Origin of the sequence: Streptomyces sp. NPDC001270, from assembly GCF_042896695.1 — a bacterium.
Taxonomy (GTDB): Bacteria; Actinomycetota; Actinomycetes; order Streptomycetales; family Streptomycetaceae; genus Streptomyces.
Genome location: NZ_JBIAXM010000035.1, coordinates 1 through 57,671, shown reverse-complemented (window position 1 = coordinate 57,671; position 57,671 = coordinate 1). Strand labels below are relative to the sequence as shown.

Here is a 57,671-nt window from a genome sequence, read left to right as displayed (position 1 = left end):
CATGACCAACCGTTGACTGCGAGTCCTGCCTGGAACTCGAAGCTCCGACCACGGTCACGACCCAGCGCCTCCCGCTCCCCCATGGCCAGTGCAGCCGGCAAGCAAGTCGACGCACTTCTCACCGACCGGCGGTCACATGCCGGTAACCGGCAGCACATCCGGCGACAGCGCCGCCGCCCGCGCCCCCGCACTCGTCATCCGCTTACGGTGATGACGCCGGCACAACACCTCATACCCCACCTCCGCCACCGACCCCGCCACATCACCCACAACGACCTGCTCCCCCTCCACAACCATCTCCCCACCCACGGTCCGCGCATTGTGCGTAGCCCGCGCACCACACCAGCACATCGCCTCGACCTGCAACGTCTCCAAACGATCCGCCAGCTCGATCAAACGCTGAGACCCAGGAAAAAGCCTCGTCCGGAAATCCGTGGTGATACCGAAAGAGAAAACATCCAGCTCCAAGTCATCCACGATCCGGGCCAACTGGTCGATCTGCCCGGGCAACAAGAACTGCGCCTCGTCCACAATCACATAGTCGACCCGGCCGCCACGGGACAACTGCTCCACCACATATCCGTACAGATCCAACCCCGGCCCGGCCTCCACCGCATCGGTCACCAATCCCAGACGCGACGACAACTTTCCCTCTCCCGCACGGTCGTCACGTGTGAATATCAGCCCCTGTAGACCACGCGCGGTCCGGTTATGTTCGATTTGTAGCGCCAAAGTTGACTTTCCACAGTCCATCGTCCCCGAGAAGAACACCAATTCGGACATCAGGCCAGAGGAACCTTTCCAACCAAACGAAGACAAGAGACCCCACCGACACACACCACCCCACCACCAGCCCCCACCACACCACTCACACCACAACATTCGAATGGCGAATACCCAAGAAAATCGGTGGACTTCCCGCAGTCCATCGTTCCGGAGAAGAACACCAGCTCGGGCATGGGAGGTTGAGCACCTTTCGGCAAAAGTGTGGCAGCGGGTCGGCGTTCAGGTACGTACTTCGAGCAGGGGCACCAATTGCTCGGCGGGGGTCATCGAGCCGTGGTTGCCGACCATCGCCGACTCCTTCGGCTCCCGCTCGGAGGCGATGATCAGCACCTCGTCGTGGGCGGCGGCGACCACGTCGCCGATGCGTGCGTACACGCGGTCGTCGACCCGTGGCCCGAACCAGCCCGCGGCGACCGCCTCGTCCCGCGAGGCCACCCAGAACTGCTCGCCCAGCACCTCGCGCCAGCAGGTCAGGACGTCGTCCGCGGCGCCCGGCAGCGCGTAGACATGGCGCGCGCGGCCCTCGCCGCCCAGCAGGGCGACGCCCGCCCGTAGCTCCCAGTCCTCGTCGAAGTCGATGCGGTGCAGTTCGTCGAAGGGCACGTCGACCATGCCGTGGTCGGCGGTGACGTAGAGCGCGCTGCGCGCCGGCAGTTGCTCGGCGAGGCGCTGGACGAGCCGGTCGACGTACATGAGCTGGCCGCGCCAGGTGTCGGAGGCGACGCCGTAGCGGTGTCCCGCGCCGTCCAGTTCGGCGTAGTACGTGTACACCAGGGCCCTGTCCGCGGCGGCCAGTTGCTCGGCCGCGAGGTCCATGCGCTCCTCACCGCTGAGCCGCCCGTGGAACGTGCCACCGCTGAGCGCGACCTTGGTGAGCGGGGTGTTCGCGAAGGCCGGGGAGGAGACCTGGGCGGCGTGCACGCCCGCGTCCTGGGCCAGCTGGAAGACGGTGGGGTACGGCTGCCAGACCCGCGGCTCGGTCCACGGCTGCCAGCGCAGCTGGTTCATCAGCTCACCGGTTCCGGGGTCGCGGACCGTGTACCCCGGCAGACCGTGCGCACCCGGTGGCAGGCCGGTGCCGACGGAGGCGAGGGAGGTCGCGGTGGTCGCCGGGTAGCAGGCGGTGATCGGACGGCCGGTGCCGCCACGCGAGCCGGCGAGGAGCGAGGTCAGGAAGGGTGCCTCGGCGGGGTGGGCCGCGAGTTGCTCCCAGCCCAGACCGTCGATCAGGAAGACGCAGTTACGGTCGGCTGCGGTCAGTTCCGGGATCGCCGCGGTCATACCGGGGACGGACATCCCGGCGGCCAGGGTGGGCAGCAGATCGGCGAGGGAGCCGCTGCCGTACTGGGGCAACGGCGCGCTGTCGAGGGCGAGCGGCTCCGGATGCGCGTCCCAGGCTGCGGTCTGCGCCATCAGTGCGTGAGATCCGCGGTCGCCTCGGAGAGCGCCTGCGCGAAGGCGAGCGCCTCGCGCACCGACTCCGGGCCGTCCCCCGCCTCACTGACGCGCAGACTGAGGTCGTCCGCCGTGGAGCTGCCCGTATAGCCGTGGTCGGCCTCGCAGTTCGGGTCACCGCAGGCGGCGGGTTCCAGGTCGATACGGGAGACGGCGCCCCAGCCGATGGTCAGCACGACCTCGCGGGGCGGTGTACCGGGCTTGTACTGCTCCGGGTTGGCCACCACACGGCTGACCACCACGGACGAGATCCGGTCGAGTTTCACGGACTCCGTGGAGGTGGTGGCGAACGGCGTCGGGGAGTCGCTGTCGGCGGCCTGTTCGTCGGTGTGGCTGACGATGAACCGGTTGCCGGTGAGGACCAGCACGGTCACGTGCCGCCGCACCTCGTTCTGGTCGAAGGTCGTCTCCTGGTGGACCAGGTACGACCGCATGGGCTCACCGCCCACGGCGGCCTCCACCGCCTCGGCCACGAGGGCCGGGTAGTAGCCGCTGCGCTCGATCGCCGCACGCAGCCCCTGGGTCGTCGTACTGGTCTTGGCCATGGCGTCCATCCTAGTCCGTGGGCCCGTGAGCTCCGGTCCGGTCGGGAACGCCGATCCGGACGAGTCGGGAATGCCGGTCCGGACGAGTCGAGAACGCCGTCCGGTCCCGTCGGGAAGGCCGGTCCGGCGGGTGGGTGGGTCCGGCCGGACCGGGCGGGCAGGAGGGATCATCGGCCGGCGCGCGGGTTCCGGCCGGTCGGGGACACTGGGCCGGTATGCGGGTCCGGCCAGTGCGTGGGGCAGGCCGGTGGCCGTCGGCACGGTTTGCGAGGCGGTCCTCCCGGATCGGTGCGCTGGAAGACGAGGCGTCCGGAAGACTCGGCGCTGGGGAGAGGCCCTGTCGGGGAGAGCCCCCGCCGGGGAGTGCGTGTCGGGTCCGCGTCAGGACGCGGGGAGACTCGGCGGCGGTACGGCGGCAGGCGAGCACTCGGCGGTACGGCTGCCGGCGGACCCGCGGCAGGGCACTGCGGCCTCGACCGGCCCCGCGGCGATACGGCGGGCCCGCGTCAGTACACCGGAAGCGTCCGGGGTCCGAGGTCGTCGCGGACCGGCGCGGGCGCGAGCCGTACCGCGGCGCCGAGGACGCTCAGGCCGTGCGGGGCCACGACCACCGGTTCCAGGGTGACGGCCACCACCTCGGGGTGGTCGTGAACCAGCCGGGACACCCGCAGCAGCACCTCCTCCAGGGCGGGCGTGTCGACCGGCGCGGAGCCGCGCCAGCCGAACAGCAGCGGCGCCGTCCGGATCGAGCGCACCAGCGAGGCCGCCTCCCGGTCTGTCACCGGGACCAGCCGGTGCGCGATGTCGCCGAGCAGTTGCGATGCGGCTCCGGCCAGCCCGAAGGACAGCACGGCCCCGGCCGCCGGGTCGATCACGGCCCGTACCACGGTGTCCACGCCCCGGGGCGCCATCGCCTGCACCACCGGCCGCAGTTCCTCCGGCTTTCCGAACAGCTCGGTCAACTCGGCGTAGGCGCGGCGCAGTTGCTCCTCGTCGGCCAGGTCGAGCCGTACCCCGCCCAGGTCGGCGCGGTGGCGCAGGTGCGGGGCGGTCGCTTTGAGGGCGACCGGGTAGCCGAGGGTGCGGGCGGCCTCGACGGCCGCGTCCGGGCCGGGGGCGGGCAGTGCGCGGCGCACGTGGATGCCGTACTTGCCGAGCAGTTCGCAGGTCTCCTCGGTGCCGATCGTGAGGTGCTGTCCGCGGGTGAGCAGGCCGGCGATCAGGCCGGCGGCCCCCTTCTCGTCGATGTCCTCGTACTCGGGCACCTTCCCGGGATCGGCCGCCTCGCGCCGCCACTGCGCGTACCTGACGGCTTCGGCGAGCGCCCGCACGGCGCGCTCGGCCGCCGGATAGGCGGGAATGAGACGGGTGCCCTCGCGGGCCGCTCCGGGTGCGGCGCTCTCCTGGGTCCGCCTCCGTGGCGCGCCGGGCGGTGGCGGGGCAGGCGACGGCTCGGCGTCGTCCCCGGACGTCTGTGCCCCGGGCGGGAGTAGATGGTGCGGCGGCTCGGCGTCGTCCCTGGACGACTGCGCCCCGGGCGGGAGCGGACCGTGCGACGACTCGGCATCGTCCACGGACGACTGCACCCCGGGCGGGAGCAGATCGTACGGCGGCTCGGTATCTTCCCCGGACGACTGCGCCCCGGCCTGCGGTGCCGTGCCGGCCGCGGCGGACAACGCCTCCGCGAGTCCGCCCAGTTCCACGTGCACGACGAGCACGGGCTTCGCCGGAGCCGCCGCGGCGGCGGAGCGCAGCGCCTGCGCCAGTTCCGCGTCCCGGGGCGGGCCCTCCCCGATCGCCGGGATGGCCGTGACGACCACCGCGTCGCAGGTGTCGTCCGCGAGCGCCCGGGACAGCGCCCGGTGGAAGTCCTCCGCGGTGGCCTGCGTCGTCAGGTCCAGCGGGCGTCCCGGGCGCAGCCCCTCGGCCAGGCACCGGTCGTAGGTGAGCAGCCCCAGTGACTCGGAGTTGCCGAGGATCGCCACCCGGGGCCCGGCGGGCAGCGGCTGGCGTGCGAGCAGCAGTCCCGCGTCGACCAGTTCGGTGATCGTGTCGACCCGGATGACTCCCGCCTGCCGCAGCAGCGCGGACACCGCGGCGTGCGGCAGCCGGGTGGCCCGGACCGCGTGGCCCAGTGGCGCGGATCCTGATCCCTGCACCACGACCAGCGGCTTCGCCGCGGCCGTCCGACGTGCCAGCCGGGTGAACTTGCGCGGGTTGCCCAGGGTCTCCAGGTACATGAGGACGACGTCGGTGTCGGGGTCGTCGTACCAGTACTGGATGAGGTCGTTGCCGGAGACGTCCGCCCGGTTGCCGGACGACACGAAGGTGGAGACGCCCGTGACCCCGGTGACCCCTCCCCCGCGCCGGTGCAGCCGGGACAGCAGCGCGATGCCGATCGCCCCGGACTGGGCGAACAGGCCGATCCGCCCGGGGCGCGGCAATTCGGGTGCGAGCGAGGCGTTGAGCCGCACCTCCTCGGCGGTGTTGATGATCCCGAAGGCGTTCGGTCCGACGAGCCGCATGCCGTACGTGCGCGCGTGCCGGACGAGTGCGCGCTGCCGCTCGTGTCCCTCGGGGCCGCTCTCCGCGTATCCGGCGGAGATCACCACGAGACCCTGTACGCCGTGTTCGCCGCAGTCGGTGACCGCCTCCCTCACCTGCTCGGCCGGGACGGCAAGGACCGCGAGGTCGACGGGGCCCTCGATGTCCCGCACCGAGCGGTACGCGGGCACTCCGTCGACCTCCTCCAGTTCCTCGGGGAAGGCCGAGTTGACCGCGTACAGGCTCCCGGTGAACCCGGCGTCCCGGATGTTGCCGAGCACGCCGCGGCCCACGCCGCCGGGCGTGCGGCCCACGCCGAGGACCGCGACGGAGTGGGGCGCGAGCAGCCGGCGCACGGAGCGCGCCTCGGCGCGCTGCTCCCGGGCGCGCTGCACGGCGAGCGAGCGCTCGGTGGGCTCCAGGTCGAACTCCATGCGTACGACGCCGTCCTCGAAGCTGCGCTTCTGGGTGTAGCCGGCATCCGTGAACACCTTGATCATCTTGGTGTTGGCAGGCAGCACCTCGGCGGCGAAGCGGCGGATCCCACGCTCACGCGCGACGGCGGCGATGTGTTCCAGGAGGGCGGAGGCGACCCCGCGGCCCTGGTGCGCGTCCTGCACCAGGAAGGCGACCTCGGCCTGGTCGGAGACTGTGGGAGCGGTCCCGGCGCGCCCTTCGGCCGGGGTGGTGGCGGGTGGCAGGCCGAAGGGCGCGGGCAGGCCGTCGGTATCGACGCGGTCGTAGCGCACGGTCGCGATGAACTCGTCGCCGATGGTGGCCGCGAGTCCCACCCGGTCCACGAAGTCGTGGTGGGTGAAGCGGTGGACGTCCTTGGCGGACAGGCGCGGGTACGGAGCGAAGAAGCGGTAGTACTTCGACTCGTCGGAGACCTGCTCGTAGAAACTGACCAGGCGGTCGGCGTCATCGGCGGTGATGGGCCGGATGCGTGCGGTGCCGCCGTCGCGCAGTACCACGTCCGCCTCCCAGTGGGCGGGGTACTCGTGCCGGCCGGGCCGGTCCACCGTGGTCCGCATGGGGCCCAGAGTACGGCTCGCCAAGGACAACGGCGCGAGGCAGTCTGTGGGGGACGGACACCGGACCGAGGCCCCGGTCCGGCGACCCAGCGGGGCCGGACGCGGCACCGCTCCGGGCATGCTTCACCATATGGAAAACTGGTCTAGACAACTCTGAACTCCGAAGGGCAGCAACACATGGCTGAGCGCCGCGTCAACGTCGGCTGGGCCGAGGGCCTTCACGCCCGTCCCGCCTCCATCTTCGTCCGGGCCGCCACGGCCGCGGGCATCCCGGTGACCATCGCGAAGACCGGGGGCGCCCCGGTCAACGCCGCCTCCATGCTCGCCGTGCTCGGCCTGGGCGCGCAGGGCGGCGAGGAGATCGTCCTCACCTCCGACGCCGAGGGCGCCGACGTCGCCCTGGACCGGCTGGCGAAGCTGGTCGCCGAGGGGCTGGAGGAGCTGCCCGAGACCGTCTGAGCATCCGCCGTCGCGCACTGACGCAGCCGCGTCCGGGCGCGTGTCGCCGCAGTGGCGACCGGAGCCGCGTCAGCCCTGTCCGGGCGGCGCGGCTTCACCGTGTCCGCCCGCGTCCGCCTGTCCCCGCACGTGTCCCCGCACGTCCCCGGCCATCTCCCGTCCGAGCCGCATCGAATTCACGGCAGGCACACTCGGGCGGCACCCGACGAGAACACGCGGGCGGCACTCGACGAGAATTCGGGCGTACGGAAATACGGCAGCGGAAATACACCGCCACCGAATACCTCTTCTTTGTATACGGCGCCCTTGTTAATTTCGCAGACCCGACATGTTTACGGGACGTTGCGAAGTCCTCACGGATACCGGGCGGTCGCCGCGCGCGAAGCGCGGTCGGTGCGCGCCGGTCGCGCGCTCGGTGTGCAGGGCCATCACCGCCCGCGCGCGCTCCGCGTCGCCGCGCGCCACCGCGTCCACGATGACGCCGTGCTCCGCCCAGGACTCGACGTGGGCGGTGGGCGCCTCCACCGCGTACATCCAGGCGATCTTGTGCCGGAGCTGGGTGAGCGTCGAGGTCAGGGCCTGACTCCCGGACGCCTGGGCGAGCGTCTCGTGGAACCAGCCGTCCAGGGATCGCAGTTCCTCGCTGTTGCCCCGCCTGGCCCGCTCCTGGCCCAGCCGGACCAGGCCGCGCAACAGCTTGAGGTGGGCCTCGGTGCGCCGCTGGGCGGCCCGGGAGGCGCCCAGCGGCTCCAGGAGCAGGCGCATCTCCAGCAGGTCGGCGGCCTCCTGCTCGGTCGGTTCGGCCACGCACGCGCCCGCGTGCCGCCGCGTCACCACGAAGCCCTCCGCCTCCAGCGTGCGCAGGGCCTCGCGGACGGGGACGCGCGAGACGCCGTAACGGCGCGCGAGAAGTTCTTCGGTGAGCCGGCTGCCGCGTTCGTAGACACCGGCGACGATGTCGTCCCGGATCGCCGTGCACACCGAGTGCGCCGGAATACGCATACCCGACCTCCGCCTTAATCCCCGTGAAACGTCGACGATTGACGCGTGTTCCGCGACTCTATTGCAATGAGCCGGAATTTCCGATGGCGGGCCGGAATCCATGGATATTTTTTGGACAGCGGCACGTCCGAAACGACGAAACCCCGGGCGCGGCGGGCCGGGGTCACGGGAGGGGTCGCCGTCGATCGTCAGACGTTCACGCCGTGCCCGCGGAGGTAGCCGACGGGGTCGACGTCGGAGCCGTACTCCGCCGTCGTCCGGACCTCGAAGTGGAGGTGCGGCCCGGTCGCGTTGCCCGTCGCGCCGGACAGCCCGATCTGCTGTCCCGGGGTGACCTGGCCGCCCGCCGAGACGCCGACGGACGACAGATGGCCGTACTGGGTGTACATGCCATCGGCCATCCTGATCACGATCTCGTAGCCGTACGCGCCTGCCCAGCCGGCCGACACCACGGTGCCGGAGCCCACCGCGTCGACGGCGGTGCCGACGCCGGCGTGGAAGTCGATGCCGGTGTGGGTGCCGGAGGACCACAGGGAGCCGCCGGTCCGGTAGCCGGTGGAGACGTAGGACTGCGCGATCGGCGCGACGAAGGCGTTCAGGCGCGCACGCTCGGCTTCGCGGGCGGCCCGGGTCTCGGCCGCGCGTTCCGCGACCGCCTGCTGTGCCGCCGCCCTGCGCGCGGCCTCCCCGGCCGCCTTCTCCTCCGCTGCCCGCCGCTGCGCGGCCGCCTGGGCATCGACCTGCTCGGCGACCAGGTCACTGAGGCCGACGACGGGGGTGAGACCGGTCCGCTCCGCGGGGGCGCCGGCCGCGTGTGCCGGGCCGGCCGCGAGGGTGCCCATGACACCGGTGGTGGCGAGGGCGGCGACGCCCGCCGCCCGAGTGGTGGTGCGGTGCGTCCGGCCGGGGCGCCGGTGCTTCCCTGCGGCGTGGGTGAACGCCATGGAGTGGCTGATCCTTTCCTTCCCTCTCGCCTACCGGGCCTGCGGTGCTGCCCCAGGTCGTGCAGGCGCTGCGGGAGGGTTCGGAGCAGGTAGGTCTCCTACGGTTCCGTGCGGGCCCGGTTCATCCCAGGGACGCGGGTCCCCGGCTCCCGCGGCTCGCGCCGTACGGGGACTCGGCGATGGCTGTCCGGTGCCGCGGCGCGGCGCACTGCCTGACGAACAGCCCGGATGACGCTAAGGGGACAACTTTCAATCCCCAAACAGAACCGGGCGTTTGTAGCGCATGCCACAGGTCAGACTGGCAGGCTCCCCCGCAATTCGGGCATTCCCGGGAAGGGAGAGGGGCCGCGTCCGGGAGCCGGGACGGGGGCGTAGGACTTCGGGAACTGACGAACGGTCGGCTGTCAGGGCGCCACGCGCGCGTGGCGGGCCGCGGTTTGAGGGGGGAAGGTGGGTGCGGATGTGGCTGCTGTGGCGGCTGCGGGCGCTGTGAAGGGTTCAGGCGCTGCGACGGGTTCGGGTGCGTGGGTGTGGGCGAACGGCCCCGGCTGCGGGTGGTGGGCGTGGCGTGGGCGTGGCCCCACGCGCGCGTAGCGGGCCACCGCGCGCATACCGCAAGCGGGCGGCCTACGGGGGTGAAAACGTCCCCGGATGGGTCCCTGGGTCCCGGTGGACCCCCGGTCCGGCGGGTCCCAGGTCCCGGCGGGTCCCAGGTCCCGGCGGGTCCCAGGTCCCGGTGGGCCCGGGAGGCCCGGCGGGGACCCGACGCCCGGGCGGTGTCCCCCGCGCGCGGGACACCGCCACGCGCGCGGGGCCGTGGACTACTCCGCGGGAACCACGCGGACCTCGCCGATGCCGAGGGCCTCGACCGGTTCCTTGATCTGTGCCGCGTCGCCGACCAGGACCGTCACCAGACCGTCCACCGGGAAGGCGTTCACCACGGCGGCCGTGGCCTCGACGGTTCCGGTGGCGGCCAGCTGCTGGTAGAGCGTCGCCTGGTAGTCGTCGGACAGGTACTGCTCCACCTGGTCGGCGAGCGTGCTCGCCACCGCCGCGGCCGTCTCGTACTTCAGCGGCGCCACCCCCACGAGGTTCTGCACGGCGACATCGCGCTCCGCGTCCGTGAGCCCCTCCGCCGCCAGCGTGCGCAGCACCGTCCACAGATCCGCGAGCGCGGGACCGGTGTTCGGGGTGTCCACGGAACCGCTGATGGCGAGCAGCGAGGCGCCCGTGCCGTCCGGGGCGGACCGCAGGACCTGGCCGAACGCGCGCACGCCGTAGGTGTAGCCCTTCTCCTCGCGCAGGACGCGGTCCAGCCGGGAGGTGAGGGTGCCGCCGAGGCAGTACGTGCCGAGCACCTGGGCGGGCCAGACCCGGTCGTGCCGGTCGGAACCAACGCGGCCGATGAGCAGCTGCGTCTGGACGGCGCCGGGACGGTCCACGATGACGACCCGGCCGTGGTCGTCGGCGCTCACCGACGGCACCGGCCGCGGCTCGGACGTGGCGCCGGTCCAGGCACCCAGGGACTCATCGAGCAGCGCGTCCAGGTCGATGCCGGTCAGGTCGCCGACGACCACGGCGGTGGCCGTGGCGGGCCGCACGTGCCGCTCGTAGAAGGCGCGCACCGCCGCTGCGTCGATCTTGGCGACGGTCTCCTCGGTGCCCTGGCGCGGGCGGGACATGCGCGAGGCCGCCGGGAACAGTTCCTTGGAGAGTTCCTTGGCGGCACGGCGGGCCGGGTTGGCCAGCTCGTGCGGGATCTCGTCGAGGCGGTTGCGGACCAGCCGCTCGACCTCGCTGTCGGCGAACGCGGGTGCGCGCAGCGCGTCGGACAGCAGGCCGAGGCCCTTGGCCAGGCGGGAGGCCGGGACCTCCAGGCTCAGCCGGACACCGGGGTGGTCGGCGTGCGCGTCCAGCGTGGCGCCGGCCCGCTCCAGCTCGGCGGCGAACTCCTCGGCGGAATGCCGGTCGGTGCCCTCGGAGAAGGCCCGGGCCATGATCGTGGCGACGCCGTCGAGGCCGGCCGGTTCGGCGTCCAGGGGCGCGGACAGCAGCACCTCGACGGCGACGATCCGCTGGCCGGGGCGGTGGCAGCGCAGGACGGTCAGGCCGTTGTCCAGCGTCCCGCGCTCGGGGGCCGGGAAGGCCCACGGCTTCGCCTCGCCGGCGCGGGGCTGGGGGTGGAACTCCATCGTGGCGAGCTCGGTCACTTGGCCGCCTCCTCGTTGTCGGCGCCGGCTTCGACGGTGGCTTCGGACTCGGGGTCCTCGGGGACGTCCACGTCCTCGGTGTGCTCCGCGGACTCCGCGGACAGCGGCTCGTAGACGAGCACCGCGCGGTTGTCGGGGCGCAGCCGGGCCTGGGCGACCTCCTGGACCTCCTGGGCGGTCACTTCCAGGACGCGCTGCACGGCGGTGAGGGCGAGCTGCGGGTCACCGAACAGGACAGCGAACCGGCACAGTTCGTCGGCGCGGCCCGCGACCGTGCCGAGCCGGTCCAGCCATTCGCGCTCCAACTGCGCCTGGGCCCGCTCCATTTCCTCCGGAGTGGGGCCCTCGGCGGCGAACCGGGCCAGCTCCTCGTCGATGGCGGCCTCGATGACCGGCACCTCGACGTCACCGGAGGTCTTCACGTCCAGCCAGCCCAGGGAGGGCGCGCCGGCCAGCCGCAGCAGGCCGAATCCGGCCGCCACCGCCGTACGGTCCCGGCGGACGAGCCGGTTGTACAGGCGGGAGGACTCGCCGCCGCCGAGGACGGTGAGCGCCAGGTCGGCCGCGTCGGACGCGCGCGTGCCGTCCTCCGGCAGCCGGTAGGCCGCCATCAGGGCGCGGGCCGGGACCTCCTCCACGACGACCTCGCGCAGCTGCTCGCCCATGACCAGGGGCAGCGCGCCGTCGCGGGGCTCGGGCTTGCCGTCGTGGGACGCGATGGAGCCGAAGTACTTCTCGATCCAGGCGAGGGTCTGCTCCGGGTCGATGTCGCCGACTACGGAGAGTACGGCGTTGTTGGGCGCGTAGTAGGTGCGGAAGAACTGGCGCGCGTCCTCCAGCGTCGCCGCGTCCAGGTCCGCCATCGAGCCGATGGGCGTGTGGTGGTACGGGTGGCCCTCCGGGTAGGCGAGGGCGGTCAGCCGCTCGAACGCGGTGCCGTAGGGCACGTTGTCGTACCGCTGGCGGCGCTCGTTCTTGACGACGTCCCGCTGGTTCTCCATGGACTCGTCGTCGAGCGCGGCCAGCAGGGAGCCCATGCGGTCGGCCTCCAGCCAGAGGGCGAGTTCCAGCTGGTGGGCGGGCATGGTCTCGAAGTAGTTGGTGCGCTCGAAGCTGGTGGTGCCGTTCAGCGAGCCGCCGGCGCCCTGCACCAGCTCGAAGTGCCCGTTGCCCGTCACCTGCGCGGATCCCTGGAACATCAGGTGCTCGAAAAGGTGAGCCAGACCGGTGCGCCCCTTGACTTCGTGGCGGGAGCCGACGTCGTACCAGAGGCAGACCGCGGCGACCGGGGTCAGGTGGTCCTCGGAAAGCACCACGCGCAGGCCGTTGGCCAGGCGGTGCTCGGTCGCTGTCAGGCCCCCGGAGCCTGCCTCGGCTGTGGCCGTGTGACCCATGGGCATGTACGTCCCTTCGATCGCGGGTGCGGTTGCGAAACCGCGGATTTCCTGCCAGTCCTGCCACTGTATGCAAGCGTGCGGACCTCGGGCGAAGTTCCCGCGGGACGTACGCCCACAGCGGATCGCGTAGCCTGCGGGGGTCATACCACGAGGCGGCCCCGCGGCCGGCTCCGGCGCCGGGGCCGGCCGCCGGCACCGGGGCCTGGCCCGGGTTGTCAGTGTCGCGGTCCACAATGGTCCGCAGCAGATCACGTTCACGCTTCAGCACGAACGCCCCGCAGGGGAGCGACCGGAAACAGGAGGAGCCGGCAGCGATGGCCCGCCGCAGCACGAAGACCCCGCCACCCGACGAACCGTTCGAGGAGCGAATCCTCGACATCGACGTCGTGGACGAGATGCAGGGCTCCTACCTTGAGTACGCGTACTCGGTCATCTACTCCCGCGCCCTGCCGGATGCGCGCGACGGCCTCAAGCCGGTGCACCGCCGCATCGTCTACCAGATGAACGAGATGGGCCTGCGCCCCGACCGCGGCTACGTGAAGTGCGCGCGTGTCGTCGGCGACGTCATGGGCAAGCTCCACCCGCACGGAGACGCGTCCATCTACGACGCCCTGGTGCGCATGGCCCAGTCCTTCTCGATGCGTGTCCCGCTGGTGGACGGCCACGGCAACTTCGGCTCGCTGGGCAACGACGACCCGCCGGCCGCGATGCGGTACACCGAGTGCCGGATGGCCGAGGCCACCAGCCTGATGACCGAGTCGATCGACGAGGACACGGTCGACTTCGCGCCCAACTACGACGGCCAGGAGCAGGAGCCGGCGGCCCTGCCCGCCGCCTTCCCGAACCTGCTGGTGAACGGCGCGTCGGGCATCGCGGTGGGCATGGCCACCAACATGCCGCCGCACAACCTCGGCGAGGTGATCGCGGCCGCCCGCCACCTGATCCGGCACCCGAACGCCGACCTGGACGCCCTGATCAAGCACGTGCCGGGCCCCGACCTGCCCACCGGCGGCCGGATCGTCGGCCTCTCCGGGATCCGCGACGCGTACGAGACGGGCCGGGGCACGTTCCGGATCCGCGCCACGGTGTCCGTGGAGACGGTGACGGCCCGCCGCAAGGGTCTTGTCGTCACGGAACTGCCGTTCGCGGTGGGTCCGGAGAAGGTGATCTCCAAGATCAAGGACCTGGTCGGCTCGAAGAAGATCCAGGGCATCGCCGACGTCAAGGACCTCACGGACCGGGAGCACGGCCTGCGGCTGGTCATCGAGATCAAGAACGGCTTCGTGCCCGAGGCGGTCCTGGAGCAGCTCTACAAGCTGACGCCGATGGAGGAGTCCTTCGGCATCAACAACGTGGCCCTGGTCGACGGCCAGCCGCTCACCCTGGGCCTGAAGGAACTCCTGGAGGTCTACCTCGACCACCGTTTCGACGTGGTGCGGCGCCGCTCGGAGTTCCGCCGCAGCAAGCGGCGTGACCGGCTGCACCTGGTGGAGGGCCTGCTCACCGCCCTGGTGGACATCGACGAGGTCATCCGGCTGATCCGCTCCAGCGAGAACAGCGCGCAGGCGAAGGCGCGCCTGATGGAGCACTTCTCGCTGTCGGAGATCCAGACGCAGTACATCCTGGACACCCCCCTGCGCCGCCTGACCAAGTACGACCGGATCGAGCTGGAGGCGGAGAAGGAGCGGCTGAACGAGGAGATCGCGGAGCTGACCCGGATCCTGGAGTCGGACGCCGAGCTGCGCAAGCTGGTCTCCGCCGAACTCGCCGCGGTGGCCAAGAAGTTCGCCACCCCCCGCCGTACGCTGCTGCTGGAGGCGGGGGCCGCACCGGTCGCCCCCGTGCCGCTCCAGGTGGCCGACGATCCGTGCCGGGTGCTGCTGTCCTCGACCGGGCTGCTGGCCCGGACCGCGGACGCCGAGCCCTACCCGGCCGACGCCGGGGCCAAGCGGGTCAAGCACGACGTGATCATCTCGGCGGTTCCGGCGACGGCGCGCGGTGAGGTGGGCGTGGTGACGTCCGCCGGCCGTCTGCTGCGGGTCAACGTGGTCGACCTCCCGCAGTTGCCGGAGCCGACGACGGTGCCGAACCTGGCGGGCGGCGCGCCGCTGGCGGAGTTCGTCAGCCTGGAGGACGACGAGACGGTGGTGTGCCTGACGACGCTCGACGAGTCGTCGCCTGGTCTGGCCCTCGGCACCGAGCAGGGCGTGGTGAAGCGGGTGGTGCCCGACTACCCGTCCAACAAGGACGAGTTGGAGGTCATCGCGCTCAAGGAGGGCGACCGGATCGTCGGCGGGCTGGAGCTGCGCACCGGCGAGGAGGACCTGGTGTTCGTCACGGACGACGCGCAGTTGCTGCGCTACCAGGCGTCCCAGGTCCGCCCGCAGGGCCGGCCGGCGGGTGGCATGGCCGGTATCAAGCTCACCGAGGGCGCCAAGGTGATCTCCTTCACCGCGGTCGACCCGGCCGTGGAGGCGGTGGTCTTCACGGTGGCGGGCTCGCGGGGCACGCTGGACGACTCGGTGCACACGACGGCCAAGCTGACCCCGTTCGACCAGTATCCGCGCAAGGGCCGGGCCACCGGGGGTGTGCGCTGCCAGCGGTTCCTGAAGGGCGAGGACTGCCTGTCCCTGGCCTGGGTGGGCCCGATCCCGGCGCGGGCGGCGCAGAAGAACGGGGCGCCGGTCGAGCTGCCGGAACTGGACCCGCGCCGCGACGGCTCGGGCGTGTCGCTGGCGAAGACGGTGTCGGTGGTGGCGGGCCCGGCCTTCTAGACGGGCTCTCCGGACGGCTGGACGGGATCTCCGAACGCCTCACCGGGCTGGGCGGGGTCCCCGAACGCCTCGCCGGACCGGCCCGGGTCCCCGAACGGCGGATCCTCGGGGGCCGGTTCCCCGGCGGCGTACCGCTCGGGATCGTCCCCGCCCTCCGGAGCCGTCACGTAGCGCAGGACGCCCCACATGCCGTGCTCGTCGGTGTGCGGGGCGTCGCCGCTCTCACAGGCCCGGAGTTCCTCGCCGAGGGCGGCGGTGTCGAGGCCGGCGCCGATGAGGACGAGCTGGGTGAGCCGGTCCCCGCTCTCCGTCCAGGGCTCGGGGTAGAAGCGCAGGAACCGCCCGACGGCGTGCACGCCGTACCGGTTGCCGCAGTCGTACGCCCCGAAGTCGATGTGTCCCTTGATCCGGTACAGCCCCTCGGGCCGGCTGTCGAGGAAGCGCATCAGCCGGCGGGGGTCCAGCGGGACGTCGGAGACGAAGGACAGGCTCTCGTAGCCGCTGTGCAGATGGCCCGTGTGCTCGTGCGGGCCGTGCTCACCCTCGTCGTGCTCGTGCAGGTCGTCGAAGGACAGCTGACCGATGCGTTCCTCGGCCGGGCGGCAGTCGAAGAGGAATTCGGGGTCGACGCGGCCGTAGGAGGCGGGCACGACGGCGGCCCGGTCGGTGAGCGAGCCGACGAGGCCGAGCACCCGCTCGCCGTCCTCGGCTCGGTCGAGCTTGTTGACCACGACCAGATCGGCGAGGGCCAGGTGCCGGTCGATCTCCGGGTGCCGGGCGCGGGTGGCATCGAACTCTGCGGCGTCGACCACCTCGACGAGGCCCCCGTAGACGATCCCGGGGTGTTCGCTGGCGAGCACCATCCGGACGAGTTCCTGGGGTTCGGCGAGCCCGCTGGCCTCGATGACGATGACGTCGATACCGGTGTCCGGGGCGGCGAGCCGGGCCAGGTAGTCGTCGAGTTCACTGGTGTCGACGGCGCAGCACAGGCAGCCGTTGCCGAGGGAGACCGTCGAGTCGCCGAGGGCGCCGGCCACGGCCATCGCGTCGATCTCGATGGCGCCGAAGTCATTGACGATCGCCCCGATCCGGCTGCCCCCGCTGCGATGGAGGAGGTGGTTGAGGAGCGTGGTCTTCCCGGAGCCCAGGAATCCGGCGAGTACGACGACCGGGATCTGCTGCGGACTGCGGTGGTGCCCCACTGAGCGACCTCTCTCACGCGGACGCGTGCACCGGCTCACGGCCCGGCGCACGGTCGGGGATGGAATGCCGACCCAGGATACGAGCAGCGACAGGACCCCGCCGTCGTGGGCGTCGGCGGTCCCGTGGTGCCGGTGAGCGTGCGTCAGTGTCCGTGAATGCCCGTGCGTCAACGCCCGTGGGCGCCCGTGAGTATCTGCGGATGCCCGCGCGCGTCAGCGGATGCCCGCGCGCATCAGCGGACCGTGGGTGTCTGCGGATGCCCGTGCGCGTCCATGAGTGGCCGTGGACGGTGCCCGTAGGTGTCCGTGGGGTCCGCTCCCTCGTCACTCGGGCATCGGCACCGGAATCTGCGGCTCCGGCCCGACGTACCGCGCGACCGGCCGGATGATCTTCGAGTCGGCGGCCTGTTCCAGGATGTTGGCGCTCCAGCCGACCACGCGCGCCGCCGCGAAGGTGGGCGTGAACATCTCGCGGGGCAGTCCGCACAGCTCCATGACCACACCCGCGTAGAACTCGACGTTCGTGTGCAGTTCGCGGCCGGGTTTCAGCTCGGCGAGGATCGCCTCGACCCGGCGCTCGACCTCCACGGCGAAGCCGACACGCGGTCCACCGAAGCCCTGGGCGATCTCACGGAGCATCCGCGAACGAGGATCCTCCGTGCGGTAGATCGCGTGGCCGAAGCCCATGATGCGGTCACCGGCCAGGACCCGCTCGCGGATCCAGCCGTCGATCCGGTCCGGGGTGCCGATCGCGTCGAGGGTGTCCAGCGCACGGCTGGGCGCACCTCCGTGCAGCGGCCCGGAGAGCGCCCCCAGAGCCCCCACGAGGCACGCCACCACATCGGCGCCGGTGGACGCGATGACCCGCGCGGCGAAGGTTGATGCATTGAATCCATGATCAATGGTTGAGATCACGTACTGCTCGACCGCCCGGGCCTGCCGCGCGTCCGGTTCCTCGCCGGTCACCATGTACAGGTAGTTGGCGGCGTACGACAGGTCCTCGCGCGGCTCCACCGGCTGCTGCCCACGCCCGAGCCGGTACAGGGCGGTGAGCAGGATCGGTACGGCCGCGCAGGCGGCGACGGCGTCGGCACGGCGCCGGTCGGGGTCGATGTCGTACAGGGGCCGGAACCCCCGGGCCGCGCCCAGCAGGGACAGCGCGGTGCGCGCCCCGGCCAGCGGGCCCGAGGTGCGGCTCGCCGCGGCCACGGCCGGCAGCGCGGCACGGACCTCGGCGGGGAGCCCGCGCAGCGCCTTGGTCTCGGCGAGGAAGGCGGCACGGCGCTCCGGGTCCGGGAGTCCGCCGTACGCGAGGAGGTGCCAGACGTCCTCGAAGCCGCGGGTCCGCGCGAGTTCGACGGCCGGGTACTGGCGGTAGTGGTAGAAGCCCTCGATGCCCCGGACGTCACCGATCTCGGTGTCGGCGACGACCACACCCGCAAGTCCGCGCGGCACATCGACAAGGGTGGCTGGGGCCCTGTTGATGGACATGATTCTCCTCCCTGGAGTTGATTAGACTGTCCATGCTTGACAGATTTCCTGTCAATATTGATCCAATCAATATTTGATCCATACGCCAGTGAGGCGACTACGGTGACCCCCATGCGCGATCAAGAACCCGCCTCCGGCGGCCCCGAGCGGAGGCTGAGCACCAAGGAGACCGCCGAACTGCTCGACGTGAAGCCGGAGACCGTGTACGCGTACGTGAGCCGCGGTCAGCTCACCAGCAGGCGCGAGCCGGGCGGCCGGGGCAGCACCTTCGACGAGGCGGAGGTGACCGCCCTCGCCCGGCGCAACAGGCGCGAGAGCCAGGCCGGGCCGGCCTACGGCGGCGAGCTGTCCGTCCGGACCCGCATCACGCTGATCGACGAGGACCGCTACTACTTCCGCGGCGTGGACGCCGTCGCACTGGCCGCGCGCCACTCCTACGAGGAGGTCGCCGAGTGGTTGTGGACCGAGCGGCTGAGCCCCGGGGTCACCTTCACCGCGCCGGAGGCCACCGTCGCCGTCGCCCGCCGGGCCGTGACCGCCCTTCCGGAGCACGCCGCGCCCACCGATCAGCTGCGGGTCGCGGCCATCGCCGCGGCGACCGAGGACCCGCTGCGCTTCGACCTGTCCGAGGAGGCCGTGCTCGCGACCGCGCGGGTACTCATCCCGACCCTGGTCGCCGCGCTGCCGCTGCGCCCGTACGGCCGGGACGAGGGCCCGCTCGCGCGACGCCTGTGGGGCCGGCTGACCAGCCGTGACCCCGACGAGGCGTCACTTCGCGCCCTGGACACGGCGCTCGCCCTGCTCGTCGACCACGATCTGGCCGCCTCGACGCTCGCGGTACGGGTCGCCGCCTCGGCCCGGGCCCATGTCTACGCGGCCGTGTCGGCCGGACTCGGCGTGATCGAGGGCCCGTTGCACGGCGCGGCCAGCGGACTGGCCCACCGGCTGCTGCTCGACGTGCTCGACGAGGGCAACGCCGGCCCGGTGGTCGCGGCCGAACTCCGGGCCGGCCGCCGCATCCCCGGGCTCGGCCACCGGCTCTACCCGGGCGAGGACCCACGCGCGCGTGCCCTGTTCACGCTCCTGGAGCACATCCCGCGCGCGGAGCCCGCGCTCCTCGCGGCCCACGACATCGTCGCCACGGCCGCCCGGCACACCGCGCTGCACGCCAACGTCGACCTGGCCCTCGCCGTACTCACCGCCTCCTGCGGCATGCCCGCGACGGCGGGCGAGACGGTCTTCGCCGTGGCCAGGACGGCGGGCTGGATCGCGCACGCCCTGGAGGAGTACGGCGAACGCCCGATGCGGATGCGTCCCAGCGGCCACTACGTGGGCCCGAGGCCCCCGCAGCCCCTGCCGGAGTAGCACGGGGAGGGCGGGGCCGGAAGTACCCCCGGGCAAAGTCAGGTTAGGCTCACCTCTGTGAGTAGGTGCGCAACCGTCTCCCGGAGCCTCGACGAGCCCGTTTCCGGTACGGCGGCCACGGCGACGACCTGGCTGCTGCTGGAACAGCCCGGCCCCTGGGGTGTCAAAGCGCTCACGTCGAGCCACCTGGACCGCGCGCTCGGCCGCGCCCTGGAGGCCGCCGCCGACGGCACCGGCGTACGGATCGCGCTCATCCGGCGGCCCGGCCGCCACGCCGACCCCGGCACGCCCGCCGAGCGCCAGGTGTACGCCGCCCACACCGTGCCCGGCGGGGTGTGGCTGCGCGGCGCCACGACCCGCGACCCGCGAGGGCTGCTCGACCTCGACTACGCCGCCCTCGGCGCGGGCGACCACCGCACGTTCGACACGGCGCTCGGCGGCCGCGCGCACGAGGCAGGTCCGCTCGCGCTCGTCTGCACCAACGGCAAGCGCGACCGCTGCTGCGCCCTGCTCGGCCGTCCCCTCGCGGCCGAACTCACCGCGTCCGGCGTACCGGGCGTGTGGGAGGTCACCCATCTGGGTGGACATCGCTTCTCGCCGACGGTGCTCGTCCTGCCGTACGGCTACTCCTACGGCAGGGCCGAGGCCCATACCGTCAAGGAGGTTCTGCACGGCGTCCAGGAGGGCCGGATCGTCGTCCAGGGGTGCCGCGGGAACTCGGCCTGGAACAGGCCCGGTCAGGCGGCCGAACTGGCCGTGCGCACGGCGGCGGGCGAGTACGCGGCGGACACGCTGGGCGTCGTACGCACCGACGGCGCGGCGCCACGCTGGGAGGTGACCGTCGCCCACACCGACGGCCGCCGGTGGCGCGTCATCGTGGCCCAGGGCGCCTCCTTGCCGCCGCGCCAGGAGAGTTGCGGCGCCGCGGCGCTGGGCGCACCCGCCCGGATGGACGTGGTGGCCGTGCGCGAACTGCCCGCGACGGTTCCGGCCGGCTGATCCGGATCCCCGGCGTCCCGCCTACCACACACCCCCGAGATACGGTCAAGAGATCCACACCACACCCCCTACGGCTCGGTCCGCCCACCCCCGTACTGTCGTGGACATGAGTCCCACTCCCCCCGCGCGCCGGCTGCGTCTCGGGCTGCCACGGCGGGTGTTCTCGCAGGTCCTCGTGGCGCAGTTGGCGATCGCCGCGGGAGTCGCGGTGCTCGCCACCGGGCTGTTCCTGGCCCCGCTGAGCAAGCAACTCGACCAGGAGGCGATGCGCCGCGCGCTGGCCATCGCCGAGACCACCGCGCAGGATCCGCAGATCGCCGAGGGCGTCCAGCACACCCGGCCGTCCGTCGACGGACCGGTGCAGGCGGAGGCCGAGCGGATCCGGCACGCCACGAACGCCGAGTACATCGTGGTGATGGACCTGCACGGCGTGCGCTGGTCGCACACCACGCCCGCGGAGATCGGCAGCGTCGTCTCCACCGACCCGAGCGCGGCGCTGGCCGGACGGCAGGTCATGGAGATCGACAAGGGCACCCTGGGCCGCTCCGCGCGCGGCAAGGTACCGCTGTACGACACCCACCACAGGATCGTCGGCGCGGTCTCGGTGGGCATCGCGTACGACAGCGTGCGGGCCCGGCTGCTCAGCGCCATCCCGGGGCTGCTCGCCTACGCGGGCGGCGCGCTGGCGGTCGGCGCGCTGGCCGCCTGGCTGATCTCCCGCCGGGTCCAGCGGCAGACCCGGGACCTGGCCTTCTCCGACATCTCGGCCCTGCTCGCGGAGCGGGAGGCGATGCTGCACGGCATCCGGGAGGGCGTCGTCGCCCTGGACCGCACCGGCCGCGTCCGCCTGCTCAACGACGAGGCGCGGCGCCTGCTCGGCATCGGCGACGAGGCCGTCGGACGGACCCCCGACGAGGCGCTCGGCGAGGGCCGGACGACCGACGTCCTGGCCGGCCGGGTGACCGGCACCGACCTGCTGACCGTCCGCGGCCAGCGGGTCCTCGTGGCCAACCGGATGCCCACCGGTGACGGCGGCGCGGTGGCCACCCTGCGCGACCGAACCGAACTGGAGCAGCTCGGCCGCGAGCTCGACTCCACGCGGGGCCTGATCGACGCGCTGCGCGCCCAGGACCACGAGCACGCCAACCGCATGCACACGCTGCTCGGCCTGCTCGAACTGGAGATGTACGACGACGCCGTGGAGTTCGTCGGAGAGGTGGTCGGCGACCACCGGGTCACCGCTGAGCAGGTGACCGAGAAGATCCAGGACCCGCTGCTCGCCGCTCTGCTGGTCGGCAAGGCGACGGTGGCGGCCGAACGCGGCGTCGCCCTGTGGATCTCGGACCGCACCCGGCTCCCGGACCGGCTGATCGAGCCCAGGGGCCTGGTCACGGTCGTGGGCAATCTGGTGGACAACGCGCTCGACGCCGTGGCCGGCACCCCGCACGCGCGCGTGGAGGTCGAACTGCGCGCCGAGGGACGCACGGCCGTGCTCAAGGTGCGCGACACCGGACCCGGTGTCCCGGTGGAGAAGCGTGAACTGGTCTTCACCGAGGGATGGTCCACGAAGAAGCCGCCCGCGCACGGCAAGCGCGGGCTCGGGCTGTCCCTGGTGCGCCGGTTCGCCGAACGGCAGGGCGGCAGCGCGTCGGTGGGCCAGGCGGGCGGCAGAGGCGCGGAGTTCACGGTGGTGCTGCCGGAGGCCCTGGCGGACCCGGCGCTGGAACCAGGACGTGAGCAGGGGCTGGAACCGGCGCTGACGGCGCCCGCGGAGACCGCCGCCGAGGAGGATGCCCGATGATCGAGGTCCTGATCGTGGACGACGACGCCCGGGTCGCCCGCGTCAACGCCGCCTACGTCGAGAAGGTGCCGGGCTTCCACGTGGCCGGTCAGGCGCACGACGCCGCCGGGGCCCTGCGCCGGATCGAGGCGCTGCCCGGGCTCGATCTGGTCCTCCTGGACCACTACCTGCCCGACGAGACGGGCCTCGCCGTCATCCGGGAGATGCGCAGGCGCGGCCTGCAGACCGACGTCATCATGGTGACGGCGGCCCGGGACGTGTCGACCGTGCAGGCGGCGATGCGCCACGGTGCCCTGCAGTACCTGGTGAAACCGTTCACCTTCGCCGGACTGCGCACCAAACTGGAGGCGTACGCCCAGTTGCGCCGCACGCTGGACAGCGGCGGTGAGGCCGAACAGGCCGAGGTGGACCGCATCTTCGGGGCGTTGTCCGCGCCTGCCGCCCCGGAGCTGCCCAAGGGGCACTCCCCCACCACCGCCGAACTGGTCCGCCGGTGCCTGATGAACGCCGGCGGGCCGCTGTCCGCCCAGGAGATCGCCGAGCGGACCGGCGTGAGCCGGCAGACCGCCCAGCGCTATCTGAAGCTCCTGGAGCGCACGGGACAGGCCCGGCTGACCCTGAAATACGGCGACGCGGGCCGCCCCGAACACCGTTACGTGTGGGCGGCCCGCGGCTGACGGCGCGGCGGCACGGGAGCCGGGTGTCAGCCCGCCGACTGCGCGGCCTTCTCGACGAACTCCGTCGTGTACGTCTTGCTCAGGTCCACCTGGGCGTTCTTGATGTTGGGGTTGAACGCCTTGAGGACCTTCTCGACGGTCTCCGGACCGTTCTGCGGCATCACGCCGTCGTCGGTGAACATCGGCAGCGTGCTCTTGATCGCCTCCGCGTAGAGGGCCTTGTCGCCCTGGGAGTAGTCGGCCGGCATCTTGGCGGCGATCTCGTCCGCGCTGTGCGTGGACATCCACTTGAGCGTCTTGACGAATGCATTGACCAACTTCTGGACGGTGTCCTTGTGACCGTTCACCCAGTCCGTCTGCATGTACAGACTTGACGACGGATACGGGCCGCCGAGCGCCTCCTGCGAGCCTTCGGGAGTGCGCATGTCGAGGAGGATCTTCCCGGCCTTCTTTTCCAGGATCGTCGCCACGGTCGGGTCGGTCGTCATGCCACCGTCGATGGCGCCCTGCTGGAGCGCGGAGATGAACGTCGGACCGGCGCCCACGGCGACGGGCGTGAACTCGTTGACGGCCACCCCGTTCTTGACGGCGAGGTACTTGGTGAGGAAGTCGGTCGAGGATCCGAGTCCGGTGACGCCGAGCTTCTTGCCCTTGAAGTCCTTGGGCGACGCGATGTCGCCGGCCGCCTTCGCGGAGACGACCTCCACCTCGCCGGGCGCGTGCGAGAACTGCACCACGGATTCGACGGACTTGCCCTTCACCTGGAGGTCGAGCGTGTGGTCGTAGAAACCGACCGTTCCCTGGACCTGGCCGGCGACCAGCGCGGTCTCGGCCTGGACTCCGGCAGGCTCGGTCAGGAGCTGTACGTTCAGTCCCTCGGCGTCGAAGTAGCCGAGCCGCTGGGTGAGCATCGCGGGCATGTAGATGACCTTGTCCAGGCCACCGACCATGATCTTGACCTGCTCCCCCTTGCCGCCTCCACCGCTGCCGCTGCCCGCGGCGGTACTGGCCGCGTCGTTGGCGCAGGCGGTGAGCGAGGAGAGGGCGAGCAGGCCGGCGACGGACAGCGCCGCGAGTCTGGCGGTCTTGCGCATGACGGTTCACGTCCTTGTGAGGATGCGGTGCGGGAAAGGGGAGGGCGGCCTTCGCGGCCGTCACTGCTCGGAGTCGGTCGGCTTCCAGCGGAAGATGCGCCGCTCGGCGAAGGTCAGCAGCCCCTCGGCGACGAGTGCGACGACGGCGAGGATGACCATCGCGGCATACACGCCGGCCGAGTTGAAGGTGCCCTGGGACTGCGCGACGAGCAGGCCGACGCCCTTGGTGGCGCCGATGTACTCGCCGACGATCGCACCGATCAGGGCGAAGCCGAAGCTGACGTGCAGGCTGGTGAAGATCCACGAGGTGGCCGAGGGGATGACGACCTGAAGGGTCACCCTCCGGTCGCTTGCGCCCAGGACGCGGGCATTCGCGACCAGATTGCGGTCGACCTCGCGGGCGCCCTGGAAGGCGTTGAAGAAGACCGGGAAGAAGACGAGCACCACGGCGGACGCGACCTTGGAGGCGGGGCCGAGCCCGAACCAGATCACGAAGATCGGGGCGAGGACGATCCGGGGGATCGAGTTGAGCACCTTGATGTATGGACCAAGGACATCGGCGAGGAAGGTGATCCGCCCGAGCGCAATACCGAGGACGACACCGGCGACCACACCGATGACCCAGCCCAGCAGTGCCTCGTAGAGCGTGTACCAGATCTGCTCGCCCAGTGAGCCGAGCGCGGTCCCGTGCGTGATCCAGGTGTAGATCTGGTCCCAGATCTTCGACGGCATCGAGAAGTTGAACGGATCGATGACCTTGGCCCGGGAGAGCCCCTCCCACAGACCGAGCACGGCGATCAGGAGCACTGCCCGGCCGGCCATGACGACGGCCTTGCGTCTGCGGGCCGCCCTGGCCCGGCTCCGCGTACGGTCCGTGGGCTTGTCCGTGCCGGCGACGGGGGTGGCGAGGACGTCATGCGACATGGGCCGCACTCCTCTCACGGGTGATACGGACCTCTTCGCCGAGGGACTCCCAGATCTCGCGGTAGATCTCGATGAACCGCGGCTCCAGGCGGACCGACTCGACCTTGCGCGGCCGGGGCAGGTCGATGTCGAAGACCTGCTTCACGGTCGCGGGCCCGGCGGTCATCACGACCACCTTGTCGGCCAGCGCGATGGACTCCTCCAGGTCGTGGGTGACGAAGACGACCGAGGCGCCCGTGCCCTCCCACAGTTCGAGGAGTTCGTCCGACATCAGCGCCCGGGTCTGCACGTCGAGCGCCGAGAAGGGCTCGTCCATGAGAAGGATCTCCGGATCGTTGACGAAGGTCGCGGCCAGGGCGACGCGCTTGCGCTGACCGCCGGAGAGCTGGTGCGGGTAACGGTCCTCGAAGGCGGCGAGTCCGACCCGGGCCAGCCATTCGCGGGCCTTCTGCTTGGCCTCCGTCTTCGGTACGCCGCGGAAGCGCGGGCCCGCCATGACGTTGGACAGGACCGTCCGCCACGGGAAGGTCGCGTCCTGCTGGAAGACGAAGCCGACCTTGTCGCCGACCCCGGCGACCGGCTCCCCGGCCACCAGCACTTCGCCCTCGGAGGGCTCCTCCAGGCCGCTGACGAGGGTCAGCGTGGTGGATTTGCCGCAGCCCGTCGGTCCGACGACGGCGACGAACTCACCGCGTCCGACGGTGAGGTCCAGGCCCCGGACAGCCGTGTGCAGACCCCCCGACGGGGTCTTGAAGATCTTGCTCGCGCCCCGTAGCTCGATGGCGGGGCCGGTGTCTGCGCTCATGCTCCGGGACCGTAGGTGTGGCCCCCGCCACAGCAGCAGTCTTCTGAGCGCAATCCGTTCTTTTGCTCGCAACAGGCTTTTGTGCTCGTTTTGCTCGCGCTACAACTGCGGAGCCGAAACACGGGCTTAACGCTCGCCTGGCCTTGAGGAAATGAGGCCCCATGATTGACGTCCTGGTGGTGGACGACGACTTCCGTGTCGCCGAGATCAACGCCAAGTACGTGGGAAAGGTTCCCGGCTTCCGGGTGGCCGCCCGCGCGCACAGTGCTGCCCAGGCCCTGGCCTCCGTGGAACGCGGAGCCATCGACCTCGTCCTGCTCGACCACTACCTGCCCGACCGGACCGGGCTCGAACTGGTCCACCGGATGCGGGAAGAGGGCCATGGCACCGACGTCATCATGATCACCGCGGCCAGTGACGTGACGACCGTGCAGAAGGCGATGCGTCTGGGCGCCCTGCACTATCTGGTCAAGCCGTTCACGTTCAGCGCGCTGCGGACCCGGCTGGACTCGTACGCCGCCCTGCGCCGCACGGTCGATCGCGTCGGCGGGCGGGGTCTGACGGGGCAGGAGCAGGTCGACCGGATCTTCGGCGCACTGCGCACCGCGCCCTCGCCGAGTTCGCCCGGTCTGCCGAGCGGCCATTCGGAGCCCACCACCGACCTCATCTGCGGGGTGCTGCACCGCGCCGACCATCCGCTGTCCGCGTACGAGGTCGCCGCCGAGACGGGCCTGAGCCGTTCCACGGCCCAGCGCTATCTGCGCCATCTGGAGCAGGCGGGCCGGCTGCGCCTCTCCTTGAAGTACGGCGACACGGGACGGCCCGAGCACCGGTACGCCTGGGTGGCGCCCTGACGCCACCCGGCCGTGCCCGTGCCGTAACGGTTTCCCGTGGGGACGCGCGGTCCGCCCCTATGCGGCTCCCGCACCGGTCAGCGACCGCACCTCGGTCTCCGCGTACTTGGCCTCGTCCGGGACCTCCGCCGAGGTGACGGTGCCGAGCCAGCCCGCGAGGAAGCCCAGCGGGATGGAGACGATGCCGGGGTTCTCCAGCGGGAAGTACTGGAAGTCGACGCCCGGGAACAGCGACCCCGGGCTGCCCGACACCACCGGGGACAGCACGACCAGCACCAGCGCCGGAACCAGCCCGCCGTACACGGCCCAGACCGCGCCGCGCGTCGTGAAGCCGCGCCAGAACAGCGAGTACAGCAGCACCGGGAGGTTGGCGGACGCCGCCACGGCGAAGGTGAGGCCCACCAGGAAGGCCACATTGAGGTCGCGGGCCAGCAGGCCGAGCCCGATGGCGACCACCCCGATGCCGATCGCCGCCACCCGCGCGACAGCGACCTCACTGCGCGCCTCGCCCCGTTCTCGCCCCCGTCCCCGCCGTAGCGAGGCGTACAGGTCGTGGGCCACGGACGCGGAGGAAGCCAGCGTGATCCCGGCGACCACCGCGAGGATCGTGGCGAAGGCAACGGCCGCGACGATCGCGAACAGCACCGTCCCACCGGTGGAGTCCGCCCCGCCGCCCAGGTCGAGGGCGAGCAGCGGAACCGCCGTGTTCCCCGCAGCGTTCGAGTCGCGCACGGCCTGCGGCCCGACGATCGCGGCGGCCCCGAACCCGAGGACGAACGTCATCAGATAGAAACCACCGATCAGCCCGATCGACCACACGACCGAGCGGCGGGCCGCCCGCGCGGTCGGCACCGTGTAGAAGCGGGACAGGATGTGCGGCAGCCCGGCCGTGCCCAGCACCAGTGCGAGGCCCAGGCTGATGAAGTCGAACCGGGCGGTCCAGTCACCGCCGTACTTGAGCCCCGGCGCAAGGAACGCTTCCCCCCGGCCACTGCGCTTCGCGGCCGTGAACAGCAACCGGTCGAGATCACCGTGAAAGCGCAGCAGCACGAGCACGGTCAGCGCGATGGTCCCGCCGAGCAGCAGGACCGCTTTCACGATCTGGATCCAGGTGGTGGCCCGCATCCCTCCCAGCGACACATAGACCACCATGAGCGCGCCGACGCTGATCACCGTCCACATCTGCGCCGCCGCGCCCGTCCGCCCGAGCAGCAACGCCACCAGACTGCCCGCCCCCACCATCTGCGCCACCAGATAGAGAACGGAGACGGTGACCGAGGCGGTTCCCGCGGCGATCCGCACCGGCCGCTCGCTCATCCGCGCCGCCACCACGTCGGCCAGTGTGAACCGCCCGCAGTTGCGGACCAGTTCGGCCACGAGGAACAGCACCAGCAGCCACGCGACGAGAAAGCCCACCGCGTACAGGAGCCCGTCGTAGCCGAACAGCGCGATGAGCCCGGAGATGCCCAGGAACGAGGCCGCCGACATGTAGTCACCGGCGATGGCAAAACCATTCTCCATCGGGGAGAAGAGCCTCCCGCCCGCGTAGAACTCCTCCGCGGAACCCTGCCGCCTGCGGCTCACCCACGTCGTGATCCCCAGGGTGACGGCCACGAACCCGCCGAACAGCAGGAGCCCCAGGGACTGATGCTGCCCCGTCACGACCGACCGCCCCGCACTCCCCGCGCCATCTCCTGTGTGTTCCAGCGCAGTTCGAGCGCGGGCCGATCCCTGCGCAGCCGCGCGTGCCGCGCATAGGCCCAGGCCAGCACGAAGGTGGTCAGAAACTGACTCAGCCCGGCCAGCATCGCCACGTTCAACGCGCCGACCACGGGCCGGGCCATGAAACCGGGGGCCGTCGTCGCGGTGACCACATAGCCCACGTACCACGCGAAGAAGGCAATGGCACCGGGCACCACGAACCTCCGGTACCTGCTGCGCACTTCCTGGAAAGCCGCGCTGCGCTGCACGTCGAGATAGACGTCACGGGGGCGAACGGCCGCTTCTTCACCCCTCTCGCGCGCGCCGGGCACCGAGGAGGCGAGCGCACCCGTACTGTCCGGCTCTCCCCAGCCGGAGGCCATCGCGTCGTACCAGGGATCGTCGTACCTCACCTCGCGCGACGCCGTGTGCGCCGCTTCCCGGTTCTCGGCCGAACTTCCTGGACCACCCCTGTCCCCGCCGGGACGACCGTTGCTTGACTGCATGCCCAAGGATGGACAGAGCGGAAAGATCCCTGACTCTTCTTCCCTCCCCTCTTCACCCCATCAGGTGACTCAGTCCGCTGAGGGCCGCACCAGCCCCTTCCCGAACGCGTAGCGCACCGCCTGAGCACGGTCCTTGACGCCTGTCTTGGCGAAGAGATTGTTGATGTGGGTCTTCACCGTCGCGGTGGAGACCTGCAGTCTGCGAGCGATCTCCTGGTTGCTCAGCCCCTCCGCGATCAGCACCAGCACCTCGGTCTCCCGCGAGGTCAGCCCGTCCGGCGCCGCCACCCGCGCCGGCTGCGGCTCCGGCTCGGACAACCGCTCCAGCAGCCGCCGTTGGACACTGGGCGACAGACCCGCGTCCCCGGACAACACGCTCTCCACCGCGCGTACGATCTCGTCGCCGTCCGCGTCCTTGGTGAGGTAGCCCCGCGCTCCCGCCCGAAGCGCGGGGAACAGCGACTCGTCGTCCGCGAAGGTGGTGAGCACCACGACCTGGGTACCGGGATGCTTTGCCCGGATGCGCCGGGTGGCCTCCACCCCGTCGCAACGGGGCATCCGCAGATCCATCAGCACCACGTCCGGGGCCAGTTCCGCGACCGCCCTGACGGCTTCCTCCCCGTCGCCCACCGCGCCGACGACCTCGATACCCGGCAGCAGCCCGAGCAGCATCACAATGCCCTCGCGGACGACGGTCTGGTCGTCGGCCACGACCACCCGGGCCGGCTTCCGCCCCACCTGCCCGGTCATACGGGCACCTTCAACGTCACCGCGAACCCCTCCTCGTCCGGCCCGGCCTCCAACGAGCCGCCCAGCAGTTCGGCACGCTCCCGCATCCCCAGCAGACCGTACCCGCCGCCGGCCTTCGTGAGATCACCCGGCTTGCCACCCGAGTCCCTGACGTCCAGCCTCACCTCGTGCTCGGCGTACTCCAGCAGGACACGGACCCTGGCTCCGTGCGCGTGCTTGCGAACGTTCGTCAACGCCTCCTGCGCGACACGGCGCACGGCCTGCGCCGCCTCGACGGGGAGCGGTCTGCGTTCTCCCGTGACGGTGACCTCGGCACCGTCACCGGCGCCGGCCAGATCGCTCAGGAAGTCCTCCAGCGGGGTCATCTCACCGCGCAGCGCGGAGAGCGCCTGCCGCGTCTCGGCGAGGCCGTCCCGGGCCATGCCGCGCGCCGCCACCACCCGGTCGAGGATCTGCTCGCGGTCCGCGTCCCGTTCGATCAGCAGCCTGGCCGCCTCCAGGTGCACGAGCTGGGCCGAGAGGCTGTGCGCGAGGACGTCGTGGATCTCCCGGGCGATCCTGGCCCGCTCCGCCAGTGCCGCGGTTTCCGCCTCGGCCGCTCGGGCGGCCCGCTCCTGTGCGAGCAGGCGCTGCGCGCTGCCCCGCGCCTCGGCGTCCAGGCGCATGACGTACCCGGCGAGGGCCATGCCCACCACGACGGCCGCCGTGGTCAGCCAGACGTCGGTGTTGATCACGGAGAAGGAGGTGAGGGCGACCGCGGTGACCGGCAGTGCCGCTCCGAGAGGGAGCCGCTCCAGTGCCGCGATGGCGCAGCCGCACCACACGACCAGCGCCGGCCCCCGGAACCCCGTCGCCCCGGCGAGACCGGCCATGCCCAGAAGGAGAACGATCAGCACGACGGAGGGCCACAGCCGGTGACGGTAGGTCGTGTGGTAGAAGCCCCAGGACAAGGCCGCGGTCACGAGGATCCCGCCCACGGTCGCGACCTTGCCCCAGACGTTGACGTGGTTGGCGTCGAAGGCGCCCCAGACCAGCACGCCGAGCACCAGCATCCGCACGGACCAGGCGAGCAGGCGCCTCGGCCTGGTGACCCCCTCGCGGCCCAGCGCCTCGCGGGAGGGCCAGCGCGTCCAGGTGTTCTCCGTCACACGCCCTCCTTCCACGCCGACCGGCGCTTGGCGTCACCGTACGCCGCGCTGCGGCCGCCTGCCGCGGTGAGGGACTGCGCCCGCCAGATCAGAACGCCCGAGCGGACCACGAGAGTACCCGCGAGCGCGAGGAGCAGGGCAGAGCTGTCCTGATGGACACCCAACGCCGCACCGAGGGCGAAGAGGCCGACGCGCAGTGCGATACCGGCGACCCAGACGGCCGCGCTCGCCTTCGTGCTCTTGGACCAGACGGCACCGTCCGGCTCCGTCCACACCCGTGTGGTCCAGGCCCAGCCGGCGCCCATCGCCAGCCCTATGACCAGCTCGGCCGCGAGCAGCGCGACGGATTCGGCGCGGTGGTGTGCGTCGATCATGCCGGGCTCGCGCAGCGCGACGAACGCCAGGACCAGGGGCAGGATCCACCAGCGCCGGTCGGTGCTGATCCGGCGGGCACGGAACTGCCGCGCGATCACCAGCGCGACGACAGCCACGATCACCAGCGCGTTGACGAGCCCGGACATCAAAGCCTCCGTGAGCGGAAGGGGGATGTCGGCAGCGGGTGCTGCCGACTCCTACGACGCTACGGAAACACGCAGGTCAGCGAATCGGAGCCCGGGTGGATCAGGGGTGGATCCGCAGGTCGTCCGTTCTCCACCCGTGGGTGGAGAACCCGGCCACGCAACCCTGCCGCCGGGCCCTGGAGCGCCGGGCGCCGGGCGCCGGGGGGCGGCATCTCACCGCTGGTGTGTCAGACCCGCCAGACCGGACCGCTGAGAGCACCGCTCCCGGCGCCGGCGAACCCTGGTCGTGGGGACGCACACACCCGACGCGTGTACGGATGCCGGCGCCGGGTCCCGTGCCCGTATCCGCCGTCCCCGTCCCGTACACAGCACAGCGGACCGGCTGCGCCCCTGGGGCCGCAGCCAGTCCGCTGCCACGCTTCGCAGCCGGTCGGCTACGCGTCGATCCGCGAGCGGTCCAGCGTCGCCGCCGAGCTGGAGATGAACTCCTTGCGGGGAGCGACGTCGTTGCCCATCAGCAGATCGAAGACCTGCTCGGCGGAGTCCAGGTCGGACAGGTTGATCCGGCGCAGGGTGCGGTGGCGCGGGTCCATCGTCGTCTCCGCCAGCTGGTCGGCGTCCATCTCGCCCAGACCCTTGTAGCGCTGGATGGAGTCCTTGTACCGGACACCCTTGGTCTGGAATTCCATGAGCTTGTCGCGCAGCTCACGGTCCGAATACGTGTAGACGTACTTGTCCTGGCCCTTCTTCGGCTGGACGAGTTCGATGCGGTGCAGCGGCGGCACCGCGGCGAACACCCGGCCGGCCTCGACCATGGGCCGCATGTAGCGCTGGAACAGCGTGAGCAGCAGGCAGCGGATGTGGGAGCCGTCGACGTCGGCGTCCGTCATCATGATGATCTTGCCGTACCGCGCCGTGTCGAGGTCGAACGTCCGCCCCGAGCCCGCTCCTATGACCTGGATGATCGCGCCGCACTCGGCGTTCTTCAGCATGTCGGTCACAGACGACTTCTGGACGTTGAGGATCTTTCCGCGGATCGGCAGCAGGGCCTGGAACTCGGAGTTCCGGGCGAGCTTCGCCGTGCCGAGCGCGGAGTCTCCCTCGACGATGAACAGCTCGCTGCGCTCGACGTCGTCGCTGCGGCAGTCGGCGAGCTTGGCGGGCAGGGACGAGGACTCCAGGGCCGTCTTGCGGCGCTGCGCGTCCTTGTGCTGGCGGGCCGCGATGCGTGTGCGGGCCGCGGCGACCGCCTTCTCCAGGACCACCCGCGCCTGTGCCGCGGCGTCCCGCTTCGTGGAGGTCAGAAACGCCTTGAGTTCCTTGGAGATCACGGTGTTCACGATGCGGCGGGCCGCGGACGTACCGAGGACCTCCTTGGTCTGGCCCTCGAACTGGGGCTCGGCCAGGCGCACGGTGACGACGGCGGTGAGCCCTTCCAGGGCGTCGTCCTTGACGATGTCGTCCTCGGCGACGCGCAGGAGCTTCTTGGCCCGCAGCACCTCGTTCATCGTCTTGGTGACGGCCTGCTCGAAGCCGGCGACGTGGGTACCGCCCTTGGGGGTGGCGATGATGTTGACGAAGGACCTCAGGGTCGTGTCGTAGCCGGTACCCCAGCGCATCGCGACGTCCACACCCAGTTCCCGGGTGACCTCCGTCGGGGTCATCTGGCCGTGCTCGTCGAGGACCGGAACAGTCTCCTTGAAGATGCCCTGGCCCGAAAAGCGGAGGACGTCGCAGACCGGCTTGTCGGTGGCCAGGTACTCGCAGAACTCACTGATACCGCCGTCGAAGCGGAAGGACTCCTCGCCCTTGCTGCCACCCTCGCCGAGACCGAATTCGTCGCGTACGACGATGGTCAGGCCGGGTACGAGGAACGCGGTCTGGCGGGCGCGCTGGTGCAGCGTCTCCAGGGCGAGCTTGGCGTCCTTGAGGAAGATCTGGCGGTCGGCCCAGTACCGCACGCGCGTGCCGTTGCGGGTCTTGGGGATCTTCTTGGTCTTGCGCAGGCCGCTCTTGGCCTCGAACTTGGCACTGGGGCCCCCCGCCGCGAAGGCGCCCGGGACACCGCGCCGGAAGCTGATGGCGTGGGTGTGGCCGCCGCGGTCCACCTCGACGTCGAGGCGGGCGGACAGCGCGTTGACCACGGAGGCGCCCACACCGTGCAGACCGCCCGAGGCCGCGTACGAGCCGCCGCCGAACTTGCCGCCGGCGTGCAGCTTGGTCATGACGACCTCGACGCCGGACAGGCCGGTCTTGGGCTCGACGTCCACGGGGATGCCACGGCCGTTGTCCCGCACCTCCACGGAACCGTCGTCGTGGAGGATCACCTCGATGTGGTCGCAGTAGCCGCCGAGGGCCTCGTCCACGGCGTTGTCGATGATCTCCCACAGGCAGTGCATCAGACCGCGGCTGTCGGTAGAACCGATGTACATGCCCGGACGCTTGCGCACGGCCTCGAGACCCTCGAGGACGAGCAGGTGCCGCGCGGTGTAGTTGGAGCCGTCCAAGTCTGCTCCTGCCAGCAGCGCAGTGGACGGCACGGACGTATCGGCGGTCACGCGGTTCGCTCCTCGCTGAATTTCAGGTGGGGCCCTTCTGGGTAAGGGCGCGGCTTCGGTCGCCGTCAAGAGGGTACCGAGGCCAGGTAGAGCCGTTGTAACGCCACCCTCGTCTGAACTCAGACTAGTCGAGGGTCGCATGGGTGTTCGATCCCCCCATGGAGTGAAGTACATATCACGTTCCCTTCGAGGCATGAACCATTTAGGCTCCGGGCACGTCCTCTTGCACAACCGGCAAGCCAGCCGGGGGGACCGAAACCCGATAAACAGCGCGAACCCGTAAGACACATAGACACGTAATACGGCACATTCGCCGCCAACCGGCAGCAGACAGCCGCCCCGGAAAGATTTTTTTCGAGGAGAAGCCACGAGCGGGAACGTTTTCGGGCTGGTTGGATGTTGACCCTGGTACGACAGCTCGTCGAGCTAGAGAAGAGGCGACGTGACTACTGTTCTGACCCCCGCGAGCCCGTTGACGGCCGCCGATCGCTGCGACCGCTGCGGCGCCCAGGCATACCTGCGCGTCGTCCTGCTGAGCGGCGGCGAACTGCTCTTTTGCGCCCACCACGGCCGCAAGTTCGAGCCGGAACTCAAGAAGATCGCCGCTGAGATACAGGACGAGACGGAGCGGCTGACGACCGTTCCGGCATCCGCCTCCGAAGAAGAGCGCTGACACCTCGCGCAGCCACGACGAGCCAGTCTCGGCACAAGCCGGTGAACGGGCGGCCGCTCCGCCAGGAACGACCGCCCGTCGTCGTGGCCCCCCACACCCCGGGCGGCCGGTCCGAGGCCGTCAGACGCCCGTGTGCGGCGTTCGCGCGGCATGGACGGTACCCGCGTCCAGCGCCCTGACGACTTCGGAGACCCGGGTGTACACACCAGGGCTCCCAGCCCGCCCGCAGCCGCTCCCCCATGACACGAGTCCGATGAGCCGCCCTTCGGCGACCAGCGGCCCTCCGCTGTCGCCCTGGCAGGCGTCCGCGCCGCCCCTGGACTCTCCCGCGCACAGCATGGTGTCGGCGCGATACGTTCCGTCGACTCCGCCCGGGTACGCCTGCGCGCACTGGGCGTCGGGCAGCACGCGCACGCGTGCGCCATGCAACTTCCGCGGATAGTTCCCGGCGCCGGTCAGATCACCCCACCCGTACACGGTGGCGCTCGTGCCCGGCGCGTAGGCCCGGTCGCCCGTCGGCGCCATGTCGACGACGTCGCTCCGCGGCAGCGAGGTGGCGAGGGTGAGCACGGCGAAGTCACCGACGTTCTTGTCCGCGTCGTAGCCCGGATTGATCCGGATCTCGCGTACGGCGATCTCCTCCCCCTGGGTCGACAGCAGGTCCGTACGGCCGGCGATGACCTTGAGGTCGTGTGCCTGGCTCGGCAGCGTTCCCAGAACTTCCTCGGTCATGCAGTGGGCCGCGGTCAGCACGGTGGTCCTGCTGATCACCACGCCACCGCAGAACTGCCCGGCCCGCGTACCCCCGAACCGGTCACGGCTCGCCAGCGCGACCGTCCAGGGGCTCTGTGAGACGTCTACGGGGAAGCCACCGACGACAACGCCGTCCGCCGCCGCAGGGGCGGCGCCGGCCAGCGGTATGGCGGTCGCGGTGGCCGCCAGGACCAGCGGCCGGATCAGTGCTCGCGCGATGGGGCGACGCATGCACGCTCCTCACTCTGAGTGCCTTTGGGACACCCAGAGTCATGCAGAGCGCGACGACCCGCAGCACGAAGGCCCGGCTCCCCGTGGGGGAAGACCGGGCCTTCGCGTCCGTCGTTCGTGACCGGCCGAGGCGGTCGGGACGGGCAGTCGGTGACTAGTCGAGGTAGTCGCGCAGCACCTGCGAACGCGAGGGGTGGCGCAGCTTCGACATCGTCTTGGACTCGATCTGGCGGATGCGCTCACGCGTCACGCCGTACACCTTGCCGATCTCGTCGAGGGTCTTCGGCTGCCCGTCGGTGAGACCGAAGCGCATCGAGACGACGCCCGCCTCACGCTCGGACAGGGTGTCGAGGACGGAGTGCAGTTGCTCCTGGAGGAGCGTGAAGCTGACCGCGTCGGCCGGGACGACGGCCTCGGAGTCCTCGATGAGGTCACCGAACTCGCTGTCGCCGTCCTCGCCCAGCGGGGTGTGCAGCGAGATGGGCTCACGGCCGTACTTCTGGACCTCGATGACCTTCTCCGGGGTCATGTCGAGTTCCTTGGCCAGTTCCTCCGGGGTGGGCTCGCGGCCCAGGTCCTGGAGCATCTGGCGCTGCACGCGCGCGAGCTTGTTGATGACCTCAACCATGTGCACCGGGATACGGATGGTGCGTGCCTGGTCGGCCATGGCGCGGGTGATGGCCTGGCGGATCCACCACGTGGCGTACGTGGAGAACTTGTAGCCCTTGGTGTAGTCGAACTTCTCGACCGCACGGATCAGGCCGAGGTTGCCCTCCTGGATGAGGTCCAGGAACAGCATGCCGCGGCCGGTGTAGCGCTTGGCCAGGGAGACCACCAGACGGAGGTTGGCCTCCAGGAGGTGGTTCTTGGCGCGGCGGCCGTCCTCGGCGATGATCTCCAGTTCGCGCTTGAGCTTGGGGGCGAGCTTGTCGGCGTTGGCCAGCTTGTCCTCGGCGAACAGGCCCGCCTCGATGCGCTTGGCCAGTTCGACCTCCTGCTCGGCGTTGAGCAGGGGGACCTTGCCGATCTGCTTGAGGTAGTCCTTGACCGGGTCGGCAGTGGCACCGGCGGCGGCGACCTGCTGCGCGGGAGCGTCGTCCTCGTCCTCGTCGGACAGCACGAAGCCCGCGTTCTCGGCGCCCTCCGGCTCCTCTGTGCCCTTGGCCTCTTCGAGCACCTCTTCTTCGAGCAGCTCGGCGTCGTCCTTCTTGGCGGTGGTCTTCTTGGCCGCCGTCTTCTTGGCCACGGCCTTCTTCGCGACGGCCTTCTTGGCGGTCGTCTTCTTGGCTGCGGCCTTCTTGGCAGGCGCGACTTCCCCGGCAGGCTCGACAGCGACGGGCTCGGCCGGCACGACCGGGGCAGCCGTGGCGGCGGTGGCCTTCCTGGTGGTCACCGTCTTCGCCGCGACCGTCTTGGTGGCGGTGCGCTTGGCCGGACTCTTCGCTGCGACGCTCTTTCGGGTGCGCTTGGGCTCCGCGGCACTGACCATCAGCGTCACACCCTCTTCCTCGAGGATCTGGTTGAGGCTGCGCAGTACGTTCTTCCACTGAGTGGCCGGAATCTGGTCAGCTTCGAAGGCCCGACGCACATCGTCGCCGGCGATCTGCCCCTCAGCCTTTCCCCGCTCGATGAGCGCCATGACAGAGATGGATTCGGCGATCTCCGGCGGGAGCGTACGGGATGTGCTGGCCGACACGAACAACCTCTCGGAACGTTGGAAAACGGCTTCCGGCCCCGTCCATGACGGACAGGAGCCGACCACCGGCCTGGGGATGGGCCGACGGCACGGGCGGATGCCGGGAAGATTCACAGCGCCGTTCACGGCGTCCGTATTCCCTCCACGACTGTCACCTCTTAGGTCATCGCACTGATCCCCCGAGCGTTACGCCCAATCTTCGTGGCCCGAGTCACACCCCGTAAGCACTCAAAAACGGTCAGACACGGGCAGAGGAGGTCGGCGACCGTGTCGGCCGGGGCCGCTCCGTCCGGCGGGCCGCGTCGCCGTACGGCCCAACCTCACCGAAGCACCGCCGGGCCCCGCCGGACCCCTCCGGGCAGGGAGGGACCCGGTGAGGTCCGGCGACGGACGGTTCCCTGGCCCGGCGCCGCCGCCAGGGGGCGGTGTGCTCCGACCGCGGCGCCCGCGGTCCGCGGTCAGTGCTCGCGCGGCGCGGGCACCACACGCTCCACCTCGGGGTGGACGGTCAGCAGTTGACGCATCGCCGCCTCGGCCGCGGCGCCGTCGCCGGTGCCGAGCGCGTCGACGATACGCGCGTGCTGGGCCAGGGCGGCATCGTTGGGCCGGTCACAGCCGGTGACCGGCCCGCCGGAGACCTGGAGCGCGGCCGACACGATGCCCGACAGGTGCTCCAGCATGCGGTTGCCCGCGATCTGGATGAGCAGCGTGTGGAACTCGGTGTCGGCACGGGAGAAGGTGAGCGCGTCACCCTGCCCCATGGCGTGGCTCATGATCTCGACCATGTCGGAGAGGCGCTGCTGGACGTCCTCGCGCCCGTGCCCCGCGGCGAGACGCGCGGCGAGCGGTTCGATCGTCCAGCGCAGTTCGCTCAGCTCGCGGCGCTGGTCGTCGCGCTGCGGCCCGAACGCGCGCCATTCGATGATGTCCGGGTCAAGGAGGTTCCAGTCACTGACGGGGCGAACCCGGGTTCCGACGTTCGGGCGGGCACTGACCAGGCCCTTGGCCTCCAGGACGCGGAGGGACTCACGGACGACGGTACGGGACACCTCGAAGCGCTGGCCGATCTCCTCGGGGACGAGCGGGCGGTCCGCTCCCAGGTCGCCCGAGACGATCATCTGTCCCAACTGCTGGACGAGTTGGCCGTGCAGGCCGCGTCCGCGGCTGCCCGCGGCACGTCGCCCCACCCGGCCGAGTTCGGGGTCCGCGCCGTCCCAGGCGGGCGTTCCGACCCGGTCGGCGGCAGGGCCCTCGGCGTAGGGGTAGCGGTCGAGTTCGCCCGGGCCGACCAGACCTGAGTCGGTGGAGCGGGCGGCGGTCATCATGGTGTGCGCAAGGGTACTCACGGATCCTTTGTCGGCGCTGTCTCCAACTCCCTTGAGGTCTTTGGTGAAAAGCACACGAAAGGGTGATCGCTCACCCCGTCGCAATTGACGCCTTATCGGAAAGAAATGGGCGCGCTCCGGGGAGTTGTGCACACGCTGGGATCGGAAGCGCGCGGACAGTCGTCATCTGACCCTGCTGCGCAGGGTCGCGAGCAGATATGCACAGAGCAGAGCGGTCAGGGACAACGTCAGGGCGCCGCCCACAGGTTGGACGAGCACCCGGGCCGCCGCGGCCAGGTACCGCTCTCCCCCGAAGGGCCACTGGAGCAGCAGGACCTCCCGCATCCGGACCGGAAAGTCCGCCGCGGTCCGCACGGTCGGACCTGCCAGCGCCTTCTGTACGAGGGGGACGACCACGACCGGTACGGCGAGCACCGCTGCGAGCCCTGCCGTGGTGGACCGGAAGATGCCCGCCGCCAGCACTCCGGCCCAGGCGCACCCGATCACGAGTCCGAACCAACTCGCACCCAGCGAGAGCCAGTCGGCGGGAACTTCCGCCAGTTCCCGTCCGTAGACGACATAGAGCACTTCGGCATCGCAGCCCACGGTGAGGAAGCCCAGCGCCAGGGCCGTGGCCCCGGAGACGAGCAGTTTCGCGGTGAGCAGCCCCAGTCGGCGGGGCACGGAGCCGCGGTCCGCCGCCAGGGCGGGGTGGCGGAACTCGTCCCCGAAGGCCAGCGCACCGAGCAGTCCCGCGCCGAGCGCCGCGGGCGGCAGCGGCACCTCCCGCGGCCATGCCGCGAACAGCCGTGCCTGCGGGGTGTGGCCGATACGGGCGAGCAGGACGGCCATGAGCGCGGAGAGCGCGAGCACGGCACCGCAGGTGAGGAAGCCCGTGCCGATCCCGGTGGCGCGGCGCAGCTCGTAGCGGAGGGGGCGGAGGGGGCTGGGGGCGGGGCGGACGGAGATCGGGGGCGGGAGGGCGGACAGGGCATCAGCGGTGAGCGACCCGTCCGGCAAGGGCGAGGAATCCACGTGGGCCCGCGTGCCGGGCATACCGGGCAGGTCCGGCGTCGAGGAGTCGGCGGCGCGGAGGGATGCGGTGTGCGCCGCGTCGGGGGCCTGCGCGACGAGCGGAGGTGTGGGCCCGGTCCCGGGTGTCCCCGGCACCTCGGCCGTGAGTACGGCCGGTTTCACGCCGCTCAGCAGGCGGCCGTCGGGATCCAGGTGACCGTCGGCGTCGATCCGCGCGTCCTCAGCGACGGGGAAGCCGGGCAGGTCCCGGGACATCACGACCGATGGCGCGCTCGCGGGCAGCGGCTCGTCGGCGGGGTGTGGCTCCGTCGCCGGATCCGCTTCGTGGCCGGCCCACGGTCGCTTCAGGACGGACCCGCCATGGCCCGGTTGCAGCCGGGCCTCTTCCGGGTCCGGGTTCGCCGGGCCTCGACCCTGATCGTCTCCAGGCGGCCCGTCCTCGGACTGCGGTCCGCCGGGCCGCTCATCCGTCGGCAGCGGTACGCCCAGTTCCCCGGTCATGGCGGCCGGGCGTTCCCCGTCCGCCGCTCGGGTTCCGGCACCGGGCCCCATGTCGCCCACCTCGTCCGCGAGTTGATGGACGAGGATGCCGTGGCGGAAGGCGGCGTCACCGATGTCGGCGGTCGAGCTGCCGTACACGGAGAGGCGATTGCCCTCCTCTCGAACGACCTCGACCGAGCGCCGGTCGGTACGGGCCTCCTTGACGAGCAGAGCCGCGAGGCGGGCGGCGTGCGGGGTGCGGACCGCGACCCTGGGCCGTAGCCGCGTGCGGGCGAACTCCGTGGCCTCCTGGTCGGCGACGAGCCTGCCGTGGTCCAGGGTGACGACCCAGTCCGCGTTGCGTGCCGCCTCCTTGGGCTCGGCGGTGCTGAACAGCACGGTGCCGCCCTGGGCCGCGTGCGCCCGGAGCATGTCGTGCAGCCAACGGGCTTCGCGGGCCGACAGTCCGTCCGCGGGGGCGTCCAGTACCAGGGTGTGCGGGTCCGGCAGCAGAGCGCAGGCCAGACCGAGCCTGCGGTCCATACCGCGCGAAAGCGTGCCCAGACGTTCTTCCCGCAGACTGACCAGGCCGACGACTTCGAGAACCTCGTCGGCGCGTCGGGCCGGAACCCCGGCGGCGGCGCAGAGCATGCGCAGATGCCCGCGGACCGAGCGGGCCGGATGTCCGGGTACGTCACCGAGGAGGACACCCACCTCGCTCGACGGATAGGAGATCTGGTGCAACGGACGCCCTCTGAAGTGGGTGATCCCGCGGCCGTGTTGGAGTTCGAGCATGAGTCTGAGTGCCGTTGTCTTGCCCGCCCGCGGCGCACCCAGAAGTGCCGTGACACGGCCCGCGTGCGCCTCGAAGGAGACGTCGTCGACGGCGGGCGGGTGCGCCTTGCGGGGGTTGCTGGTCAGTCCGAAGGCCTGGATCACCTGCAGCAAGATAGCGCGCCGAGTCCGGTTTTCCGGGTATCACCCTGTCTGCCCCTCGGTGAGGCTATTCCCGGTCGGGCATCACCCCGGGTTTCCGCTCGGCGACCGCTCCCGGTCCGGACCGGACGTGGAGCCGCGCGTCTCCGACAGCGCGGACAGATCGCAGGCGCAGCCTCGCCGATAAGCCCCCAGGTCGATTTCCCGCCGGTCGGCAAACGACCCATCGCCGGCCGGGGCCTGGTGTCACACCTCGGGGCGCAGCATCGGAGGGTTGAGCAAAGTGGCACCGCCGGCCCGGAAAAGCTGGGCGGGGCGGCCGCCCTGGCGTGTGGTCGTCCCGCCGGTGGGAACGAGGAAACCGGGGGTCCCGGTCACCTTGCGGTGGAAGTTGCGCGGGTCGAGCGCCACTCCCCATACCGCCTCGTAGACACGCCGCAGCTCGCCGACGGTGAACTCAGGCGTGCAGAACGCGGTCGCCAGGGACGAGTACTCGATCTTGGACCGGGCCCGCTCCACACCGTCGGCCAGGATCTGGGCATGGTCGAAGGCGAGCGGTGCCAGCGGCTCGACGTCGCGGCCGTAGCCGGCCTGCTGGAGCAGTTCCTCCACGGGTGCCCAGCGCGCGTTGCTCGCGTCGCCGCCCGCCCGGGGTGCGGGCAGGTCGGGGGCGAGCGCCAGATGAGCGACGCTGACCACACGCATCCGTGGATCGCGCCCGGGATCGCCGTAGGTCGCCAGCTGCTCCAGGTGGGCGCCGTTGTCCTGAGCGGGGGCGGACGGGTCGTGCACACACAGTCCCGTCTCCTCGGCCAGCTCACGCGCCGCGGCCCGCGCAAGATCCTCGTCGATCCGTACGAAGCCGCCGGGCAGCGCCCACCGCCCCTGGAACGGCGCCTCGCCCCTGCGCACCGCCAGCGCACACAGGGCGTGGCGGCGCACGGTCAGCACGACCAGATCCACGGTGACGGCGAAGGGCGGAAAGGCTGACGGGTCGTAGGGCATGCGGCGATCATAGTCGTCTGCCTGACGATAAACACTCCCTTCGTCGGCCGCTTCGGTGGCTGATCCACTGGGGTCCGGCGAGGACCCACGAAGGTCTCCGAATTCTTTCACCCGAAAGGCGTCGTGCGAGGTCACGCTCCCAGTTGCAAGCCGTCCGCGGCCTCCTCGACCATGGCGAGCCCGTGCCGGCTGATCCGCAGGGAGAAGGGCGCTCCCGCCACCCTCAGCCCGGTCAGGACGATCTCTCCCAGGGGCACGCTCTGCACCGGCCGAAGGACGATCGTCCGGGCGGGAACGTCGGGGCGGATACCCGCGAGCGCCGACAGGAGCAGCACGCCGGAGGCCGCCGCCGTGGCCGCGGGACGACAGGCCGCAGGGTGGGGCACGGGGGCACTCCCCTCGGTGCGCTGCTCCCCGGCGTACATCTCGGGCAGCCGGTGCCCGAAGTGCTCGGCCGCCGCCAGCAGGCCCCTCAGCACTCCGTTCGCCTCCGTCTCGTGGCCTGCGGCGGCCAGGCCGACGACGGCGAGCGCGGTCTCGCGAGTGCGCACCGCTCCGGTCCGATGGCCGAATGGGTTGTGTCCCGGTTCGTCGGCGGCCAGCCCTCGCAGCCCCCAGCCCGAGTCCATGGTCTGGCTGGTGAACAGCCGGGCCAGCTGCGCGGTCTGCGCGGTGTCGAGCAGGCCGGGTGCCGGCTCACCCGCACCGAGCAGGCCGGTGTCGAGGAGATGGGCCGCGGCGGAGCCCAGGTGCGGCAGGGGGCGCCCGTCCTCGGCGCGGGCGATCACCGGGCGGCCGCCGCCGCGGTCCTCGGCCCAGAAGTCCTTTCGGAACGCCGTCCGCAGGTCCTGAGCCCACTGCCGCAGCCAGGCACCACCGGGCCTGTCGTACGCGTCCAGCAGGTCGGCCCCGAGCAGCGCCGCCCGGTGGGCGTGTGCCTGAGTCTCGCAGCGGGCCGGGCCCGTGGGCTGCGGGTCGCGGAGGTAGGTGCCGTCGCCCACGGTGTGACGCAGCCAGGTCAGGCAGCGCTCGGCCGCAGGCAGCAGTTCCCCCGTCTCCCGTTCCGTCAGCCCCCAACGGCGGGCCTCCGCGAGCAATGCGGGGAACAGCAGCGTCGCCTCCGTTCCGGTGCAGCCCGGCGGCAGGTGGGCGCCCGCGTCGCGCAGTGGTCCGGGGATGAGGCCGGCCTGCGGCCCCGGGCCCGGCAGTTGGGTCCGGGCCAATGCCCGCAGTGTGCCCGCGGCGAGGCGGGTGCCGAGGGGAAGCGTCATCCGGGCGGCGGCCAGCGCCTCGGCCGGGGCCGGACCGCAGCGCCAGGGCACACCCGCCGCGAGGCAGATGTCGGTGGGGTGCGCCGGGTCCCGTACCAGCAGTGCCTGCAGGTCCTCGATGCTCGTCCGCAGCAGAGCGCCGGTCCCGGGGAAATCGCCCAGCGCGCGGGCGTGCGCCAACGGGCTCGTCGCCGCATGGCCCACCGCCCGGAGCGGTCCCGAGCCGTCCGGCCGCACCCGCAGCTCCACGTTCGCCGTCCCGCCCGGTGGCAGGTCGATCTCCCAGCGAAGCAACCCCGCAGAGGCCAGTGCGTCGGCGGGGGGCGGGTTCGCCGTGACTGATGAGCTTCCTGCCTCGCAAGTCCATCGGAGGCCGGAATCGTGGACACTCGCCGGGAGTTCGGCACCCACCGCGCCGGAGGCGATCGCGCTGAGCTCCGCAAGATCGGTACCGAGGGCCACCTCGACCGGCAGGCGCAGTGGACGACGGGCCGCACTGCGCAGTGTGATCCGCTCGGTGCCGTCCGCGTACCGGACGCGCTCGACCAGGACGTCCGGATCCGGACCGGCGGCCGAACTGGAGCACAGCGTGCCCAGGAACCGCACGCGGTCGGCCCCGGCCATCGCGGCCTGCACCGCAAGCGGTTCGCGTCCCGCGATCCGGAGCCGGCATCGGGACAGCAGTCTCCGGCCCGCGCGGTAGAAGCCCTCCAGGCCCCGTCCGGTCAGCTGAGCCTGTTCGGTCGAGATGGCGAGGCCCGGCAGCGCCACGCAGATCAGGGCCGTATGGGTGGGTGGCAGGTCGGTCGAACGGCGGGGTGGTGGCAGGGGCCAAGGTGCCGCGCCGCCCCGCGAGGGCGTGCCGGGGACGCCGCGGGCCTGGGTCGTGGATCCGCTCGGCTGTTGGTTCCACGGCGGCGGTCGATCGAGGGGTTGGCCCGTCGGCGGAGTGTGCTGCCGGTGGGCCTGTCCCTGCGGTGCGGGCGTCATGGGTCTGGGCGGTGCGGGCGCCGCGGGTCTGGGCGGTGCGGGTCGGTTGTCGGCGGTGGGCGGTGTGGGCTGATGCATCGGGCGTCTTCTTCTGCGCGCTGTGCGCCTCGGACGTGCACGGCGCCGGAGGGAGGGCGCCGGAGGGGCGAAGGAACCGCGACGGAGCGGCCCGTCCGGCCGATCCGCCACTCAGGTGAACGGAATGGGGCTGCTCGGGGTCACGCCTCACCTCGGTGCCGCCGACCGGGTTCGGGCTGGGCCACCACCCCGGTCCGGCCTCGCCGCCCGTACGCTTCCGGCCGAACGGCACCGGGCCGTGGTGCGGCTGCCGGTCCCGGTGGCCGGCCGGCCAGTGTTTTCGACGGCCAGGCAGCAATCCACTCGATCGGCGGACCAGGCCGCCGACCCGGCGGAGATTCCGGCCGGAGATTCGCAGCCGGTCCAAAACCGCCTCGCGCCATCGGCCACGGCACCACCGGCGGACGCTCACGAGTCCCCCTCGGGGCCATCGCTCGCGGACCGCGTCCCTCCAGCGGACGCGGGGCCTCGTCGCCCGCCGCTCCTGCCCGCCGCGGATGTACGCGTGCCTCCCGGGGCCGGGACGCCGGGGTGGGTGGAGCCCCCGGCCCGGGGCGGGTGCGAGGAGGCGGCCACCGGGCGCCGGGCCTTCGCCCGTACCGGACGGGCATCGTCGTCGGCGCCGCCCCGGATGCGCACCCGGCGCCGACGGCGTGGGCTCGACTGCGCGGAGCCCTGGCTGGAGGGCGTTTCCCCGTCTGCCTGATCACATCGATCGGGCTGATCGGCATGGTCGGTCCGGCCGGTCCGGTCTGTCTGATCGGCCCGCTCGGTCTGCCCGGGCTGATCGGCGCTGTTCACCCGATCCGTCTCCGCCGGCGCTTCGGTGGCTTCGGTGTGCGCCGTCTCGTCGCGTCCCGCGCGCAGACAGCGACGGATCGCCTCCGGGTCCAGTCCCTCGTTGCACGCCTGGTGCAGGAGGCGGGCGAACAGGTAGTCCGGATCCGCCCCGAGAGCCATTGCCAGTGCTTCCCTGGCTTCCAGGTCGTCGCCGGTGGACCAGGCGACCCAGCCCGCCAGGGTGAGCGGTGCGGCCGCGTGTTCTCCGTAAGGTCCGACGCATCGACGGGCCAGGGCACGCCACAGGCGCAGGGCCGGCGCGGCCTCGTCCCCCTCCATCCACGCGGCGGCGCGGTCCCGGGTCGTGCGGTCCTGAAGGCCGAGGATCAGCCGTGCCGCTTCGTCATGGGTGAGCAGGTCGTCGTCACGCAGATCCGCGGGAAGCAGGCCGGACACCGGGGTGGCCGCCGCGAACCGGCCGAGGGTGTGTTCGGCGAGCACGAGTGTTTCCTCCGCCACCTCCGCCCGGGCCGTGTCGTCGAGGATCCGGGGTACGAGAGCCATGCCTGCCCTGTCCAGGGCGGTCTCCTGTTCCAGTGCGGTGGACGTCTCCCAGGGCAACAGCCGGGCCCGTAGCTCACGCAGCGTCCCGCGTACGTGCAGACCGGCGTAGGTCGCGGCGGCAGCCAGCACGGAGGTTCCCGGCAAGCCCATAGGCGAGCCGTCGTCCGGACAGCAGCCCTTGCTCGGACAGCAGTACGACCAGAACCGGCCGTCCGAGATGCACAGTGCCTCGATGACGGGCACGTCCAGAGCACCGCATTCTGTGCGCAGCAGCTGGGCGAGCGGCTGCAGGCGCAGCTTGACCTCGCGGCCCGTCTCGCCCTTCGCCGGTTCCTGGCAGACATAGGCGACGATCTGTTCGGGTCGGGCTCCTCGGCGTTCGCTTCCGGTCACCAGGCCCTGTGCCAGCTGCCGGGCGGCTGCTCCCCAGTCGTCCCTGTTCGCCGGGATGCCGAGCCTTGCCCGGCCGCCGAACCGGCCGCGTCCGTCCCGGTCGTGGAGGGCTACCAGCACGATGCTGTCCTCGGGGCGGTATCCGAGCAGATACGGCAGGGCGTCGGCCAGTTCGGCCGGGGTGCGCAAGGTGACCTGGGTGTCGTGGCCGGCGCTACCGTCGAGTGCGTTTCGTGCCGTGAAGTCGTTGTTTTCGACAGGTCCAGTCGGTTCGCTGTGATTCGTCATGCGCAGACGATCTCGCGGATCATGGGATTCCGTTTGAGCCTGTGGATAAGTCCGAGCAGGAACACGACAATCTGGCGGAACGCCCGCTCCTTTCGGCCCCATGGACCGCCGCCTCCGTCCACAGGGTCGCCCAGTTGTCGGCGCCGTCCTGTTGTATGGAACGCATGGAGCACACGAGCAACACAGATCTCCGCGCGCAGGCCGACGCCGTCCTCGCCCGGCTGGTCGGGGACACCACGGGCGCCGCACGGCTGCGCGAGGACCAGTGGCGGGCGATCGAGGCACTGGTCGCCGATCACCGCAGAGCCCTGGTCGTCCAACGCACGGGATGGGGCAAGTCCGCGGTCTACTTCGTGGCGACCTCGCTGCTGCGGGCCCAGGGCAGTGGCCCCACCGTGATCGTCTCGCCGCTCCTCGCGCTGATGCGCAACCAGGTGGAGGCCGCGGCGCGCGCCGGAATCCGCGCCCGGACCATCAACTCCTCGAACACCGAGGAGTGGGACGGCATCCAGGCAGAGATCGCGTCGGGCGACGTCGATGTCCTGCTGGTCAGTCCGGAACGCCTCAACAACCCGGACTTCCGCGACCAGGTCCTGCCCAAACTGGCCGCAGCGACAGGACTGCTCGTCGTGGACGAGGCCCACTGCATCTCCGACTGGGGCCATGACTTCCGGCCCGACTACCGGCGGCTGCGCACCATGCTCAGCGACCTCCCACCGGGTGTGCCCGTGCTGGCCACCACCGCCACGGCCAACGCCCGCGTGACCGCCGATGTCGCGGAGCAGTTGGGCACTGGAGGCTCGTCGGACGCGCTGGTGCTGCGCGGCCCCCTGGACCGGGACAGTCTGAGCCTGGGCGTGCTCCAGCTGCCGGACGCCGCGCACCGCATGGCCTGGCTCGCCGACCACCTCGACGACCTGCCCGGTTCGGGCATCGTCTACACGCTGACCGTGGCCGCCGCCGAGGAGGTCACCGCCTTTCTGCGGCAGCGCGGTCACACCGTCACCTCCTACACAGGAAAGACGGAGAACGCCGAGCGGCAGCAGGCCGAGGAAGATCTGCTCGCCAACCGCGTCAAAGCACTGGTCGCGACCTCCGCGCTCGGCATGGGCTTCGACAAACCCGACCTCGGATTTGTGGTGCACCTCGGCTCGCCCTCCTCCCCCATCGCCTACTACCAGCAGGTGGGCCGGGCAGGCCGCGGCGTGGAGCACGCCGAGGTGCTTCTCCTGCCGGGGCGGGAGGACGAGGCGATCTGGGAGTACTTCGCCTCGCTGGCCTTCCCGCCGGAGGAACTGGTGCGCCGCACGCTCGGCGTCCTCGCCGAGGCGGACCGCGCGATGTCGCTGCCCGCCCTGGAGCCCCTGGTGGAGCTGCGGCGCTCGCGCCTGGAGACCATGCTGAAGGTCCTCGACGTGGACGGGGCGGTCAAGCGGGTCAAGGGCGGCTGGATCGCCACCGGGCAGCCGTGGACCTACGAAACCGAGCGGTACGACTGGGTGTCCCGCCAGCGGAAGGCGGAGCAGCAGGCCATGCGCGAGTACGTCGCCGCCACGGGCTGCCGGATGGAGTTCCTGCAGCGGCAACTGGACGACGAGGGAGCGAAACCGTGCGGACGCTGTGACAACTGCTCGGGGGCCCGGTTCTCGGCGGACACGTCCGGGGCCGCGCTGGACGCAGCGCGCGTCGATCTGGGGCGCGCGGGCGTCGAGGTCGAGCCCCGGCGTATGTGGCCGACGGGGCTGCCGGCCATCGGCATCGATCTCAAGGGGCGGATCCCTGCCGGAGAACAGGCAGCACAGGGGCGCGCGTTGGGGCGTCTGTCGGACATCGGCTGGGGCAATCGGTTGCGGCCGATGCTCGCGCCGGGGGCACCGGACGCACCCGTGCAGGACGATGTGGCGAGCGCCGTGGTGGAGGTGCTGGCCGACTGGGCGAAGGGCCCCGGCGGCTGGGCCCCGGGGGCCTCCGACGCACAGCCGCGCCCGGTCGGCGTGGTCACTCTGGCCTCCCGCACACGGCCGAAGCTGATCCACTCCCTGGGCGCGCGGATCGCGGAGATCGGCCGCCTGCCGCTGCTGGGATCGCTGGAGTACGTCGGGAAGGCGCCGCGGCTGTCGCGCAGCAACAGCGCGCAGCGTCTGCACGCCCTGGACGGCGTGCTGGCGGTACCCCCCGCCCTGGCGTCCGCGCTTGCGACGGCGAGCGGTCCCGTCCTGCTCGTGGACGACTACACCGAGACCGGCTGGACCCTTGCGGTCGCGGCCCGCTCACTCAGAAAGGCGGGAGCACAGGGAGTACTGCCGCTGGTCCTGGCCGTCCAGAGCTGATCGCCCGCCGTGGCGCGCCACATGCCCGCCTCCCGGTCCCCCGGCGCCCGAAAGTGTCGTACTCGCACACCCCACGAGTCGCCGGAGGGCGCTGCGGGTAGGGATATAAGCCACAGACCGCTGGATAACGGTCGGTGGCCCCAATTGCTCGTTGCCGCATCCCAGTTCGACAGGAAGAATTGAAGTCCGCTCCCCGCACGGCTCGTCCGTGTTCCGGTTGGGCTTGCTGCGGTGCGCACCCCACGAATCCGACCTCGCCCGTAGTGTGGGCGCGTAGCCGAAGGGAGGAACGTGACCTTCGGATTCGCTCGGTCCTCGGCGGCACCGTTGTCCACATCCACGTCCGCTGCTTCCGCCAGCCGCCTGCTCGAACCCGCCGAGTGGGCCGCCGCGGGGATCCCGCTGCTGCGCAACCCCCGCGAGGTCGTCAGCGGGCTGCACACCCGACACCGGCCCAAGGCCATGACCGCGATCGTCGGCGTGCTGGACCCCGAGGAAAGGCTGCTGGCAAGCGCCTCGTTCACCCGCCGCCCGGCCCCTGCGGACGGCTGGATGTTCCGCAATGCCCTGCTGGCCCAGTTGCGTCGGGTCATTCCGCACGACCTGCGGCGCCGCACGCCCGTACGCACCGCGGTACTGCTCTACTGCCGCGAGGGCGACGCACGTTGGACGGAGGAGGACGGCGCCTGGATGTGGGGACTGCGTGACGCCTGCACTCTCCATGGGCTGCGGTGCGGTGCGTACATCACGCTGACCCACGACGGCTGGCAGGTACTGGGGGAGGGCCGCGGCGGACGCCGCCCGAATATGGACTCGGCGCCGGAACCTTTCGCCACCTCGGACGCCCCTCCCCCGTCGCCCCGCACCGGTGGCGCCGTCTCCGAGGTAATGCGCCGCGCGGCGGCCCGCTGAGCGGTATCGTCCTCAAACCCGGGTTCCCGGCTCACCTCGGCATCCTCGGGACTGTCGTACCCCGGCGCCTACCCGCCCGGCCGACGCCCACGAGGTCCGCGGTGGAGCGGCTTCCCCGGACCACCGCAGATCATCACGCGAGTGCCGCCGCGACGCGCCCGGGGGAATGGCAGCCACCGGTTTCCGGGCATGCCAAAAGCACCACCGTGCGCGTGCCGCTGCAACGGCCCACCAGCCGCCCCTGATGTCCGGCGGAGATCCGGACGCGGCTCAGACGCCCGTGCCCAGCACCGAGTTGATCTGCTGCGGGTCACCGCAGACGATCAGCAGGGCACCGGCCCGGGCGTGGGCCAGCGGGAGGGCGGTGGCGGCAGCGGTGGCGGGGCCACCGTTGACCGCGACCACGACCACCGGACGGGAGGCTGCACGGGAGGCGACGGTGGCGTCCGCATAGAAGACGTCGTCGCCCGCATCATGCTGCGCCCAGTAGGAGGCGTCGCCGAAGGACAGTTCGTGCTCGGCCCACGGGTGCGGTCGGCCGGTGGTGAGCACCAGCACGTCACCGGGGGCACGACCCGACTCAAGGAGCATGTCCACCGCCTCGTCGGCGGCGTCCAGTGCTCCCTCGGCGGGGGCTGGGATCAACTGGATCTGCGGACTCGCCGCGGGGGCGTCGGAAGCGGCCGGCCCCGAAGGAACCGGCTTGGCGGGGGCTACGTCACGCGGCGTACGTTGCACCGGCGGCGCGGGCCGGACAGGGCCTGGGCGACCGGGGCGGGACGGAGCCGCGGGGCGGGGGCCGGGTACGGGACGGGGGGTCGGCGCGTTGCGGCCACTGGCCGGCGTGGCGCGGGGACCCTGGGCACTCTCGTGAATCTGAGGCTCCTCGGGAATGAGAGGCATGAGCTGATATTTATCAAACGTTGGTACGGCTCGCGTGACCGGGTGGCACAACAGTGCGAGTGGGATCGTCAGAAATCGAAGCCGAGCTGACCCTCGATCTCCGGAACGCTTCCATCCGCCCAACTGCGGACCTTCTTGAGGTGCCGCCACTGGGGCAGCGCATCAAGATACGCCCACGACAACCGATGGTGCGGGGTGGGGCCCCGCTCCTCCAGTGCGGCCTTGTGCACGGGAGACGGATACCCGGCGTTGTCCGCAAAACCGAAGTCTGCATGGTCGATACCCAGTTCGGCCATCATTTTGTCGCGCTGAACCTTTGCGATCACCGAGGCCGCCGCCACGGCCACGCAGGAGCGGTCACCCTTGATCACCGTACGTACCCTCCAGGGTGCGCCCAGGTAGTCATGTTTCCCGTCCAGGATCACCGCGTCGGGACGGATCGGAAGCGCCCCCAGCGCGCGCACAGCCGCGAGCCGAAGCGCCGCCGTCATCCCGAGTTCGTCGATCTCCTCCGGTGAGGAGTGCCCGAGAGCATAGGACGTCACCCACGTCCGTAGCACCTCGGCCATCTCGGTGCGCCGCCTGATCGTGAGCAGCTTGGAGTCGGTGAGACCGTCGGGGGGCCGGCGAAGGCCGGTGACGGCCGCACAGACGGTGACGGGTCCGGCCCAAGCGCCGCGCCCTACCTCGTCGACACCGGCAATGACCTTCGCTCCGGTCGTGGCGCGGAGGGAGCGCTCGACGGTGTGAGTAGGCGGTTCGTACGGCATGGCGCCCTTAGCGTACGCCGCTCGGATCCCCGCGCGACACCCCGGCCCGCCCCTCCGGCCGGAATGCCGACTCGCCTCCGCGTCAGACCCCCTTCGGCCGAAGCAAGGGCAGCATCAGCAGGTCGATCATCTCTTCGATGTCCGGGTCCTCCCATTCGCTGGCGCACATCTTGTTGCGATACATCATCATCGCCGGGATGACGTCGTAGACATAACCGTTCGCCGCGCCGGGATGCACCTCGCCTCGCTCGATTCCCCGGCCGATGACCTTGCCCAGCAGCTTGATCATCGGTTCCACGACGCCTTCGACGATCACGGCATGGAAGCGCTCGGCCTGCATCGAGTCGCATTCGTGAATCACCGCGCGGAGCGCGAAACCCGGACGGGAGAACATCGCCTGCCGGGCCTGACGGCACAGGGCCAGCAGATCCTCGCGCACACTCCCGAGGTCGGGAGCCTCCTCGACACTCGGCAGACCGCTCCGCAGCGCGTCTGCGACAAGGTCCTCCTTCGACGGCCAGCGGCGATAGACCGCGGCCTTGCCGGTCTGGGCACCGGCCGCGACTCCCTCCATCGTGAGGCCGTTCCAGCCGACGGTGCTGAGCTGCTCCAGCGCGGCATCGAGGATCGCACGTTCGAGTACGGCGCCGCGCCGACGGAGGGTGACCGCCCGAGCGGGGGCGGCCGTCTCGCGCGAGGTAACCATCTGGGTTTCTCCAGCAGACAAGAGGAGTTGGGGATTCCGGTGCAGGGCGGACGTCACGCGGCAGCAGCGGGGGACGCGATGCGCAATGAAGAGTTAAGTGAACGCTTGCGTTCACTGTTGGGGACTCACTACCGTTGACGCGACAGTGAACGCGATCGTTCACTAATGCCTTCGTGGGGGACCCATAGTGACAACCTCTCAGCTCGTTCAGGACGACATACCAGGAGCGACCGACCGGAAGGGGCATTCCGGTATCGCGCTCACCGTCATCGCGGCCTGCCAACTCATGGTGGTACTCGACGCGACGATTGTGAACATCGCGCTCCCGCACATTCAAGACGCACTCAAGTTCAGCACCACCGATCTCACCTGGGTGGTCAGCGCCTACACGCTCACCTTCGGCGGCCTGCTGCTGCTCGGAGCGCGAGCCGGTGACATACTCGGCCGCCGTCGGGTGTTCATGGCCGGAATCCTGCTGTTCACCTTCGCCTCGCTGCTCGGCGGTCTCGCCCAGGAACCCTGGCAACTGCTCGCCGCGCGCGCACTGCAGGGCGTGGGCGGCGCCATCGCCTCGCCCACCTCGCTGGCCCTGATCACCACCACGTTCCGCGAGGGGCCGGAGCGCAACCGGGCGTTCGGCGTCTTCGCCGCCGTGTCCGCCGGTGGAGGTGCCATCGGTCTGCTCGCCGGCGGCATGCTCACCGACTGGCTCGACTGGCGCTGGGTCCTCTTCGTCAACGTGCCGATCGGCCTTCTGATCGTCTCGCTCACACCTCGGTTCATCAACGAGTCCGAACGCCACCCCGGACGATTCGACATCGCCGGTGCGCTGACCTCGACCCTGGGCATGGCCTCTCTCGTGTACGGCTTCATCCGGGCCTCGGAGAACGGCTGGCGCGACGGTCTGACCCTCGCGTCGTTCGGCGCGGCCGTGGTTCTGCTGCTGGCCTTCGTCTTCACCGAGATGCGAGCCAAGGAACCGATCACCCCGCTGAGGATGTTCGCCGACCGTAACCGCTCCGGCACCTATGTGATCATGCTGAGCCTGGCCGCGGCGATGTTCGGGATGTTCTTCTACATCGTGCTGTTCGTGCAGAACGTGCTGGGCTACAGCCCGATCAAGGCCGGGCTGGCCTTCCTCCCCGTGACGGTCGCCATCGCCGTCGGGGCCGGTCTGTCGCAGCGGTTCCTTCCCTCGCTCGGCCCCAAGCCGTTCATGATCACGGGCTCGGCGTTCGTCGTCGTCGGACTCGTCTGGCAGAGCTTCATCAGCCCCGACAGCTCCTACCTCAGCGGAGTGCTGGGCCCGCTGGTGATCTTCGGCTTCGGCATGGGTCTCAACTTCGTGACGGTGACGGTCACGGCCGTCTCCGGCGTCGCACAGCACGAAGCGGGCGCCGCGTCCGGGCTGCTCAACGCCACACAGCAGGTGGGCGGTTCGCTCGGACTGTCCATCCTCACCACGGTCTTCGGGTCGGCCAGCAAGGACGAGGCGACGAAGCAACTGCCGAAGTTCCTCGCCGACGGCTCGCCCGCGCAGAAGGCCGAATTCGCCAGGACACAGCAACTCCCCGCGCCTTGGGGCCACGAGGTGCTCGCGCACGGCATCTCGACCGCCTTCGTACCCGCGGCCGCGATGGCCGTACTCGCCCTGGCCACCGCCTGGCTGGTGATCAAGGTCCGCAAGAGCGACCTCGAAGCCCTCTCCGGAGCCGCCGGCCCAGGGATCGGCTGAGCCGGAAGGCGGCCCACAGGACCGCGGATGGCCGGACCAAGCCCGGGGGACGGACAGCGAGGGCGACGGTTCGGCCATCCGCACCATGGCCGTGCGGAAGGAAAACGAGATCGGCATCACCGGCCGAACGAGCATCACCGGCAGTACCACCGGCAAGATCAGCACCACCGGAAGGAACAACATCCCCGGCAAGCCCGGCAGCACCGGCGGAACCGGCGTCAGCGGGGCGAACACCATCACCCACATCCCGCCGTTCACCATCGCCAAGCCCCCTCGCCGTTCACTGAACCTCGCGTCCGCGCAGCTCAAACGTCACGCAGACGATGTCAGGACAACGCGCGACCATCACGCAGAGTTCCAGGCGACGCGGCACCCGGTCGTCAGGCGGCAGCCACGGCCCAGCCCGGAAGCGACTCCGCACGCTTCAGCCACTCGGCGGGCGGCCTCCCGGCCTTGCCGGCCGCCAGCACACCGCCGACGATGGCACAGGTGGTGTCCACATCACCGCCGACCTGGGCAGTCGTCCAGAACGCCGCCTCGTAGTCGCCGAGCGCCCGAGCCGCCGACCAGAGGGCGAAGGGCACGGTGTCATGAGCGGACGTGCGCCACCCGCACCCCAGGACGGCGGCGACGGCATCCGCGTCGACTTCGTCCAGCATGTCCCGGGCGCGTCGCAGACCCTCGGCCACGGCGCTCTCCGGCACCAGTGCCACGACCCCGTCGAGAAGCGCCTCAGCACTGGGCGGGCCGTCCGGCGCGGCGGCAAGCGCCGCGGCCGCGGCAACGGCCATCGCCCCGGCGGCTGCTTCCCGGTGCCGGTGTGTCGTGTGCGCCGAGATCTGCGCCTGCCGGGCAGCCTGCTCCGGATCGTCCGCGTACCACGCGCCCAGGGGCGCGATACGCATCGCGGCACCATTGCCCCAGGACCCCTGCCCGCCGAAAAGCCCGGCGGCCAGTTCACGCCAGTCGTGGCCCTCGCGGACAAGGCGCAGCAGTCGGTTGACCGCCGGACCGTAACCACGGTCGAAGTCGTGGTGCGCGGCGAAGGAATGGGCGAGCACGTCCTGGTCGATGCGGCGGTGAGCGGCGAGGACGGCGACCACGGAGCAGGCCATCTCCGTGTCGTCGGTCCACTGCCAGGGGCCGGGGGGCAACTCGCGGCGTCTCAGCAGCGGGTGGTTCGCCGGGACGAAGAACTGGGAGCCGAGCGCGTCCCCCACCGCCAAGCCGCGCAGGCTGGCCAGGGCACGCTCCAGACGCCCCGGGGAAGAGGGATCAGCAGTCATGACCGGGCCACTCTAATTGGTGAACCAGTTCGGCAGCGGATCCCGCCAGCGCTCGAAGGGACGGTCGAGCGTGTACCTGCCGTCGTCACCGAGAACGAGCATGCGCATCTCCCCGTTGTCGGGGTTCGACAGTGATTCGAATTCCGCGACCGTCCAGTGGAACCAGCGCATGCAGAACAGCCGCATCGCCAGGCCGTGGGTCACCAGGAGCACGTTGGGCGGGTGATCGGGGGCTTCGAAGCTGCGGAACAGGCTCTCCAGGAAGCCCCCGACCCGGTCGTAGACGTCGGCACCCGACTCGCCCTGCGGGAAACGGAAGAAGAAGTGCCCGTACGCGTCGCGGTAGGTCTTCTGGAGCCGGACGTCGTCGCAGTCCTGCCAGTTCCCCCAGTCCTGCTCGCGCAGCCGCGGTTCCTCACGCACCCGTATCAGCTCGGGGTCGAGGTGGAAGGCGCGGAGCGTCTCATGGGTACGCCGGTACGGCGAGACGTACACGCTCACCCGCTCCCGGCCGAACACTTCCCGGAGCCGCTTGCCCGTCTCCTCGGCCTGCCGCCAGCCACGCTCGGTGAGAGCGAGGGCGTGGTCGGGTTCCCGCTCGTAGACGGAGTCATCGACATTGCCCGTCGACTCGCCGTGCCGGACAAGGACGATGCGCCGTGGTCGTGCCATGCCAAAACCCTAGATCGGGTGACGCCCGGCCGAGCACTCATACGCGCTCCATACGGCGTAGGTCACACGAATCCTGCACCACGGGCCACTCAGGGCCACGCGCCGCACGCGCTCGGTCGTCAAACCGTCCAGGTCGGTTCCAGTTCCACGATGTCACCGGTGAGCGCCGAGATGTCCGCTTCGGTCTGGGCGCGAAGCGCCAGCCGTTCCACTCGCTCGGTGCGGTACTTGCCGTGCTCGGCGGCTGAGCGCCACATCGACAGGATCAGGAACTCGTGCTCAGGTGCCTCGGCGAACATGCCGCGGATCATGCCGGGCGATCCGGCCATGGCGGGGTTCCAGACCTTCTCCTGCATCAGCGTGAAGTTCTCCACTCGGGCCTCGTGGACGCGGCAGTGCGCGACACGGATCAGGTCGGAGTCCGTGAATCGCGGTTCGAAGCCGGTCTTCACGTCGAAGCGGTACTCGAAGAGTTTGACCTGGCTGTCCTTGAACGTCCCCACCTGGGCCGCCGCCAGCCGGTCGTGCGAGCGGGCCATGAAGGAGTCGTAGAAAGCGCGGCTCTCCCAGAAGGCGAAAATGTGCGCCACACCGGGCCGCTGCCGGCTCCAGCCACCGCCCTGTCCACGAAATCCCGGCTCCCCCAGAAGCCCCGCCCATTTTCGCTGCCCCCGCTCGAACCCGCGGCGGTCCACCACGGTGCAGCGAATCCACTTGACCAGCACGGCGCCATCGTAAGGCCATGGAGCGTGACGCCGGTCATGCTCCGCCGGAGATCACCCGCGCACAGGTCCGTGGAGCGTGGCACGATGGACAACGAACCTTGACTACCGGGAAGTTGGCAAGTTCCCAGAGGGGGACGGAAGGGGAATCCTGGTGAACGGCCTGAGCAAGGGCATCCGCAAGGTCGAGGTCGCGCTGCGGTGGGATCCGAGCCCTGTAGGACAGCCACCCACCGATCTCGACCTCATCGCGGCCACGTACGAGAGGGACGATCCCTACGGCACGCCTGCGTATCTGGTGCATTTCGACAGCCGCTCGCCCGACGGGACGATCTCCCTCAATCGGGACAGCGCGGATGGCAAGGGTTTCGGCTCGGACGAGGTCATGACCCTCGAACTCGACCGGCTCGACGGCCGGTACGCGCGCGTGGTGGTCGGTGTCGTCATCCAGCAGCGGCCCGTGGACCGGAGGTTCGTGAATGTCCTGAATCCGGCGGTGCGCATCCAGGAGGGCTACACCGTCCTGGCCGAGGACGACTTCGCATCCGTCCTCGGGGCGACAGCGGCGACCTTCGCGGAGTTCGTGCGTGACGAGTCCGGCGGCTGGGACTTCCATCCCGGTGTGCACGGCTTCGAGGACGATCCCGGCGTCTTCTCCAGGGTCATGGGCCGACGCGGCGGACCCGGCGGCCAGCCCGGCTAGAACGGCAGCCCGGGGAGGACGTCATCCCGTAGAACGTCGTCCCGGCTGAGCGGCCGAGATCGACGCGGTCATGGCCGGAGAGTACGAGGCCGCAGACCGCCGCACGAGCGAAAAAAAGGGGGCGCCGACCACAAGCCGGCGCCCCCTTTCTCACGGGATACTGGCGGAGGGCACCTACTCCGATTGAACTCGTAGTCGCCCGAGGGGATGACGTTCCTTGATCCCTGCGGTACGCCATGGTGGTGAGGTATGCGCAGGCGGGTGGGTACACGCCCGAGGCGCAGGCGGCCCGGGAGCGGTTGAGGCTGGAGGCTGCCGAGCGGTTCGAGCGTGGGGATGCGACTGGGGAGATCGCCCGGGACCTGAGGGTCGGGGAGCGGTCGGTGCGTCAGTGGCGGCGGGACTGGACACTGGGCGGGGTGGAGGCGCTGCGCTCGAAGGGTCCGGTGTCGGTCGAGCGGCTGTCGCCTGGTCAGTGGGAGCGGCTGGAAGCGGAGTTGCGGCGGGGGCCGCTGGCGCATGGCTTCGAGGACGACCAGCGCTGGACGTTGAAGCGGATCAAGCTGTTGATCGGCCGGATGTTCCATGTGGGGTACACGGTGCAGGGGGTGCGGAAGCTGCTGCGCAGGCACGGCTGGACGTGTCAGGTACCGGTGCGCCGGGCGGTCGAGCGGGACGAGGACGCCATCGAGGTGTGGAAAGAGCAGGTGTGGCCGCAGGTAAAAGCACCGCGGCGGACCTGGGCGCCTACGTCTGCTTCGAAGACGGGACAGGACAGGGCCTGAGTCCGCCGAAGGGACGCACGTGGGCACCGCGCGGCGCGCGCCCGGTGGTGCGGGTGCGCGGCAGGGGGCGGGGCCGGGTGAACGTTGCCGGCGTGGTCTGCTT

46 protein-coding genes are annotated in these 57,671 nt (G+C 71.0%); 13 read left to right on the top strand and 33 right to left on the bottom strand.

From position 1 onward, the window contains the following. Positions 1-132: 132 nt before the first annotated feature. The 5 genes from ACFY2B_RS38005 to ACFY2B_RS37985 all read right to left on the bottom strand — a co-directional run bounded on the left by ACFY2B_RS38005 (position 133) and on the right by ACFY2B_RS37985 (position 6,364). Positions 133-783 carry a thymidine kinase gene (locus ACFY2B_RS38005; RefSeq protein WP_390767620.1) on the bottom strand — a complete coding sequence of 217 codons (651 nt, stop codon included), beginning with the start codon at positions 781-783 and terminating at the stop codon, positions 133-135. Beyond that, positions 783-959, bottom strand: a complete 177-nt coding sequence (locus ACFY2B_RS38000; RefSeq protein WP_390767619.1) for a hypothetical protein — start codon at positions 957-959, stop codon at positions 783-785. Before ACFY2B_RS38000 ends, ACFY2B_RS38005 begins: the two co-directional genes overlap by 1 nt. Before the next feature lie 46 nt (positions 960-1,005). Beyond that, a complete protein-coding gene (locus tag ACFY2B_RS37995) occupies positions 1,006-2,199 on the bottom strand; it encodes an alkaline phosphatase family protein (RefSeq protein ID WP_390767618.1) in 1,194 nt (397 codons plus the stop codon). Beyond that, positions 2,199-2,795, bottom strand: coding sequence for a DUF5998 family protein (locus ACFY2B_RS37990; protein ID WP_376536471.1), 597 nt, complete (start codon positions 2,793-2,795; stop codon positions 2,199-2,201). Before ACFY2B_RS37990 ends, ACFY2B_RS37995 begins: the two co-directional genes overlap by 1 nt. A 497-nt stretch (positions 2,796-3,292) precedes the next feature. Further along, positions 3,293-6,364, bottom strand: a complete 3,072-nt coding sequence (locus ACFY2B_RS37985) for a GNAT family N-acetyltransferase (protein ID WP_390767617.1) — start codon at positions 6,362-6,364, stop codon at positions 3,293-3,295. 177 nt (positions 6,365-6,541) lie between these two features. Here ACFY2B_RS37985 and ACFY2B_RS37980 point away from each other — a divergent pair, with 177 nt between their 5' ends. Continuing rightward, positions 6,542-6,823 carry an HPr family phosphocarrier protein gene (locus ACFY2B_RS37980; protein WP_390767616.1) on the top strand — a complete coding sequence of 94 codons (282 nt, stop codon included), beginning with the start codon at positions 6,542-6,544 and terminating at the stop codon, positions 6,821-6,823. A 309-nt stretch (positions 6,824-7,132) separates the two neighbouring features. On the opposite strand, the gene ACFY2B_RS37975 is transcribed toward ACFY2B_RS37980, so the two are convergent. From ACFY2B_RS37975 to ACFY2B_RS37960, 4 genes are all read right to left on the bottom strand, one after another. Next, positions 7,133-7,825 carry a GntR family transcriptional regulator gene (locus ACFY2B_RS37975; RefSeq protein WP_390767615.1) on the bottom strand — a complete coding sequence of 231 codons (693 nt, stop codon included), beginning with the start codon at positions 7,823-7,825 and terminating at the stop codon, positions 7,133-7,135. 188 nt (positions 7,826-8,013) lie between these two features. After that, on the bottom strand, positions 8,014-8,769 hold the full coding sequence (locus tag ACFY2B_RS37970; RefSeq protein WP_390767614.1) for a M23 family metallopeptidase: 756 nt from the start codon (positions 8,767-8,769) through the stop codon (positions 8,014-8,016). Positions 8,770-9,590: 821 nt separating this feature from the next. Then, positions 9,591-10,979 carry a M16 family metallopeptidase gene (locus tag ACFY2B_RS37965; protein WP_390767613.1) on the bottom strand — a complete coding sequence of 463 codons (1,389 nt, stop codon included), beginning with the start codon at positions 10,977-10,979 and terminating at the stop codon, positions 9,591-9,593. Then, positions 10,976-12,379: a M16 family metallopeptidase gene (locus tag ACFY2B_RS37960; protein ID WP_390767612.1), complete on the bottom strand. Its 1,404-nt coding sequence runs from the start codon at positions 12,377-12,379 to the stop codon at positions 10,976-10,978. The genes ACFY2B_RS37965 and ACFY2B_RS37960 overlap by 4 nt, the downstream gene beginning before the upstream one ends. Before the next feature lie 311 nt (positions 12,380-12,690). Here ACFY2B_RS37960 and ACFY2B_RS37955 point away from each other — a divergent pair, with 311 nt between their 5' ends. Further along, complete coding sequence (locus tag ACFY2B_RS37955) at positions 12,691-15,150, top strand: DNA topoisomerase (ATP-hydrolyzing) subunit A (RefSeq protein ID WP_390767611.1); 2,460 nt, start codon at positions 12,691-12,693, stop codon at positions 15,148-15,150. On the opposite strand, the gene ACFY2B_RS37950 is transcribed toward ACFY2B_RS37955, so the two are convergent. Next, entirely contained in the window at positions 15,147-16,352 is a 1,206-nt protein-coding gene (locus tag ACFY2B_RS37950; RefSeq protein WP_390767610.1) for a CobW family GTP-binding protein, read from the bottom strand. The genes ACFY2B_RS37955 and ACFY2B_RS37950 overlap by 4 nt on opposite strands. A gap of 324 nt (positions 16,353-16,676) precedes the next feature. Further along, positions 16,677-17,843 carry a citrate synthase gene (locus ACFY2B_RS37945; protein ID WP_390767609.1) on the bottom strand — a complete coding sequence of 389 codons (1,167 nt, stop codon included), beginning with the start codon at positions 17,841-17,843 and terminating at the stop codon, positions 16,677-16,679. A gap of 111 nt (positions 17,844-17,954) precedes the next feature. On the opposite strand from ACFY2B_RS37945, the gene ACFY2B_RS37940 reads away from it, so the two are divergent. The 4 genes from ACFY2B_RS37940 (at position 17,955) to ACFY2B_RS37925 (ending at position 22,685) form a co-directional block, all read left to right on the top strand. Then, a complete protein-coding gene (locus tag ACFY2B_RS37940; protein WP_390767608.1) occupies positions 17,955-19,208 on the top strand; it encodes a citrate/2-methylcitrate synthase in 1,254 nt (417 codons plus the stop codon). A gap of 57 nt (positions 19,209-19,265) precedes the next feature. Then, positions 19,266-20,207, top strand: a complete 942-nt coding sequence (locus tag ACFY2B_RS37935) for a sucrase ferredoxin (RefSeq protein WP_390767607.1) — start codon at positions 19,266-19,268, stop codon at positions 20,205-20,207. Positions 20,208-20,313: 106 nt separating this feature from the next. Next, on the top strand, positions 20,314-22,008 hold the full coding sequence (locus tag ACFY2B_RS37930) for an ATP-binding protein (protein ID WP_390767606.1): 1,695 nt from the start codon (positions 20,314-20,316) through the stop codon (positions 22,006-22,008). Further along, positions 22,005-22,685, top strand: coding sequence for a response regulator (locus ACFY2B_RS37925; RefSeq protein WP_390767605.1), 681 nt, complete (start codon positions 22,005-22,007; stop codon positions 22,683-22,685). Before ACFY2B_RS37930 ends, ACFY2B_RS37925 begins: the two co-directional genes overlap by 4 nt. Before the next feature lie 26 nt (positions 22,686-22,711). Here ACFY2B_RS37925 and ACFY2B_RS37920 read toward each other — a convergent pair whose 3' ends face one another. The 3 genes from ACFY2B_RS37920 to ACFY2B_RS37910 are packed head-to-tail and all read right to left on the bottom strand — an operon-like array spanning position 22,712 to position 25,508. Next, positions 22,712-23,779, bottom strand: coding sequence for an ABC transporter substrate-binding protein (locus ACFY2B_RS37920; RefSeq protein WP_390767604.1), 1,068 nt, complete (start codon positions 23,777-23,779; stop codon positions 22,712-22,714). Between the two features lie 60 nt (positions 23,780-23,839). Continuing rightward, on the bottom strand, positions 23,840-24,703 hold the full coding sequence (locus ACFY2B_RS37915) for an ABC transporter permease (RefSeq protein WP_390767603.1): 864 nt from the start codon (positions 24,701-24,703) through the stop codon (positions 23,840-23,842). Next, complete coding sequence (locus ACFY2B_RS37910) at positions 24,693-25,508, bottom strand: ABC transporter ATP-binding protein (protein ID WP_390767602.1); 816 nt, start codon at positions 25,506-25,508, stop codon at positions 24,693-24,695. The genes ACFY2B_RS37915 and ACFY2B_RS37910 overlap by 11 nt, the downstream gene beginning before the upstream one ends. Positions 25,509-25,669: 161 nt before the next feature. On the opposite strand from ACFY2B_RS37910, the gene ACFY2B_RS37905 reads away from it, so the two are divergent. After that, positions 25,670-26,362 carry a response regulator gene (locus ACFY2B_RS37905; protein ID WP_390767601.1) on the top strand — a complete coding sequence of 231 codons (693 nt, stop codon included), beginning with the start codon at positions 25,670-25,672 and terminating at the stop codon, positions 26,360-26,362. A 57-nt stretch (positions 26,363-26,419) separates the two neighbouring features. Here the strand turns inward: ACFY2B_RS37905 and ACFY2B_RS37900 are convergent, their stop codons facing one another. The 6 genes from ACFY2B_RS37900 to ACFY2B_RS37875 form a co-directional block, all read right to left on the bottom strand. Then, positions 26,420-28,024 (bottom strand): cation acetate symporter, encoded by a 1,605-nt coding sequence (locus ACFY2B_RS37900; protein ID WP_390767600.1) that lies wholly within the window; start codon positions 28,022-28,024, stop codon positions 26,420-26,422. After that, positions 28,021-28,569 carry a DUF485 domain-containing protein gene (locus ACFY2B_RS37895; RefSeq protein ID WP_390767599.1) on the bottom strand — a complete coding sequence of 183 codons (549 nt, stop codon included), beginning with the start codon at positions 28,567-28,569 and terminating at the stop codon, positions 28,021-28,023. Before ACFY2B_RS37895 ends, ACFY2B_RS37900 begins: the two co-directional genes overlap by 4 nt. Before the next feature lie 69 nt (positions 28,570-28,638). Continuing rightward, positions 28,639-29,319, bottom strand: coding sequence for a response regulator (locus ACFY2B_RS37890; RefSeq protein ID WP_390767598.1), 681 nt, complete (start codon positions 29,317-29,319; stop codon positions 28,639-28,641). Next, on the bottom strand, positions 29,316-30,467 hold the full coding sequence (locus tag ACFY2B_RS37885) for a sensor histidine kinase (RefSeq protein WP_390767597.1): 1,152 nt from the start codon (positions 30,465-30,467) through the stop codon (positions 29,316-29,318). Before ACFY2B_RS37885 ends, ACFY2B_RS37890 begins: the two co-directional genes overlap by 4 nt. After that, positions 30,464-30,988 (bottom strand): DUF1453 domain-containing protein, encoded by a 525-nt coding sequence (locus ACFY2B_RS37880; RefSeq protein ID WP_390767596.1) that lies wholly within the window; start codon positions 30,986-30,988, stop codon positions 30,464-30,466. The genes ACFY2B_RS37885 and ACFY2B_RS37880 overlap by 4 nt, the downstream gene beginning before the upstream one ends. Positions 30,989-31,422: 434 nt before the next feature. After that, positions 31,423-33,546: a type IIA DNA topoisomerase subunit B gene (locus tag ACFY2B_RS37875; protein ID WP_390767595.1), complete on the bottom strand. Its 2,124-nt coding sequence runs from the start codon at positions 33,544-33,546 to the stop codon at positions 31,423-31,425. A gap of 442 nt (positions 33,547-33,988) precedes the next feature. On the opposite strand from ACFY2B_RS37875, the gene ACFY2B_RS37870 reads away from it, so the two are divergent. Continuing rightward, entirely contained in the window at positions 33,989-34,219 is a 231-nt protein-coding gene (locus tag ACFY2B_RS37870) for a hypothetical protein (RefSeq protein ID WP_079309265.1), read from the top strand. Positions 34,220-34,339: 120 nt separating this feature from the next. Here the strand turns inward: ACFY2B_RS37870 and ACFY2B_RS37865 are convergent, their stop codons facing one another. From ACFY2B_RS37865 to ACFY2B_RS37835, 7 genes are all read right to left on the bottom strand, one after another. Beyond that, positions 34,340-35,203, bottom strand: a complete 864-nt coding sequence (locus ACFY2B_RS37865) for a serine protease (protein WP_390767594.1) — start codon at positions 35,201-35,203, stop codon at positions 34,340-34,342. Between the two features lie 154 nt (positions 35,204-35,357). Further along, positions 35,358-36,899: an RNA polymerase sigma factor gene (locus tag ACFY2B_RS37860; protein WP_390767593.1), complete on the bottom strand. Its 1,542-nt coding sequence runs from the start codon at positions 36,897-36,899 to the stop codon at positions 35,358-35,360. Between the two features lie 458 nt (positions 36,900-37,357). Beyond that, positions 37,358-38,245, bottom strand: coding sequence for a FadR/GntR family transcriptional regulator (locus ACFY2B_RS37855; protein WP_390767592.1), 888 nt, complete (start codon positions 38,243-38,245; stop codon positions 37,358-37,360). Between the two features lie 162 nt (positions 38,246-38,407). Then, positions 38,408-40,678 (bottom strand): ATP-binding cassette domain-containing protein, encoded by a 2,271-nt coding sequence (locus tag ACFY2B_RS37850; RefSeq protein ID WP_390767591.1) that lies wholly within the window; start codon positions 40,676-40,678, stop codon positions 38,408-38,410. Between the two features lie 243 nt (positions 40,679-40,921). Further along, a complete protein-coding gene (locus ACFY2B_RS37845; protein ID WP_390767590.1) occupies positions 40,922-41,680 on the bottom strand; it encodes an NUDIX domain-containing protein in 759 nt (252 codons plus the stop codon). A 131-nt stretch (positions 41,681-41,811) separates the two neighbouring features. Continuing rightward, complete coding sequence (locus ACFY2B_RS37840) at positions 41,812-43,722, bottom strand: glycogen debranching N-terminal domain-containing protein (RefSeq protein ID WP_390767589.1); 1,911 nt, start codon at positions 43,720-43,722, stop codon at positions 41,812-41,814. Between the two features lie 705 nt (positions 43,723-44,427). Next, positions 44,428-46,044 carry a DUF4192 family protein gene (locus ACFY2B_RS37835; RefSeq protein ID WP_390767588.1) on the bottom strand — a complete coding sequence of 539 codons (1,617 nt, stop codon included), beginning with the start codon at positions 46,042-46,044 and terminating at the stop codon, positions 44,428-44,430. Between the two features lie 164 nt (positions 46,045-46,208). Here ACFY2B_RS37835 and ACFY2B_RS37830 point away from each other — a divergent pair, with 164 nt between their 5' ends. Then, positions 46,209-48,374 carry a RecQ family ATP-dependent DNA helicase gene (locus tag ACFY2B_RS37830; protein ID WP_390767587.1) on the top strand — a complete coding sequence of 722 codons (2,166 nt, stop codon included), beginning with the start codon at positions 46,209-46,211 and terminating at the stop codon, positions 48,372-48,374. Between the two features lie 291 nt (positions 48,375-48,665). Next, positions 48,666-49,286, top strand: coding sequence for a hypothetical protein (locus tag ACFY2B_RS37825; RefSeq protein ID WP_390767586.1), 621 nt, complete (start codon positions 48,666-48,668; stop codon positions 49,284-49,286). Positions 49,287-49,556: 270 nt separating this feature from the next. On the opposite strand, the gene ACFY2B_RS37820 is transcribed toward ACFY2B_RS37825, so the two are convergent. The 3 genes from ACFY2B_RS37820 to ACFY2B_RS37810 form a co-directional block, all read right to left on the bottom strand. Then, a complete protein-coding gene (locus tag ACFY2B_RS37820; RefSeq protein ID WP_390767585.1) occupies positions 49,557-50,189 on the bottom strand; it encodes a hypothetical protein in 633 nt (210 codons plus the stop codon). A gap of 68 nt (positions 50,190-50,257) precedes the next feature. Beyond that, on the bottom strand, positions 50,258-50,959 hold the full coding sequence (locus ACFY2B_RS37815; protein ID WP_376533628.1) for a ribonuclease HII: 702 nt from the start codon (positions 50,957-50,959) through the stop codon (positions 50,258-50,260). Positions 50,960-51,041: 82 nt separating this feature from the next. Next, positions 51,042-51,665, bottom strand: coding sequence for a TetR/AcrR family transcriptional regulator (locus ACFY2B_RS37810; protein ID WP_390767584.1), 624 nt, complete (start codon positions 51,663-51,665; stop codon positions 51,042-51,044). 187 nt (positions 51,666-51,852) lie between these two features. Between ACFY2B_RS37810 and ACFY2B_RS37805 the strand changes: the two genes are divergently transcribed. After that, positions 51,853-53,400 carry an MFS transporter gene (locus ACFY2B_RS37805; protein WP_390767583.1) on the top strand — a complete coding sequence of 516 codons (1,548 nt, stop codon included), beginning with the start codon at positions 51,853-51,855 and terminating at the stop codon, positions 53,398-53,400. Between the two features lie 380 nt (positions 53,401-53,780). On the opposite strand, the gene ACFY2B_RS37800 is transcribed toward ACFY2B_RS37805, so the two are convergent. The 3 genes from ACFY2B_RS37800 to ACFY2B_RS37790 form a co-directional block, all read right to left on the bottom strand. Then, complete coding sequence (locus ACFY2B_RS37800) at positions 53,781-54,686, bottom strand: ADP-ribosylglycohydrolase family protein (RefSeq protein ID WP_390767582.1); 906 nt, start codon at positions 54,684-54,686, stop codon at positions 53,781-53,783. Positions 54,687-54,698: 12 nt separating this feature from the next. Then, positions 54,699-55,358 (bottom strand): histidine phosphatase family protein, encoded by a 660-nt coding sequence (locus ACFY2B_RS37795; protein ID WP_390767581.1) that lies wholly within the window; start codon positions 55,356-55,358, stop codon positions 54,699-54,701. 119 nt (positions 55,359-55,477) lie between these two features. Further along, positions 55,478-56,083, bottom strand: a complete 606-nt coding sequence (locus ACFY2B_RS37790; protein ID WP_390767580.1) for a YdbC family protein — start codon at positions 56,081-56,083, stop codon at positions 55,478-55,480. Positions 56,084-56,234: 151 nt separating this feature from the next. On the opposite strand from ACFY2B_RS37790, the gene ACFY2B_RS37785 reads away from it, so the two are divergent. Beyond that, complete coding sequence (locus ACFY2B_RS37785) at positions 56,235-56,783, top strand: TerD family protein (RefSeq protein ID WP_390767579.1); 549 nt, start codon at positions 56,235-56,237, stop codon at positions 56,781-56,783. Positions 56,784-57,025: 242 nt separating this feature from the next. After that, positions 57,026-57,568, top strand: a complete 543-nt coding sequence (locus ACFY2B_RS37780; protein ID WP_390767578.1) for a winged helix-turn-helix domain-containing protein — start codon at positions 57,026-57,028, stop codon at positions 57,566-57,568. Positions 57,569-57,671: the final 103 nt, after the last annotated feature.

What these genes read in the sequence shown, in the direction of transcription:
- ACFY2B_RS38005 (WP_390767620.1), bottom strand. Translation starts at nt 783, where the DNA reads ATGTCCGAATTGGTGTTCTTCTCGGGGACGATGGACTGTGGAAAGTCA.
- ACFY2B_RS38000 (WP_390767619.1), bottom strand. Translation starts at nt 959, where the DNA reads ATGCCCGAGCTGGTGTTCTTCTCCGGAACGATGGACTGCGGGAAGTCC.
- ACFY2B_RS37995 (WP_390767618.1), bottom strand. Translation starts at nt 2,199, where the DNA reads ATGGCGCAGACCGCAGCCTGGGACGCGCATCCGGAGCCGCTCGCCCTC.
- ACFY2B_RS37990 (WP_376536471.1), bottom strand. Translation starts at nt 2,795, where the DNA reads ATGGACGCCATGGCCAAGACCAGTACGACGACCCAGGGGCTGCGTGCG.
- ACFY2B_RS37985 (WP_390767617.1), bottom strand. Translation starts at nt 6,364, where the DNA reads ATGCGGACCACGGTGGACCGGCCCGGCCGGCACGAGTACCCCGCCCAC.
- ACFY2B_RS37980 (WP_390767616.1), top strand. Translation starts at nt 6,542, where the DNA reads ATGGCTGAGCGCCGCGTCAACGTCGGCTGGGCCGAGGGCCTTCACGCC.
- ACFY2B_RS37975 (WP_390767615.1), bottom strand. Translation starts at nt 7,825, where the DNA reads ATGCGTATTCCGGCGCACTCGGTGTGCACGGCGATCCGGGACGACATC.
- ACFY2B_RS37970 (WP_390767614.1), bottom strand. Translation starts at nt 8,769, where the DNA reads ATGGCGTTCACCCACGCCGCAGGGAAGCACCGGCGCCCCGGCCGGACG.
- ACFY2B_RS37960 (WP_390767612.1), bottom strand. Translation starts at nt 12,379, where the DNA reads ATGCCCATGGGTCACACGGCCACAGCCGAGGCAGGCTCCGGGGGCCTG.
- ACFY2B_RS37955 (WP_390767611.1), top strand. Translation starts at nt 12,691, where the DNA reads ATGGCCCGCCGCAGCACGAAGACCCCGCCACCCGACGAACCGTTCGAG.
- ACFY2B_RS37945 (WP_390767609.1), bottom strand. Translation starts at nt 17,843, where the DNA reads ATGTCCATCAACAGGGCCCCAGCCACCCTTGTCGATGTGCCGCGCGGA.
- ACFY2B_RS37940 (WP_390767608.1), top strand. Translation starts at nt 17,955, where the DNA reads ATGCGCGATCAAGAACCCGCCTCCGGCGGCCCCGAGCGGAGGCTGAGC.
- ACFY2B_RS37930 (WP_390767606.1), top strand. Translation starts at nt 20,314, where the DNA reads ATGAGTCCCACTCCCCCCGCGCGCCGGCTGCGTCTCGGGCTGCCACGG.
- ACFY2B_RS37925 (WP_390767605.1), top strand. Translation starts at nt 22,005, where the DNA reads ATGATCGAGGTCCTGATCGTGGACGACGACGCCCGGGTCGCCCGCGTC.
- ACFY2B_RS37920 (WP_390767604.1), bottom strand. Translation starts at nt 23,779, where the DNA reads ATGCGCAAGACCGCCAGACTCGCGGCGCTGTCCGTCGCCGGCCTGCTC.
- ACFY2B_RS37915 (WP_390767603.1), bottom strand. Translation starts at nt 24,703, where the DNA reads ATGTCGCATGACGTCCTCGCCACCCCCGTCGCCGGCACGGACAAGCCC.
- ACFY2B_RS37910 (WP_390767602.1), bottom strand. Translation starts at nt 25,508, where the DNA reads ATGAGCGCAGACACCGGCCCCGCCATCGAGCTACGGGGCGCGAGCAAG.
- ACFY2B_RS37905 (WP_390767601.1), top strand. Translation starts at nt 25,670, where the DNA reads ATGATTGACGTCCTGGTGGTGGACGACGACTTCCGTGTCGCCGAGATC.
- ACFY2B_RS37895 (WP_390767599.1), bottom strand. Translation starts at nt 28,569, where the DNA reads ATGCAGTCAAGCAACGGTCGTCCCGGCGGGGACAGGGGTGGTCCAGGA.
- ACFY2B_RS37890 (WP_390767598.1), bottom strand. Translation starts at nt 29,319, where the DNA reads ATGACCGGGCAGGTGGGGCGGAAGCCGGCCCGGGTGGTCGTGGCCGAC.
- ACFY2B_RS37880 (WP_390767596.1), bottom strand. Translation starts at nt 30,988, where the DNA reads ATGTCCGGGCTCGTCAACGCGCTGGTGATCGTGGCTGTCGTCGCGCTG.
- ACFY2B_RS37865 (WP_390767594.1), bottom strand. Translation starts at nt 35,203, where the DNA reads ATGCGTCGCCCCATCGCGCGAGCACTGATCCGGCCGCTGGTCCTGGCG.
- ACFY2B_RS37845 (WP_390767590.1), bottom strand. Translation starts at nt 41,680, where the DNA reads ATGCCCTACGACCCGTCAGCCTTTCCGCCCTTCGCCGTCACCGTGGAT.
- ACFY2B_RS37835 (WP_390767588.1), bottom strand. Translation starts at nt 46,044, where the DNA reads ATGACGAATCACAGCGAACCGACTGGACCTGTCGAAAACAACGACTTC.
- ACFY2B_RS37830 (WP_390767587.1), top strand. Translation starts at nt 46,209, where the DNA reads ATGGAGCACACGAGCAACACAGATCTCCGCGCGCAGGCCGACGCCGTC.
- ACFY2B_RS37820 (WP_390767585.1), bottom strand. Translation starts at nt 50,189, where the DNA reads ATGCCTCTCATTCCCGAGGAGCCTCAGATTCACGAGAGTGCCCAGGGT.
- ACFY2B_RS37815 (WP_376533628.1), bottom strand. Translation starts at nt 50,959, where the DNA reads ATGCCGTACGAACCGCCTACTCACACCGTCGAGCGCTCCCTCCGCGCC.
- ACFY2B_RS37810 (WP_390767584.1), bottom strand. Translation starts at nt 51,665, where the DNA reads ATGGTTACCTCGCGCGAGACGGCCGCCCCCGCTCGGGCGGTCACCCTC.
- ACFY2B_RS37800 (WP_390767582.1), bottom strand. Translation starts at nt 54,686, where the DNA reads ATGACTGCTGATCCCTCTTCCCCGGGGCGTCTGGAGCGTGCCCTGGCC.
- ACFY2B_RS37795 (WP_390767581.1), bottom strand. Translation starts at nt 55,358, where the DNA reads ATGGCACGACCACGGCGCATCGTCCTTGTCCGGCACGGCGAGTCGACG.